59 protein-coding genes and 1 pseudogene (2 of these 60 only partly in view) are annotated in these 56,298 nt (G+C 72.8%); 41 read left to right on the forward strand and 19 right to left on the reverse strand.

Annotation, left to right across the window (positions count from 1 at the left end; all coding sequences use genetic code 11):
• From OG470_RS06775 to OG470_RS06860, 18 genes and pseudogenes are all read left to right on the forward strand, one after another.
• On the forward strand, positions 1-154 hold the 3' end of the coding sequence (locus OG470_RS06775) for a HAMP domain-containing sensor histidine kinase (RefSeq protein ID WP_328421834.1). It extends 896 nt beyond the left edge of the window; the window shows 154 of its 1,050 coding nt (coding positions 897-1,050); its start codon lies beyond the left edge, outside the window; it ends in the stop codon at positions 152-154.
• Complete coding sequence (locus OG470_RS06780; protein ID WP_328421836.1) at positions 151-2,241, forward strand: DUF4153 domain-containing protein; 2,091 nt, start codon at positions 151-153, stop codon at positions 2,239-2,241. Before OG470_RS06775 ends, OG470_RS06780 begins: the two co-directional genes overlap by 4 nt.
• A gap of 44 nt (positions 2,242-2,285) precedes the next feature.
• Complete coding sequence (locus OG470_RS06785) at positions 2,286-2,699, forward strand: hypothetical protein (RefSeq protein ID WP_328421838.1); 414 nt, start codon at positions 2,286-2,288, stop codon at positions 2,697-2,699.
• 1 nt (position 2,700) lies between these two features.
• Positions 2,701-4,341: a sodium/solute symporter gene (locus OG470_RS06790; protein WP_328421841.1), complete on the forward strand. Its 1,641-nt coding sequence runs from the start codon at positions 2,701-2,703 to the stop codon at positions 4,339-4,341.
• An 83-nt stretch (positions 4,342-4,424) separates the two neighbouring features.
• The gene (locus OG470_RS06795; RefSeq protein ID WP_328421843.1) at positions 4,425-5,189 is read left to right on the forward strand and encodes an ABC transporter ATP-binding protein; all 765 of its coding nucleotides are present in this window, start codon (positions 4,425-4,427) and stop codon (positions 5,187-5,189) included.
• A gap of 53 nt (positions 5,190-5,242) precedes the next feature.
• Positions 5,243-6,877 carry an ABC transporter permease gene (locus OG470_RS06800; RefSeq protein WP_328426178.1) on the forward strand — a complete coding sequence of 545 codons (1,635 nt, stop codon included), beginning with the start codon at positions 5,243-5,245 and terminating at the stop codon, positions 6,875-6,877.
• 52 nt (positions 6,878-6,929) lie between these two features.
• A pseudogene (locus OG470_RS06805) lies at positions 6,930-7,469 on the forward strand (flavin reductase family protein); the annotation flags it as partial.
• Positions 7,470-7,655: 186 nt separating this feature from the next.
• Positions 7,656-8,021 (forward strand): DUF485 domain-containing protein, encoded by a 366-nt coding sequence (locus OG470_RS06810; protein ID WP_328421845.1) that lies wholly within the window; start codon positions 7,656-7,658, stop codon positions 8,019-8,021.
• Positions 7,999-9,672 carry a solute symporter family protein gene (locus OG470_RS06815; protein WP_328421847.1) on the forward strand — a complete coding sequence of 558 codons (1,674 nt, stop codon included), beginning with the start codon at positions 7,999-8,001 and terminating at the stop codon, positions 9,670-9,672. Before OG470_RS06810 ends, OG470_RS06815 begins: the two co-directional genes overlap by 23 nt.
• Positions 9,673-9,763: 91 nt before the next feature.
• Positions 9,764-10,741: an NAD-dependent epimerase/dehydratase family protein gene (locus OG470_RS06820; RefSeq protein ID WP_328421853.1), complete on the forward strand. Its 978-nt coding sequence runs from the start codon at positions 9,764-9,766 to the stop codon at positions 10,739-10,741.
• A 76-nt stretch (positions 10,742-10,817) separates the two neighbouring features.
• The gene (locus tag OG470_RS06825; RefSeq protein ID WP_328421855.1) at positions 10,818-12,053 is read left to right on the forward strand and encodes an LCP family protein; all 1,236 of its coding nucleotides are present in this window, start codon (positions 10,818-10,820) and stop codon (positions 12,051-12,053) included.
• Positions 12,054-12,259: 206 nt separating this feature from the next.
• The gene (locus tag OG470_RS06830) at positions 12,260-13,507 is read left to right on the forward strand and encodes an LCP family protein (RefSeq protein ID WP_328421857.1); all 1,248 of its coding nucleotides are present in this window, start codon (positions 12,260-12,262) and stop codon (positions 13,505-13,507) included.
• Between the two features lie 232 nt (positions 13,508-13,739).
• Positions 13,740-14,657, forward strand: coding sequence for an LCP family protein (locus tag OG470_RS06835; RefSeq protein WP_328421859.1), 918 nt, complete (start codon positions 13,740-13,742; stop codon positions 14,655-14,657).
• 58 nt (positions 14,658-14,715) lie between these two features.
• Positions 14,716-15,051 (forward strand): rhodanese-like domain-containing protein, encoded by a 336-nt coding sequence (locus tag OG470_RS06840; RefSeq protein ID WP_328421861.1) that lies wholly within the window; start codon positions 14,716-14,718, stop codon positions 15,049-15,051.
• Between the two features lie 11 nt (positions 15,052-15,062).
• Complete coding sequence (locus OG470_RS06845) at positions 15,063-15,851, forward strand: glycerophosphodiester phosphodiesterase (RefSeq protein ID WP_328421863.1); 789 nt, start codon at positions 15,063-15,065, stop codon at positions 15,849-15,851.
• 53 nt (positions 15,852-15,904) lie between these two features.
• A complete protein-coding gene (locus OG470_RS06850; RefSeq protein WP_328421865.1) occupies positions 15,905-17,359 on the forward strand; it encodes a PAS domain-containing sensor histidine kinase in 1,455 nt (484 codons plus the stop codon).
• 61 nt (positions 17,360-17,420) lie between these two features.
• Positions 17,421-17,837, forward strand: a complete 417-nt coding sequence (locus OG470_RS06855; RefSeq protein ID WP_328426180.1) for an ATP-binding protein — start codon at positions 17,421-17,423, stop codon at positions 17,835-17,837.
• Between the two features lie 61 nt (positions 17,838-17,898).
• The gene (locus tag OG470_RS06860; RefSeq protein ID WP_328421867.1) at positions 17,899-18,786 is read left to right on the forward strand and encodes a DUF5926 family protein; all 888 of its coding nucleotides are present in this window, start codon (positions 17,899-17,901) and stop codon (positions 18,784-18,786) included.
• A gap of 53 nt (positions 18,787-18,839) precedes the next feature.
• Here OG470_RS06860 and OG470_RS06865 read toward each other — a convergent pair whose 3' ends face one another.
• Positions 18,840-20,057 carry an arginine deiminase gene (locus OG470_RS06865; protein ID WP_328421869.1) on the reverse strand — a complete coding sequence of 406 codons (1,218 nt, stop codon included), beginning with the start codon at positions 20,055-20,057 and terminating at the stop codon, positions 18,840-18,842.
• 164 nt (positions 20,058-20,221) lie between these two features.
• Between OG470_RS06865 and OG470_RS06870 the strand changes: the two genes are divergently transcribed.
• From OG470_RS06870 to pheA, 5 genes are all read left to right on the forward strand, one after another.
• Positions 20,222-20,962 carry a hypothetical protein gene (locus OG470_RS06870; protein WP_328421871.1) on the forward strand — a complete coding sequence of 247 codons (741 nt, stop codon included), beginning with the start codon at positions 20,222-20,224 and terminating at the stop codon, positions 20,960-20,962.
• Positions 20,963-21,136: 174 nt separating this feature from the next.
• Complete coding sequence (locus tag OG470_RS06875) at positions 21,137-21,595, forward strand: hypothetical protein (protein WP_328421873.1); 459 nt, start codon at positions 21,137-21,139, stop codon at positions 21,593-21,595.
• Between the two features lie 75 nt (positions 21,596-21,670).
• Positions 21,671-22,060 (forward strand): ACT domain-containing protein, encoded by a 390-nt coding sequence (locus OG470_RS06880; RefSeq protein ID WP_328421875.1) that lies wholly within the window; start codon positions 21,671-21,673, stop codon positions 22,058-22,060.
• Positions 22,061-22,273: 213 nt separating this feature from the next.
• Positions 22,274-22,792: a hypothetical protein gene (locus OG470_RS06885; RefSeq protein WP_328426182.1), complete on the forward strand. Its 519-nt coding sequence runs from the start codon at positions 22,274-22,276 to the stop codon at positions 22,790-22,792.
• A 10-nt stretch (positions 22,793-22,802) separates the two neighbouring features.
• Positions 22,803-23,759 (forward strand): prephenate dehydratase, encoded by a 957-nt coding sequence (gene pheA / locus OG470_RS06890; protein WP_328421877.1) that lies wholly within the window; start codon positions 22,803-22,805, stop codon positions 23,757-23,759.
• 48 nt (positions 23,760-23,807) lie between these two features.
• Here pheA and OG470_RS06895 read toward each other — a convergent pair whose 3' ends face one another.
• The 3 genes from OG470_RS06895 to OG470_RS06905 all read right to left on the reverse strand — a co-directional run bounded on the left by OG470_RS06895 (position 23,808) and on the right by OG470_RS06905 (position 25,564).
• Positions 23,808-24,530 (reverse strand): AIM24 family protein, encoded by a 723-nt coding sequence (locus OG470_RS06895; protein ID WP_328421879.1) that lies wholly within the window; start codon positions 24,528-24,530, stop codon positions 23,808-23,810.
• Between the two features lie 103 nt (positions 24,531-24,633).
• Positions 24,634-24,996, reverse strand: a complete 363-nt coding sequence (locus tag OG470_RS06900) for a metallopeptidase family protein (protein ID WP_328421881.1) — start codon at positions 24,994-24,996, stop codon at positions 24,634-24,636.
• A gap of 136 nt (positions 24,997-25,132) precedes the next feature.
• The gene (locus OG470_RS06905; RefSeq protein ID WP_328421883.1) at positions 25,133-25,564 is read right to left on the reverse strand and encodes an OsmC family protein; all 432 of its coding nucleotides are present in this window, start codon (positions 25,562-25,564) and stop codon (positions 25,133-25,135) included.
• A 131-nt stretch (positions 25,565-25,695) separates the two neighbouring features.
• Between OG470_RS06905 and OG470_RS06910 the strand changes: the two genes are divergently transcribed.
• The 3 genes from OG470_RS06910 to OG470_RS06920 all read left to right on the forward strand — a co-directional run bounded on the left by OG470_RS06910 (position 25,696) and on the right by OG470_RS06920 (position 28,306).
• Entirely contained in the window at positions 25,696-26,448 is a 753-nt protein-coding gene (locus OG470_RS06910; RefSeq protein WP_328421885.1) for a hypothetical protein, read from the forward strand.
• A 224-nt stretch (positions 26,449-26,672) separates the two neighbouring features.
• On the forward strand, positions 26,673-27,494 hold the full coding sequence (locus tag OG470_RS06915) for an HAD family hydrolase (RefSeq protein ID WP_328421887.1): 822 nt from the start codon (positions 26,673-26,675) through the stop codon (positions 27,492-27,494).
• Positions 27,494-28,306 (forward strand): HAD family hydrolase, encoded by an 813-nt coding sequence (locus tag OG470_RS06920; RefSeq protein WP_328421889.1) that lies wholly within the window; start codon positions 27,494-27,496, stop codon positions 28,304-28,306. The genes OG470_RS06915 and OG470_RS06920 overlap by 1 nt, the downstream gene beginning before the upstream one ends.
• Before the next feature lie 20 nt (positions 28,307-28,326).
• Here the strand turns inward: OG470_RS06920 and OG470_RS06925 are convergent, their stop codons facing one another.
• Entirely contained in the window at positions 28,327-28,929 is a 603-nt protein-coding gene (locus tag OG470_RS06925; protein WP_328421891.1) for a bacterial proteasome activator family protein, read from the reverse strand.
• Between the two features lie 85 nt (positions 28,930-29,014).
• Between OG470_RS06925 and OG470_RS06930 the strand changes: the two genes are divergently transcribed.
• Both OG470_RS06930 and OG470_RS06935 read left to right on the forward strand, forming a co-directional pair.
• The gene (locus OG470_RS06930; protein WP_328421893.1) at positions 29,015-29,812 is read left to right on the forward strand and encodes an alpha/beta hydrolase family protein; all 798 of its coding nucleotides are present in this window, start codon (positions 29,015-29,017) and stop codon (positions 29,810-29,812) included.
• Between the two features lie 79 nt (positions 29,813-29,891).
• Positions 29,892-31,079, forward strand: coding sequence for an ABC transporter substrate-binding protein (locus OG470_RS06935; protein ID WP_328421895.1), 1,188 nt, complete (start codon positions 29,892-29,894; stop codon positions 31,077-31,079).
• 75 nt (positions 31,080-31,154) lie between these two features.
• Here the strand turns inward: OG470_RS06935 and ddaH are convergent, their stop codons facing one another.
• Positions 31,155-31,988 carry a dimethylargininase gene (gene ddaH / locus OG470_RS06940; protein ID WP_328421897.1) on the reverse strand — a complete coding sequence of 278 codons (834 nt, stop codon included), beginning with the start codon at positions 31,986-31,988 and terminating at the stop codon, positions 31,155-31,157.
• 59 nt (positions 31,989-32,047) lie between these two features.
• Here ddaH and OG470_RS06945 point away from each other — a divergent pair, with 59 nt between their 5' ends.
• Positions 32,048-32,506, forward strand: a complete 459-nt coding sequence (locus OG470_RS06945; RefSeq protein WP_328421899.1) for an Lrp/AsnC family transcriptional regulator — start codon at positions 32,048-32,050, stop codon at positions 32,504-32,506.
• A gap of 84 nt (positions 32,507-32,590) precedes the next feature.
• The gene (locus tag OG470_RS06950) at positions 32,591-33,547 is read left to right on the forward strand and encodes a zinc-binding dehydrogenase (protein WP_328421901.1); all 957 of its coding nucleotides are present in this window, start codon (positions 32,591-32,593) and stop codon (positions 33,545-33,547) included.
• 7 nt (positions 33,548-33,554) lie between these two features.
• On the opposite strand, the gene OG470_RS06955 is transcribed toward OG470_RS06950, so the two are convergent.
• From OG470_RS06955 to mobA, 3 genes are all read right to left on the reverse strand, one after another.
• Positions 33,555-34,661 carry a T3SS (YopN, CesT) and YbjN peptide-binding chaperone 1 gene (locus tag OG470_RS06955; protein ID WP_328421903.1) on the reverse strand — a complete coding sequence of 369 codons (1,107 nt, stop codon included), beginning with the start codon at positions 34,659-34,661 and terminating at the stop codon, positions 33,555-33,557.
• Positions 34,662-34,821: 160 nt separating this feature from the next.
• Positions 34,822-35,088 carry a DUF6457 domain-containing protein gene (locus tag OG470_RS06960; protein ID WP_328421905.1) on the reverse strand — a complete coding sequence of 89 codons (267 nt, stop codon included), beginning with the start codon at positions 35,086-35,088 and terminating at the stop codon, positions 34,822-34,824.
• The gene (gene mobA / locus OG470_RS06965; protein WP_328421907.1) at positions 35,085-35,804 is read right to left on the reverse strand and encodes a molybdenum cofactor guanylyltransferase; all 720 of its coding nucleotides are present in this window, start codon (positions 35,802-35,804) and stop codon (positions 35,085-35,087) included. The genes OG470_RS06960 and mobA overlap by 4 nt, the downstream gene beginning before the upstream one ends.
• A gap of 242 nt (positions 35,805-36,046) precedes the next feature.
• On the opposite strand from mobA, the gene fdhD reads away from it, so the two are divergent.
• Entirely contained in the window at positions 36,047-36,913 is an 867-nt protein-coding gene (gene fdhD, locus OG470_RS06970) for a formate dehydrogenase accessory sulfurtransferase FdhD (protein WP_328421909.1), read from the forward strand.
• Between the two features lie 13 nt (positions 36,914-36,926).
• On the opposite strand, the gene OG470_RS06975 is transcribed toward fdhD, so the two are convergent.
• From OG470_RS06975 to OG470_RS06990, 4 genes are all read right to left on the reverse strand, one after another.
• Positions 36,927-37,634 (reverse strand): GAP family protein, encoded by a 708-nt coding sequence (locus tag OG470_RS06975; protein WP_328421911.1) that lies wholly within the window; start codon positions 37,632-37,634, stop codon positions 36,927-36,929.
• 104 nt (positions 37,635-37,738) lie between these two features.
• Positions 37,739-38,137 (reverse strand): hypothetical protein, encoded by a 399-nt coding sequence (locus OG470_RS06980; protein WP_328421913.1) that lies wholly within the window; start codon positions 38,135-38,137, stop codon positions 37,739-37,741.
• The gene (locus OG470_RS06985; RefSeq protein WP_328421915.1) at positions 38,134-38,385 is read right to left on the reverse strand and encodes a hypothetical protein; all 252 of its coding nucleotides are present in this window, start codon (positions 38,383-38,385) and stop codon (positions 38,134-38,136) included. Before OG470_RS06985 ends, OG470_RS06980 begins: the two co-directional genes overlap by 4 nt.
• A gap of 70 nt (positions 38,386-38,455) precedes the next feature.
• Positions 38,456-39,502, reverse strand: a complete 1,047-nt coding sequence (locus tag OG470_RS06990; protein ID WP_328421917.1) for a DUF4192 domain-containing protein — start codon at positions 39,500-39,502, stop codon at positions 38,456-38,458.
• A 194-nt stretch (positions 39,503-39,696) separates the two neighbouring features.
• Between OG470_RS06990 and OG470_RS06995 the strand changes: the two genes are divergently transcribed.
• The 5 genes from OG470_RS06995 (at position 39,697) to OG470_RS07015 (ending at position 46,381) form a co-directional block, all read left to right on the forward strand.
• Complete coding sequence (locus tag OG470_RS06995) at positions 39,697-40,608, forward strand: fructosamine kinase family protein (RefSeq protein WP_328426184.1); 912 nt, start codon at positions 39,697-39,699, stop codon at positions 40,606-40,608.
• Positions 40,605-41,618, forward strand: a complete 1,014-nt coding sequence (moaA, locus tag OG470_RS07000; protein ID WP_328421919.1) for a GTP 3',8-cyclase MoaA — start codon at positions 40,605-40,607, stop codon at positions 41,616-41,618. Before OG470_RS06995 ends, moaA begins: the two co-directional genes overlap by 4 nt.
• A gap of 3 nt (positions 41,619-41,621) precedes the next feature.
• Entirely contained in the window at positions 41,622-41,876 is a 255-nt protein-coding gene (locus OG470_RS07005; protein WP_328421921.1) for a MoaD/ThiS family protein, read from the forward strand.
• A 13-nt stretch (positions 41,877-41,889) separates the two neighbouring features.
• A complete protein-coding gene (locus OG470_RS07010; protein WP_328426186.1) occupies positions 41,890-43,134 on the forward strand; it encodes a metallophosphoesterase in 1,245 nt (414 codons plus the stop codon).
• Positions 43,135-43,195: 61 nt separating this feature from the next.
• Positions 43,196-46,381 (forward strand): UvrD-helicase domain-containing protein, encoded by a 3,186-nt coding sequence (locus OG470_RS07015; RefSeq protein WP_328421923.1) that lies wholly within the window; start codon positions 43,196-43,198, stop codon positions 46,379-46,381.
• A 79-nt stretch (positions 46,382-46,460) separates the two neighbouring features.
• On the opposite strand, the gene OG470_RS07020 is transcribed toward OG470_RS07015, so the two are convergent.
• A complete protein-coding gene (locus OG470_RS07020; protein WP_328421925.1) occupies positions 46,461-47,114 on the reverse strand; it encodes a prepilin peptidase in 654 nt (217 codons plus the stop codon).
• Between the two features lie 10 nt (positions 47,115-47,124).
• Entirely contained in the window at positions 47,125-48,129 is a 1,005-nt protein-coding gene (locus tag OG470_RS07025) for an EamA family transporter (RefSeq protein WP_328421927.1), read from the reverse strand.
• Positions 48,130-48,427: 298 nt separating this feature from the next.
• Between OG470_RS07025 and OG470_RS07030 the strand changes: the two genes are divergently transcribed.
• From OG470_RS07030 to OG470_RS07040, 3 genes are all read left to right on the forward strand, one after another.
• The gene (locus OG470_RS07030) at positions 48,428-49,021 is read left to right on the forward strand and encodes an LppU/SCO3897 family protein (protein ID WP_328421929.1); all 594 of its coding nucleotides are present in this window, start codon (positions 48,428-48,430) and stop codon (positions 49,019-49,021) included.
• A 422-nt stretch (positions 49,022-49,443) separates the two neighbouring features.
• On the forward strand, positions 49,444-49,851 hold the full coding sequence (locus OG470_RS07035) for an LppU/SCO3897 family protein (RefSeq protein ID WP_328426188.1): 408 nt from the start codon (positions 49,444-49,446) through the stop codon (positions 49,849-49,851).
• 134 nt (positions 49,852-49,985) lie between these two features.
• Positions 49,986-51,227, forward strand: coding sequence for an ATP-binding protein (locus OG470_RS07040; protein ID WP_328421931.1), 1,242 nt, complete (start codon positions 49,986-49,988; stop codon positions 51,225-51,227).
• A 33-nt stretch (positions 51,228-51,260) separates the two neighbouring features.
• On the opposite strand, the gene OG470_RS07045 is transcribed toward OG470_RS07040, so the two are convergent.
• Complete coding sequence (locus OG470_RS07045; protein ID WP_328421933.1) at positions 51,261-51,809, reverse strand: GNAT family N-acetyltransferase; 549 nt, start codon at positions 51,807-51,809, stop codon at positions 51,261-51,263.
• A 134-nt stretch (positions 51,810-51,943) separates the two neighbouring features.
• Here OG470_RS07045 and OG470_RS07050 point away from each other — a divergent pair, with 134 nt between their 5' ends.
• Both OG470_RS07050 and OG470_RS07055 read left to right on the forward strand, forming a co-directional pair.
• Complete coding sequence (locus tag OG470_RS07050; protein WP_328421935.1) at positions 51,944-52,489, forward strand: DoxX family protein; 546 nt, start codon at positions 51,944-51,946, stop codon at positions 52,487-52,489.
• A 215-nt stretch (positions 52,490-52,704) separates the two neighbouring features.
• Complete coding sequence (locus tag OG470_RS07055) at positions 52,705-54,150, forward strand: glycosyltransferase 87 family protein (RefSeq protein WP_328421937.1); 1,446 nt, start codon at positions 52,705-52,707, stop codon at positions 54,148-54,150.
• 4 nt (positions 54,151-54,154) lie between these two features.
• On the opposite strand, the gene OG470_RS07060 is transcribed toward OG470_RS07055, so the two are convergent.
• The 3 genes in view from OG470_RS07060 to OG470_RS07070 are tightly spaced (at most 53 nt apart) and all read right to left on the reverse strand, a layout consistent with a single transcriptional unit that may run on beyond the window.
• Positions 54,155-54,583, reverse strand: coding sequence for a molybdenum cofactor biosynthesis protein MoaE (locus OG470_RS07060; RefSeq protein WP_328421939.1), 429 nt, complete (start codon positions 54,581-54,583; stop codon positions 54,155-54,157).
• Positions 54,580-55,836: a molybdopterin molybdotransferase MoeA gene (locus tag OG470_RS07065; protein ID WP_328421941.1), complete on the reverse strand. Its 1,257-nt coding sequence runs from the start codon at positions 55,834-55,836 to the stop codon at positions 54,580-54,582. The genes OG470_RS07060 and OG470_RS07065 overlap by 4 nt, the downstream gene beginning before the upstream one ends.
• Before the next feature lie 53 nt (positions 55,837-55,889).
• A protein-coding gene (locus OG470_RS07070) for a MogA/MoaB family molybdenum cofactor biosynthesis protein (RefSeq protein WP_328421943.1) crosses the window boundary here: on the reverse strand, positions 55,890-56,298 show its 3' portion. 62 nt of this gene lie beyond the right edge of the window; the window shows 409 of its 471 coding nt (coding positions 63-471); its start codon lies off the right edge, out of view — the gene reads right to left on this strand; it ends in the stop codon at positions 55,890-55,892.

The raw sequence follows: 56,298 nt of genomic DNA on the forward strand, positions 1-56,298 counted from the left end.
ACTCGGCCTGGCGATCGCCCGGTGGGTCGTTGAACTGCACGGCGGCCGGATCCGGGTCCTCGATCCCGCCGAACAGACCGGAGGCACCCAGCCCGGCTGTCGCATCCAGGTCACCATCCCCAGCGACGGGCCATACCGAGAAGAGGCCGCATGACCAGCCCTGGCAGCACCCACGTCCCGGCCGGCGACCCGCGACCTCCCGTTCCGGGCAGGCCCGGCCAGCCCTGGTTCGGCCCCGGCCCGGCGCTCCCGCCAGCGACCGGCCGGCCCCAACCCTGGCCCGCACCGCCGGTCACGCCCCGGCCACCCTCGCTGCTCGAACGTCGTTGGCCGGGGCCGTCCGGCGCCGCCCGCCCGGTGGTCCTGGCCGCGCTGACGGCGGCTGCGGCGATCGGTGCCTCGACGCTGTCGGTGGTTCGCCCCGGCGTCGGCTGGCTGGTGGCCGCGCTGGCCGCCACCGTCGCCCTCGTCACCGCCAGCGTCATCCGACCCGGGACGTCGCTGCGGGCGGAAATACCGCGACAGACCAGCTCTGGCGATTCGGCGGCGCGGGCCACGACCGCCGCACCCGACGCGGCCACGACCACCCCGGTCACCGCCACCACGCCACCAGCACCACCCACGACCGCTCCGCCCACACCCCCCGGCCCGACCACGACCCTCACGCCTGCCCCGACACCCGCAGCGCCGCCGACCACCGCCGAGTCGCCGACGGCACCCGCCACCGTGACCGCAGTGCCGCCCAACACTCCCGGTCCGACCACGACAGCCGCACCACCGCCCACCGCAGCGCCGCCCACCACCGCCGAGTCGCCGACGGCACCCGCAGCCACCGCGACCACAGCGCCGCCCACCACCTCCGGAGCGGCCACGACAGCCGCACCATCCACCACCGCACTGCCGCCCACGACCTCCGGATCGGTCACGACAGCTGCGGCGGCGGTCGCCCGTCCCGGTGCCACGGGGGCACCGGGGCGGGTGGCGGGGGCCGTCTGGGCCGCCGCGACCGTCGCACTGGTCGCGGTCGGCTCGGTCCGGGCCGCCGGCTGGCTCTTCGCGCTCTGCCTGATCGCCGCCGCGGTCACCGCGACGCTCGCGGTGACCGGCGGGCGAAGCCCGTTCGGGATGCTGGTGGCCGCGATGCTGCCGCCCGCCGCCACGGTACGGGCGCTCCCCTGGGCGGTACGCGGGCTGCGCCGCACCCGCCCGGCCGGCCCCGGGGTCGGACGCCTCCTGACCAGCCTCGCGGTCTCGGCCGGGCTCCTGACACTGTTCGGTCTGCTCTTTTCCTCCGCCGACGCGGTCTTCGCCGACCTGGTCGCGGGTCTGCTGCCGGACATCGCACTGGGCGGTGGCGTCGGCTGGCTGGCCCGTCTGCTGCTGATCGGCCTGGGCCTGCTCGGCGGCGCGTACCTGGTCAGCCGCCCACCCAACCTGGAAGGGCTGCGGGCGGCACCGACCCGACCGGCGCACCGGCTGGAGTGGACCCTGCCACTGGTGCTGCTCGACGCCCTCTTCGCCGCCTTCGTGTCGGTCCAGCTGACGGTGTTCTTCGGCGGCGCGGGGCACGTGCTGCGTACGGCCGGGCTCACCTACGCCCAGTACGCCCGCGGTGGGTTCTGGCAACTGCTCGCCGTCACCGCGCTCACCCTGCTGGTGATCGCGATCGCCGCCCGGCGGGCACCACAGTCCACGAGGGCCGACCGGCTGTTGGTCCGCGTGCTGCTCGGCACGCTTGCCGCGCTCAGTCTGGTCGTCGTCGCCTCCGCGCTCTACCGGATGCAGGTCTACGCCGACGCGTACGGTGCCACCCGGCTGCGGCTCGTCGTGGCGACCGTCGAACTCTGGCTCGGGCTGCTCTTCGTCCTGGTCGGGGTGGCCGTGGTACGGATGCGAGCCGACTGGCTGCCCCGGCTGGTGATCGGCACGGCGGTGCTGGCTCTGCTCGGGCTGGCGGTGGTCAACCCGGACCGGCTGATCGCCGACCGGAACGTCGACCGGTACCTGGAGACCGGCCGGTTGGACGTCGGTTACCTCTCCCGGCTCTCGGCCGACGCCGTACCGGCACTGGACCGGCTGCCCGAACCGATGCGGTCGTGCGCGCTGCGGGAGATCGCCGCCGAGTTGCCCCGGGACGGCCTCTGGGCCGCGAACCTCGGCCGGGAACGGGCCCGGCGGGAGCTCGGCCCGACCCCGGCGACCGCCAGCGTGACCGACTGTCCCGATCTGCGGCGCTGGTGACCGCGACCGCTTGACAATCGCGCAGGGCGGGCGAGACTGCCGGGGTGGCCAAGCAACTTCCTGACGTCAGGTCGGGCGGTGCGGTACCGCCGCCCCGGCGGACCCGGATCGTGCTGGCCGACATCACCCGGCAGGACACTCGTGCCGAGCGGACCCGCGCCGAGCTGGCTCAGCAGACCCAGGTCGGCGAGGCGTTGGTCCGCGGCCTGGTCCGGGCCCAGCTCGCGCTGGCGCTGCGGCTCTCGCTGGTGGTGGCGATCGGGCTCGGCGGGCTGCCCTGGCTGTTCGCCATCGCACCGTCGCTCGGCCGGACCACCGTCGCCGGCGTCAACCTGCCCTGGCTGCTGCTCGGTGTGGCCTCCTTCCCGTTCCTGATCGGCGTGGGCTGGGCGTACGTGCGGCTGGCCGAACGCAACGAACAGGACTTCACCGACCTGGTGCAGCGGCCGGAGCGCTGAGGTGGCCAACGACTACGTGGTCCCGGCCATCGTTGCGGTCACCCTGGTCACCGTCGGGATCGGCTTCTACGGGCTACGGCTGGCCCGGACGACCTCCGATTTCCTGGTCGCTTCCCGGGCGATCAGCCCGACCTGGAACGCCGCCGCCATCGGCGGGGAGTACCTGTCGGCGGCGAGCTTCCTCGGCATCGCCGGCCTGGTCCTCAAGTACGGCGTGGACGTGCTCTGGTATCCGGTCGGGTTCGCCGCCGGCTACCTGGCCCTGCTGCTCTTCGTGGCCGCGCCGTTGCGCCGTTCCGGCGCGTTCACCCTGCCCGACTTCTGCGAGCTGCGGCTGGGCTCCCGCCGGCTGCGCATCCTGGCCACGGCCTTCGTGATCTTCATCGGCTGGCTCTACCTGGTGCCGCAGTTGCAGGGCGCCGGGCTCACCCTGGCCACGGTGGCCGGCTCCCCGTACCCACTCGGTGCCCTGCTGGTGGCCGGCGTGGTCACCGCGAACGTGGCACTTGGTGGGATGCGGGCGATCACCTTCGTCCAGGCGTTCCAGTACTGGCTCAAGCTGACCGCGCTCGCCGTACCGGTGATCTTCCTGGCGTTGCAGTGGCAGGCCGACGGCCGGCCCGCGGTGACCCCGCCCGACGGGCCGACGTTCCGGGCCGCGACCACCGTCGTGGTCGAGCACCGCGCGACCCTCACGCTGCCCGACGGCGAGATCCGGGAGGTACACCCCGGCGATGAGTTGACCTTCGCTGCCGGCGACCCGGTGCCGGAGGTGTCCGGGGTGGCCACCGACGCCAACGACTGGTTGCTGCCGAGCACCGCCGGCGACGACGACCGGGGCCTGTTCGCCACGTACTCGCTGATCCTGGCCACCTTCCTGGGCACCATGGGCCTGCCGCACGTGCTGGTCCGCTTCTACACCAACCCCGACGGCGCGGCGGCACGCCGGACCACCCTGGTGGTGCTGGCCCTGGTCGGCGCTTTCTATCTGCTGCCCACCCTGTACGGGGTGCTCGGTCGCATCTACACCCCGCAGTTGCTGGTCAGTGGGCAGACCGACGCCGTGGTGGTGCTGCTGCCCGGCGCGGCCCTCGGCGACGGGCTGACCGGGCGGTTGCTCGCCGCGCTGGTCGCGGCGGGCGCGTTCGCGGCCTTCCTGTCCACCTCGTCCGGGTTGCTGACCAGCGTCGCCGGAGTGATCTCGACGGACGTGCTGGGCCGGGGCTCGGTGCGCGGCTTCCGGCTGGCCACGGTGATCGCCGGTGGTGTGCCGGCGGTGCTGGCCCTGCACGTCTCCGGGTTGGACGTGTCGCAGGTGGTCGGACTGGCCTTCGCGGTCGCCGCGTCGAGCTTCTGCCCGCTGCTGGTGCTCGGCATCTGGTGGCGCGGGCTGACCGACCTGGGCGCCGCCGCCGGGGTGCTGGTCGGCGGTGGCGCGGCGATCGGCGCGGTGCTGGTCACCGTGCTCGGCCCGCCGTTGTCCGGCTGGCCGGCCACGCTCATCGCGCAGCCGGCCGCCTGGACGGTGCCACTGGCCTTCACGGTGATGGTCGCGGTGTCGATGGCGACACGTCGACGGGCCCCCGCCGACGTCGCTGCCACCATGCTCCGCCTGCACACCCCCGAAGCCCTCCGCTTGTGAGGACAGCCGTCCGCCTCGGGGATGACGACGGGTCCACCCACCGCCGGAGCCCAGAATTGGCGATCGACCGATAGCGTCGGCTCATGACTGGTGAGCAACCCGCGCTCGCACTGCGTGGCCTGGCCAAGCGGTTCGACGGCACGATCGCGGTGGCCGGCGTCGACCTCGACGTTCCCGCCGGTTCCTTCTACGGCCTGCTCGGCCCGAACGGCGCCGGCAAGACCACCACCCTGTCGATGGCGGTCGGGCTGCTGCGGCCGGACGCCGGCTTGGCCTGGGTGCTCGGCCACGACGTGTGGCGGGACCCGATCGCCGCCAAGCGGCTGCTCGGCGTGATGCCCGACGGGGTGCGGCTGTTCGACCGGCTGACCGGGGCGGAGCTGCTGGCGTACAACGGGCTGTTGCGCGGAATGGACCCCACGGTCGTCGACCAGCGGGCCGCGGAGCTGCTGGACGTGCTGGCGCTCGGCGACGCCGGGCGGACGCTGGTGGTGGACTACTCCGCGGGCATGAAGAAGAAGATCGGCCTGGCGTGTGCGTTGCTGCACGGCCCCCGGGTGCTGGTGCTGGACGAGCCGTTCGAGGCGGTCGACCCGGTCTCCGCCGCTCTGATCCGGGACATCCTCACCCGGTACGCGGCCGGCGGCGGCACGGTGGTCTTCTCCAGTCACGTGATGGAGGTCGTCGAGCGGCTCTGCTCGCACGTGGCGATCCTCGCCGCAGGCACCATCAAGCGGGTCGGCACGATCGCCGAGGTACGCGGTGACCGATCGCTGGAACAGGTCTTCGTCGAGGTGGTCGGCGGGCGCACCGCGACCGGTGAGGAGCTGTCGTGGCTCTCCCAGTGAGCGCCGCCGCCGTACCCGCCGGGCCGGTCCGGGCCGTCTCCGCCCGGCATTTCATGCGGCTCAAGCTGCGAGTGATGGGCAACAACTTCCGGGGGCAGGGCTGGCGGGTCGCGCTGTTCATCGGCGGTGCACTGGTCGGGCTCTGGTTCGCCGCCGCTGGCTTCTTCCTCTTCGCGGTGCCCGGCTTGACGGACAACGGCCGGTACGCGGTGCTGATCGCGGCGGCCGGAGGCGGGCTGCTGGTGCTCGGCTGGCTGCTCATGCCGCTGGTCTTCTTCGGGGTGGACGAGACGCTGGACCCGGCCCGGTTCGCGCTGCTGCCGCTGTCCCGACGCACGCTGGTCACCGGCCTCTTCGCCGCGGCCCTGATCAGCGTGCCGGTGCTGGCGGTGCTGATCGCGTCGTTCGGGCTGGTGCTCACCGCCTGGGCGCTGGGTGGTTGGTCCGCAGGTCTGGTGGCCGTGCTCGGCGTGATCGGTGGACTGCTGCTTTGCGTGGCCGCCAGCCGGGCGGTGACCAGCGCCTTCGCCACCATGCTGCGGTCCCGCCGCGTGCGTGACCTGGCGGCCGTGCTGCTGGCGGTGGTCGCCGCACTGCTCGGCCCGTTGCAGGTCTTCGGCCTCGCCGCGCTGCGGGAGACGGACTGGACACGGCTGACCGGGGTGGCGACCGTGGTCGGCTGGACCCCGTTCGGCGCGCCGTGGACCGCCGGCATCGACGTGGCCCAGGGCCGGGTCTGGGCCGCTCCGCTCAAGCTGCTGATCACGGTGGTGGCGCTCGGTGCCCTGCTGGCCTGGTGGTCGCGGTCGCTGGAGTCGGCGATGGTGGGGGCGGTGAGCGCCGGCAAGGCCCCCGCCCAGCGCGACATCACCGCTGGCGCGGTCGCCCAACTGTTTCCCCGGGTCGCCGGCTGGGCCCGTCGGGACCGGTTCGGGGCGCTGGTCGCCCGGGAGGCCCGCTACTGGTGGCGGGACGCCCGACGCCGGGCCAACCTGATCACGATCGCGGTGGTCGGCATCTTCGTGCCGGTAATGATCAACCTTGGTGGCGCGGGGTTCGCGGTCGAGGACGAGCAGGGTCTGACGACGAGTGCCGCCGACAGCTCACCGGTCCTGGTCACCCTCTCCATGCTCTTCGTCGGCGTGCTCGCCTCGGTCACCCTGGCCAACCAGTTCGGCTTCGACGGCAGCGCGTACGCCGTGAACGTGGTGGCCGGGGTGCCCGGCCGGGTGGAGCTGCGCGCCCGGATGACGGCCTTCTCGCTGTACGTGCTGCCGATGCTGGCGGTCGTCGCGGTGGTCCTGTCGGTGGTGCTCGGCCGCCCGGGCTGGATCGGCCTGACGGCCGGCAGCCTGGCCGCCACCTACGGTGCCGGGCTGGCAGTGAACAGCTTCGTCTCGGTGCTCGGGGCGTACTCGCTGCCGGAGACGAGCAACCCGTTCGCGATGAACAGCGGTGCGGGTATCGCGAAGGGCCTGCTCACCCTGCTGGCCATGGTCATCTCGGCAGTCGTCGCGGTGCCGATGGTGGTGGCCGCGGCGCTGCTCGGTGACGTGTGGCTCTGGTTGGCCCTGCCGGTCGGTGCGGCGTACGGGTTGGGCGCGGCGTTGTTGGGCGCGTATCTGGCCGGCGACGTGCTGGACCGCCGGCAGCCGGAGCTGCTGGCCACCGTCACCCCGCGCCGCTGAGCACGAGGCCGGGCGGAACGGCCGGCCCTCCCGCTCGACGTGGGGTGGCGGGGTCACAATGTTTCACGTGAATCATGATCCGGGTGCCGAGATCCACCACACCGACCCGTTCGCGGTGCCGGCCGGGCAGCGATCGCCGGTACGCCGGCTGCGCGGTCGGCTCGCCGCGCCGGTGACCCTCTGGACGGCGCCCGGCCCGGCCGGGCTGACCGTCTCGTCCACTCTCGTCGCCGAGGGTGAGCCGGACCGGCTGCTCGGGCTGATCGACCCGGAATCCGATCTCTGGGCGGCGGTTGAGGAGGCGGGCCGCTTCGCGGTGGCGCCGCTGGGGCCGCCGCACCGGCAGCTCGCCGACCGGTTCGCCGGCCTCTTCCCCGCCCCGGGTGGGCTCTTCGCCACCGGATCCTGGCTCGACACGCCGTACGGGCCGGTCCTCTCCGACGCTGGCGGGTGGGCCGGGTGCCGGCTGGACACCGCCCGGGAATGCGGGTGGGCACTGCTGGTGGAGGCCACGATCGAGGCGGTCGACCTGGCCGAGGATGGCTCCCCGCTGCTGCACTACCGCGGTCGCTACCACGAGCTGCCGGGCTGACCGGGCGGCCCGGCGGCTGACCGCGTCGACCCACCGGTCACCGGAGTGACCTGGGTCACTCGGCGCAGCCAGCCAACCGCTCGGCGCACTCACCGACCGGCGTCGATCTCACCCTTCCCCGGCAGGGAGCGCGCTCTCTACGGTGCGCGAAACCCCCCCGACGCCTGTGAAGGTGGTGATCCACAGATGTCCACGGACACACCCACGCCGACCGCTTCCCAACCGGACAGGTATCTGGCCGTACAACGGTCGGACGAGTTCGCCGGGCTGCGGCGCGCGCTGCGCGGCTTCGTCTTCCCGATGACCGTCGCGTTCTTCCTGTGGTACGCGCTCTACGTCATTCTCTCCGCGTACGCCCGGGACTTCATGGGCACGAAGCTGTTCGGCAGCAACATCAACGTCGCGCTGATCTTCGGCCTGCTCCAGTTCGTCTCCACGTTCGTGATCGCCTGGCTCTACTCCCGGTACGCCGACCGGAAGATCGACCCGGTCGCCGACCGGATCCGCGCCGAGATCGGGGAGGTGACCCATGAGCATGGTCCTCGCGGCTGAGGCGGGCAACCACACCGCCCGCAACCTGACCATCACGCTCTTCCTGGTCTTCGTGGCGGTCACCCTGGCCATCACCATCTGGGCCAGCCGGCAGACCAAGACGGCGACCGACTTCTACGCCGGTGGCCGGTCCTTCTCCGGTTTCCAGAACGGCATGGCGATCGGTGGCGACTACATGTCGGCCGCCTCGTTCCTCGGCATCGCCGGCATCATCGCGCTCTACGGCTACGACGGCTTCCTCTACTCGATCGGCTTCCTGGTCGCCTGGCTGGTAGCCCTGCTGCTGGTCGCGGAGCTGCTGCGTAACTCGGGCCGCTACACGATGGCGGACGTGCTGGCCTTCCGGATGCGCCAGCGCCCGGTGCGTACGGCGGCGGCGGTCTCCACCATCACGGTGTCGATCTTCTACCTGCTGGCTCAGATGGTGGGTGCCGGCGCGCTGGTCGCGCTGCTGCTCGGCATCCGGCCGGGGACGACCTTCCTCGGCATGGACGCGGCCACCGCCAAGGTGGCCACCATCATCATGGTCGGCGCGCTGATGATCATCTACGTCACCGTGGGCGGCATGAAGGGCACCACCTACGTGCAGATCGTCAAGGCGTTCCTGCTCATGGGCGGCGCGCTGGTGATGACCCTGCTGGTGCTGGCGAAGTACAAGTTCAACCTGTCCTCGCTGCTCGGTGACGCCGCCGCCTCCTCCGGCAAGGGCAGCGCGTTCCTCGAACCAGGGTTGCGCTACGGCGTCGAGGTGGCCGGCAACGCCACACAGACCTTCTACAACAAGGTCGACCTGCTCTCCCTCGGCATCGCCCTGGTGCTCGGCACCGCCGGCCTGCCGCACATCCTGATCCGCTTCTACACCGTGCCGACCGCGAAGGCGGCGCGGAAGAGCGTGCTCTGGGCGATCGGCATCATCGGCACCTTCTACCTGCTCACCCTGGCCCTCGGCTTCGGCGCCGCGGCGCTGGTCGGGAGCGAGGCGATCACCGCGCAGGACAAGGCCGGCAACACCGCCGCGCCACAGTTGGCCGAGGCGCTCGGCATCGACTTCCTCGGCGGCGATCTCGGTGGGGCGGCCCTGCTGGCGATCATCGCGGCGGTCGCCTTCGCCACCATCCTGGCGGTGGTCGCCGGGTTGACCCTGGCATCGTCGTCCAGCCTGGCGCATGACTTCTACGCGAATGTCATGAAGAGGGGCGAGGCGTCGGAGCGACAGGAGGTACGGGTCGCCCGGATCTCCGCCCTGGTGATCGGCGCGGTCTCGATCGCCCTGTCGATCTACGCGCAGAACCTGAACGTGGCGTTCCTGGTGGCGCTGGCCTTCGCGGTCGCCGCCTCGGGCAACCTGCCGGCGATCCTCTACAGCCTGTTCTGGCGGCGGTTCAACACCTCCGGCGCGGTCTGGGCGATCTACGGTGGTCTGCTCTCGGCCGTACTGCTGGTGTTCTTCTCGCCGGTGGTCTCCGGCGCGGCCACCTCGATGTTCCCGGATCACGACTGGCAGTGGTTCCCGCTGTCCAACCCGGGCATCATCTCCATCCCGTTCGGCTTCCTCTGCGGGTGGATCGGCACGCTCATCTCCAAGGAGCACGACGAGGAGAAGTACGCGGAGCTGGAGGTACGCGCCCTCACCGGCGCCGGCGCCCACTGACCGCGGCACCTGTGAAGAAGGGCCCCCTGTACGACGCCAGGCGTCAACAGGGGGCCCTTCCGCAATTCCGGGGATCGGTAGGCTGACCGGCATGAAGGTTGCTGAGCGCTTCGGTTCCGGTCATCGCGTCCTCGTCACCGGCGGCGCCGGATTCGTCCCGTCGCACCTGGTGGACGCCCTGATCGCCCGAGGCTGCACGGTGGTGGCGCTGGACAACTTCGTCACCGGCTCCAAGGAGAACGTCGCCCACCTGCTGGACCGGTCAACCTTCACCCTGGTCGAGGCGGACATCTCCGACGGCCTGCCGACCCACCACCCGGCGCTGGCCGAGCGCTTCGACGCGATCCTGCACATGGCCTCGCCGGCAAGCCCCACCGATTTCGCCCAACTGCCGGTGGAGATCCTCCGGGTCGGCTCGGTGGGCACCCTGCACCTGCTGGAGCGCGCGGTCGCCGACGGTGCCCGGTTCCTGATGGCCTCCACCTCCGAGGCGTACGGAGACCCGAAGGAGCACCCGCAGCGCGAGACCTACTGGGGCAACGTCAACCCGATCGGGATACGCAGCGTCTACGACGAGGCGAAGCGCTTCTCCGAGGCGGCCACCATGGCGTACCACCGCTACCGCGGGCTCGACGGGGCGATCGTCCGGATCTTCAACACGTACGGCCCGCGGATGCGCCCGGACGACGGTCGGGCCATCCCCACCTTCATCTCCCAGGCGCTGCGCGGCGAGCCGATCACCGTGCACGGCACCGGCAACCAGACCCGGTCCATCTGCTTCGTCGAGGATCTGGTCCGGGGCATCCTGCTGCTGCTCGACTCGACCGAGACCGGGCCGATCAACTGCGGCACCGAGCACGAGCTCACCATGCGGCAACTGGCTGAGTTGATCGTGTCGCTCTCCGACAGCAGCTCAGAGGTGACCTACATCACTCGAAGCGCCGACGACCCGGAGATGCGCCGCCCCGACCTGACCCTCGCCCGCGAACTGCTCGGATACGAGCCGACCGTGGCGCCCGAAGACGGCCTGCGACGCACGATCGAGTACTTCCGCGCGCGGCTAGGGTAACCAGCCGGCGACTCGCTGCCGGTCGCTGAACGCCGCCTGAAGGCGGCGGTGGCTCGCGCTACGTACCCTGAGTTACATGTCAGCGACCTCGTCTGCCGGCGCCCCGTACCCGTATCTGCACCGCAGCGCCGGGCGCGCGTCGGTGCCCGGCCCCGACCGGGGCGCCTCCGGGCGCGCCCGTCCGAGCGAGGCGCGCTGGTACCCGTCGTACGACGAGGAGCCGCCCCGGCCGGGTGGCCCGGACGGGCCGAGAGGGCCTGGCGGCCCGGGCGGACCGGGTGGCGCCGGCAGGCCGGGCCGGCGCGGCCCACGGCCACGCTGGGGCCGGATCGGCGTGGTGGCCGGCATCGCGGTGCTGGTGCTGGCCCTGCTCGGTGGCATCGGCGCCTGGTTGTACGCCCGCAACCTCAACAACGACCTGGCCCGGACCGATCCGTTCGCGCAGATCACCGGTGGTCGGCCGGCCAAGACCGTTGACGGCGCGCTGAACATCCTGCTGGTCGGCAGCGACTCCCGGGACCCGGACGCGCCGGTCGACGCGAAGAGCCAGTGGCGGGCCGACACGATCATCGTGATGCACATCCCGGCCGACCACCAGAAGGCGTACCTGGTCTCCATCCCTCGTGACCTCTACGTGCCGATCCCGGAGAGCGCCGGCGCGGCCTGCGACTCGGGCCAGCGCGCGAAGATCAACGCGGCGTTCGCGTTCGGCGGGCTGCCGCTGGCGGTCCGCACCGTGGAGTGCTTCAGCGACGTCCGCATCGACCACGTGATGGCCATCGACTTCGCCGGCTTCAAGCAGGTCACCGACGCCCTCGGCGGGGTCGACCTGAAGGTGGAGCGGACCATCACCTCGATCCACAAGCCGTACCGGACGTTCACCAAGGGCACCAACCACATGAACGGCGCGGAAGCGCTGGACTGGATCCGGCAGCGCAAGCAGTTCCCGGACGGCGACTTCGCCCGGATGAGGCACCAGCAGGAGTTCCTCCGGGCGCTGCTGGACAAGGCGGCGAGCACCGGCACGTTGGCCAACCCGAAGAAGCTCAACGACTTCCTCCAGTCGGTGACCGCGGCCGCCACGGTCGACGAGGGGTTCTCGGTGACGGACATGGCGCTGCAGTTCCGCAGCCTGCGCGGCCAGAACCTCACCTTCGTGACCAGCCCGAACTCGGGTAGCGAGACGATCAATGGCGAGTCGGTGGTGGTCTCCGACCGGGAGAAGGCGCTGGCGATGTACCGGGCCATGTCGTCGGACACCATGGCGGACTGGGTCAAGGCGAACCCGCCGAAGGGCACCAACGGCGGCTGACCGACCCGGCCGCCGACCTCGGCGGTACGACCCGCGGCGACCGGGCTGGCCGCCCGACCGACGGCCGGCCGATCGGGTCATCGAATGGCGACGATCGACCGACCCCGGGAAATCGGCGTCCGGATTGCCCTGGGATGAACTCGCCAAGTCGAAATGATGTACGTACAGTGGTGCCGCCCCCCTCCTGATCACGAGCTGGAGCACGCATGCCGGTTCAGGCCAGCCGTCGCCCTTCGTCCGCCGCGCCCAGCGGCCGGATCTCCTCGTCCATACCTGTGCAGCCGGGTCCCGGGGGCGGCGGACCGGGCGGTCGCCCGCCCGGCGGTGGAGGCCGGTCGGGCGGCGGCGGTGCGGCGAAGAAGCGGCCCCGGCGCAAGGATCCGCTCTGGGCCCGGTTGACCGTCATCTTCGGTGCCGTGCTGATGCTCAGCAGCGGTGTGGCCATCGTCGGCAGCAAGGTGCTGATCGGCCAGGCGACCGGCGACATCGCGCAGCGCGACCTGCTGGGCGGGGCCGGCAAGTCAGACGCCGAGGGCGGGGCGAGCCTGGACGGCCCGATCGACATGCTGCTGCTCGGCGTGGACGCGCGTGAGCGCTGGGCCGCCGACGATGTCCGCTCGGACAGCATCATCATCCTGCACATTCCGGCCTCGCACGACCAGGCGTACCTGATCTCGATCCCCCGGGACACCGAGGCGCAGATCCCGGCGTTCCCGAAGAGCGGCTTCAACGGTGGCACCGACAAGATCAACGCCGCGTTCCAGATCGGCGCCCGCAACGGCGGCGGCTGGGAGGGTGGAGCCCAGCTGATGGCGCAGACGATCAAGCGACTCACCGGGGTCACCTTCGACGGTGCCGCGATCATCAACTTCGGTGGGTTCAAGGGCGTCATCGACGCCCTCGGCACGGTGCGGATCTGCGTGGGCGAGGAGGTCACGTCGATCCACATGAAGTATGTCGACGGTAAGCCCATGTGGAACGCCGACGCCAAGAAGACCGGCAAGACGATGAAGCCCGTGGTGCACAAGAAGGGCTGCCAGGAGATGGAGGGCTGGGCGGCGCTCGACTACGCACGGCAGCGCAAGACCCTCCGCAACGGCGACTACGACCGGCAGCAGAACCAGCAGCAGCTGATCAAGGCGATGGCCAAGAAGGCCACTGACGGCGGCATGTTGACCAACCCCGCGAAGCTCCAGCAGCTGATCAAGGCGGCCGGCAAGGCGTTCGTGCTGGACACCGGCGGCGCCGACATCGAGGATCTCATCTTCACGATGCGCGGCGTCACCGCGAACGAGCTGACCATGCTCAAGACCAACAGCGGCACCTTCCACGGCAACGGCAACGGCAGTGAGGGCTTGAACGCCGAGACGTTGGAGATGTTCCAGGCTCTCAAGAAGGACAAGCTCGCGGAATTCGTCTTCAACCACCCCCAGGTGATGTCCACCCGAAAGTGACGGCCCTCAGCCGGCCGGAAGTCGCGAAACTCCGGCGACCACCCAGTCACCGCCCGTAGCCTGACGTGAGCAGGTTTCACGTATCGGCTGCGGGGAGGCGGTCACGTCCAGGTGGGGACGGAACGCAGCGGGGCGGGACGGCGAGGCTCGACCCGCCCGGTCGCGTCGCGCCCGCGGGTCGCGGATCCTGCTCGGTGTCGGCCTGGCCCTCGTCCTGCTGGCCGGCCTCGCCGTGGTCGGGCTCAAGACGCTCAGCCACCGGTACGACCGCACGGTGGCCAAGGAGCAGTTGCTCGACCCCGACGCCCGTACCGAGCGGACCGACCTGGACCGGGCGCTCAACTACCTGTTGGTCGGCTCCGACCGGCGGCCCGGCGACAGCGGGCCGGACCAACGCTCGGACACCATCCTCATCGTGCATGTGCCGGCCGGGCGGCGGGAGGCGTACCTGGTATCCATCCCGCGTGACCTGCTGGTCGCCATCCCGCCCGCGAACGGCTTCGGAGGCGGTCAGGACAAGATCAATGCGGCGTACGAGCACGGCGGCGGCGGGCAGGCCGGCGTCCAACTGCTCTCCGCCACCCTGAACCGGCTCACTGGTATCCGGTTCGACGGCGCCGCGCTGATCGACTTCTCCGGTTTCCGGAAGGTGATCGACCTGCTCGGCGGGGTGCAGATGTGCGTGGACACCGAGGTCCGCTCGATCCACACCAATCGGGTCTTCCCCACCGGCTGCCAGCAGATGGACGGAGCGCAGGCGCTGGACTACGTACGGCAGCGCTACGACCTGCCCGGCGGCGACTACGACCGGCAGCACCACCAGCAACAACTGCTCCGGGCGATGCTGGACAGCGCCGGCCAGGCGGACCTGCGCAGCGACCCGGTCAAGCTGGACCGGGTGCTCCGGGCGGTCGGCGGCTCGTTGACCGTCGACACGAACGGCGTACCCCTGGAGGACCTGCTCCTCGCGCTGCGCGCGCTGCCGCCCGACGGGATGCGCGGCGTCCAGGTGCCCTCGTCGCCGCAGACCATCGACGAGGTCTCGTACGTGGTGCTGGACAACAACGGCAACGGGCTCTTCGAGGCCGTACGCGGCACTCAGGTGCCGACCTGGGCCCAGGCCAACCCGCGGTGGGTGACCCGGTTGTGATAGGTCAGACGGCCCGGTCGGTGCCGATCCGGCCGACGAGGATCTAGTGTTGCTTCCTGTGTTCGGACCCCAGGTTCCCACCGTGCCCGTGACCGAGATCGCCGACGACACCTACCTGCTCGACGTGCGGGAAGACGACGAGTGGGCGGCCGGCCACGCCCCCGCCGCTCACCACCTGCCGATGATGGAGCTGCCGGCGCGGCTGGCCGAGGTGCCCACCGACCGGGACGTGGCGATCATCTGCCGCTCCGGCGGGCGCTCCGCCCAGGTCGTCGCCTACCTGGTCAACAACGGCTGGGAGCAGGTGCGTAACGCCGACGGCGGTATGCGCCAGTGGGCCGCCGTCGGCCGCCCTGTGGTGGACGCGAACGGGCAGCCCGGTCAGGTCATCTGAGGCCGGCGGGGATGGGCGGGCCTCTGGTCTTCGCGCACCGCGGCGCCTCGTACGATCTTCCGGAGCACACTCTCGCCGCCTACCTCCGCGCCCTCGACGAGGGCGCGGACGGCCTGGAGTGCGACGTCCGGCTGACCCGGGACGGGCATCTGGTCTGCGTGCACGACCGGCGGTTGGACCGCACCAGCAACGGCCGTGGCCTGGTCAGCGCGCGTACCCTCGCCGAGCTGGAGGCGCTGGACTTCGGCTCGTGGCATCCGGGCAGCGCGCCGAGCGGTGACCTTCCGCCGGACGAGTCACACACCCGGCTGCTGACCCTGGCCCGGCTGCTGGACGCGGTGCTGGCCGCCGGCCGGCCGGTCCGGCTGCTGGTGGAGACGAAGCACCCGTCCCGCTACGGCTCGAACGTGGAGCGGCGGCTGGTCGCCCTGCTGCGCCGGTACGGGCTGGCCGATCCGGCGCCGGACGACCCGGTCCAGGTCACCGTCATGTCGTTCTCCCCGCTGGCGCTGCGGCGGGTCCGCGAGCTGGCTCCGACGCTGCCGACGGTCCTGTTGCTGGAGGTGCTGCCGCGCTGGCTGCGGCTGGGGCGGCTGCCGTTCGGTGCGCGCGTCGCCGGGCCGGGCATCGGCCTGGTCCGGGCCCGGCCGCAACTGCTGCCCGCGCTGCGCGCGGCCGGCAACGAGGTGTACGTCTGGACGGTCAACGAACCGGCCGACCTGGAGCTGGTGCTGGCCGCCGGGGTGGACGGAATCATCACCGATCGACCGGCGCAGGCCCTGGCCCGGCTGGACCGCTGACCAGCACCCGCCGGGGGGTGCCGAAACCCGGGTCGGCGGGGCACACTCGGCACATGCCGGAGCGTATCGATTTCCCCGCTCTCATCGCCGGCCACACCATCGTGATCGAGATGATCAACTCTGGGGACGCCGGCCTGCCGGTCCTCACCCAACTGCTCCGGGTGGCCCAGCCGGCGCTCGGCGCGGCCGGCATGGCGTTCGCCGAGTTCGGCCCGACCGGTGGCCGGGTGATCGCCGCGACCGGTGCGGTGGAGTGGACCCTCGGCCGGCCGCTGCCGGCCGACGATCCGGACACCATCTGCCTGCTCTCCGGGCCCCGGGTCCGCCATGCCCGGGTCGACCACCTCAGCGGCAAGCTCGCCGGCGAGCTGGCCGGCAGCGGGTTGCGGCAGATGGTGGTGTCCCGGGCGGAGATCGGCGGCCACACCGTCGGCAGCCTGCACGCGCTCTACCCGGGCGACGACGAGCCGAGCGCCGAGCAGCAGGGGGTGATCGCCTACCTGGCCTCCTGCGTCGGGCACATGTACGGCGACCAGACCGGGCTGCCGGTGCACGGCGACGGGCCGGTGGTGGCGGCGCTCGCCGACGGGCTGGCCGTGGTCGACCGCGACGGGCACGTCCGGCTCTGGAACCCGGCCGCCGCCCAGGTCACCGGCCGGGAGGCCGAGCAGGCGCTGAGCCGCCCGCTACCGTTCCCGCTGCCGCCCTCGGGCCAGGTCCGCGACCACCGGCTGCCGGACGGGCGCTGGCTACGGATCACCTCCGGCGAGCTGCCCGGTCCGGGCACACTGCGCGTGGTCACCTTCCGCGACATCACCGACCAGCAGCGCCGGGATCACGACCGGGAGCTGTTCGTCGCGGTGACCAGCCACGAGCTGCGCACCCCGGTCACCGTGATCAAGGGGTACGCGGACACCCTCACCGACCACTGGGAGTCGTTGACCGAGACCGACCGGCGGCAGGCCGCCCGGGTGATCGGGCAGCGCGCCAACGAGCTGGCCCGGCTGGTCGACCGGCTGCTCTCCTCGGCCGCCGAGGTGGGGCCGGGGGACGACCCGCCCACCCCGTTCGACCTCGGCGAGGCGCTGCGTTCCGCAGTCGTCGACCTGCCGGCGGAGCTGCGTCGCCGGTTGGTGCTCCGCCTCCCGGCCGACCTGCCCAAGGCGCTCGGCCACCGGCCCAGCCTGGCCACCGTTCTCACCGAGCTGGCGACCAACGCCGGCAAGTACTCGGCACCGGACTCACCGATCGAGATCACCGCGGCGGTCGACTGTCAGCTGGTGGCGTTCCGGGTCAGCGACCGGGGCATCGGCATCCGACCGGAGCACGTGGAGCGGGCGTTCGACCGGTTCTGGCAGGGCGAGTCGGGCGACCGGCGCGGCTACCCGGGCGCGGGGCTCGGCCTCTATCTCGTCCGCCGGATCGTTGAACAACAGAATGGATGGGTATCCCTACGTCCGAGGACCGGCGGCGGTACGGTCGCAGAGGTGCGGCTACCGCGCGGTTGACCAGCGGTGGCGCGACGTGGAGGCGACGGTGGCAGGGGCAGCGAGGGATCGGGCATGGTGCGTGGTGGTCCCGCACCACCCCGCCGGGGCACGGCTGGCTCGGCAACGGCTCGCCGGCGACCTGGCGGACGTCGTACCCCCGACGCTCCTCGCGGACCTGATCGCGGTGCTCGCCGAGCTGGTGGGCAACGCGGTGCGACACGCCCGACCGCTGCCCGGCGGCGTGGTCCGGGTGGCCTGGCGGTTGCGGCCCTCGGCCGACGGCCCGCGGATCCAGCTGCGGGTGACCGACGGCGGCGCGGGCACCGGGCCTCGGATCCGGACGGCCGACCCCGACGCGGCGGACGGGCGAGGGCTGCACATCGTTGCCGGCCTGGCGACCCGGTGGGGCGTCGAGCGGGACGGTCTGGGCCAACGCGTCTGGGCCGAGTTCGACCCGATCCCGACGACCCGGCCCGACCTGGTGAGGACGGGCTGAGCGACGGCTCGGGGCGGGTCCCGCCCACGACGAGCCCGTCGGGCCTCTAGGCTGTGACGCCGTGAGCAAGCGTCGAAAGAGCCAGCGCACCGCCGCCGACACCGCCCCCCGCAGGGACAAGGTGCGGGACATCTTCGTGCCGCGACCGTTCGAGGGGCTGGTCGACGAGCCCGAGTGGATCGCGCTGCGCGAGCTGGTCCCCGCCGCCTCCGCGCCGCTGCGGCTGGCACCCGCCCTGGTCGAGGAGTTCGGGGACCGGCCGGCCACGCTGGCCACGGTGCTGCCGATGGCCGCCCCGGCGATGACCAAGCCGGACGGCCGGGTGTTCATCGGCCTGCAACGCCACCAGCAGTCCGGCGACGTCTCCCGGGATCTGGCCGAGGCGCTGCTGTGCGCGCTGCGGACCGAGCCGGGCGACCAGGTGGCCGTGCCGCCGCTACCCGGCCCCGGCCCCCGGCTGCAGGACATCCTCGTGGACGGCCCGCTGGAGATCACCATGCACGACGGGTTCGAGTTCTGGCTCGACCCCGGCGCCACGGACGACCCGACCGTGCAGGCGTCGCTGGAGCGGGCGAACGCGGCCATCTACCCGACGGTGCGACTCACCGCTGCGAAGGCCGCGTACTGGTGTCAGGTCCCGGAGAAGGCGCACGTGCGCTGGGTGCTGCCGGACGACGAGGACGCCGCCCTGGACGCGCTGGCCCGGCTCGGCGCGGCTGGCACGCTGACGCTCGGCGAGCAGACCAAGTTCGCCGGCATGTTCCGGGCGCACGGCCGGCTGGTACCGGTCTGGGACCTGCCGGAGGAGACTCCGGCGACCGACTGGGAGGACCCGGTCGCGCAGTTCGCCAAGCGGTACGCGGAGGCGCTCGCCGTCACCGCCCCGCTGGACGCCGCCGGCCGCCGTGCCCGCCAGGGACTGCTCGGCCGCCAACTCACCCTGCGCTGAGCCCGGGAGGGCCCGGCCGTCCGGCTGGAACCCGGCGCGGGCGGCCCGGCCGCTCACCCGGCGACGGGCAGCGGGTCGCGGACGATCGGGCAGGACATGCAGCGCGGGCCACCCCGGCCGGAGCCCAGCTCCGAGCCGGCGATCGGGATCACCTCGATGCCGGCCCGCTCCAACTGGGCGTTGGTCTCGGTGTTGCGTTCGTAGCCGACGCAGAGCCGGGGTGCCAGGGCGAGGGTGTTGTTGCCGTCGTCCCACTGCTCGCGTTCCGCGGTCACCGGGTCCAGCCCGGTGTCGATGACCCGGAGCTGGTCGAGGTCCATCGCGTCGGCGGCGGCCCGTAGGAACGGCGCGGGGCCGTCCACCCGCGGGTCCTCGCCGTCCGCGCCGGCGATGACGGTGTACGCGGACAGCGCGCTGGCGATGTTCGGATACATCAGCACGGCGTCCACGTCGACCATCGTGCAGACGGTGTCCAGGTGCATCGTGGCGCGCTTCTGTGCGATCGGCACCACCAGGATGGTGTGGGCCAGCCCGGCGGCGAAGACCTGCCGGCCGAGGCGTTCCGCACCGGCCGGAGTGGTCCGCTCGCCCACCCCGACCGCCAGCACTCCGGGGGCGAGCAGCAGCACGTCCCCGCCCTCCAGGTGCTCCAGGTGCGGACGGTAGACGAACTCGGTGCCGGCGAAGCGCGGGTGGTGGCGGTAGATGGCGTCGGTCAGCGTGGTCTCCCGACGGCGCGCCGGCATGGCCAGGCTGGTGACACCGACCCGATCGCCGATCCACAGCGACGAGTCCCGGGTGAACAGCAGGTTGGGCAGCGGGTCGATGACGAAGTCGTGCCGGTCCATCAGGGTGTAGACCAGCCCACCCGGCCGCTCCGAGCTGATCCGCAGCTCCTCGTGGGCCAGCCCGGCGGTTAGCACGTCGGCCAGCGCGGCCGGGTCCAGATAGGAGAGGTGGTCGGCGACCCGGGCGCGGAGGGTGTCGCCGAGCCGGCGGGAGCGCAGCACCTGCTCGGTCAGTTCGGCTCGGGCGTCCGCGACGGCCAGTGTCTCGGCCAACAGAGTGGCCAGGTAGAGCACCTCGACCCCGCGCTCGCGCAGTGCGGCGGCGAACGCGTCGTGCTCCTCCTGGGCGCGGCCGACCCAGGGGATCGCGTCGAACAGGAGAGAGTCGTTGTTGCGGGGGGTGAGCCGGGCCAGTTCCGGGCCGGGCCGGTGCAGCAGTACGGTGCCGAGCCGGCCGACTTCGCTGTCGACGTAGTGGGTCACTCCCGCAGCGTAGGGCAGGGTTTGGCGGCATCCGAGAAAAGAACTGTGGATGAATATGGCATTCATCCACAGTCACTCCAGCGTTCCGGCTTGCCGAACACCGGGAGTGACGACGTAGGGTAGTGAGGACATAACTTTCGAGGGACCTTTTGCCGGAGGTCGCGATGACTGTCTTTCCCGCACGACGAGCCGTACCGACCGCCCGGGCACTGCCGCCCGTCGCGGTGCCCCACCCCCGCGCCGAGTCGCCGGGCGCTCTCGAACCGGTCCGTCCGACCCCACTCGAATGGGCCCGCCGTCGTCGGGCCGAGCGGGGTGCCCGTCGACTGGAGGCGGCCGGAGCGCGGGCGCTCGGCCAACTCGACCACCTCGGGCCGGCCTGGCACGTCATCGAGTGGCCCCGCACCGACGTGGCGGACGTCCTGCTCGATCGCGGCCAGGACGAGCGTGCCGGATTCCTCGCCATCGGGCCGAGCGGCCTGTTCGCGGTGACCGTCGCCGACCACGGCCGTGCCCGGGTGCTCGTCGCCGGGGACGTCGTGCAGATCAACGGCAAGCGGCCGTCGTACGTGGCCGAGGCCCGGCGGGACGCGAAGCGGGCCAGCAAGGCACTCTCCGACGCGGTGGGGCTGCCCGTTCCGGTGACGCCGGTGCTGACCTTCGTCGGCTCCGGCGTGATCAGCGTCTACGGCCTGCCGAAGGACTGTCTGATGGCCACCCACCGGGAGTTGGACAGGCTCCTCGTGGCTGGCGGCAGCCGGATCAGCCCGGCCACCGCCGAGAAGCTGTCCCGGGTCGCGCAACACCCCGGCACCTGGCTGAACGGCACGTACCGTCCAACGGCCGACTACCGGTGGTATGACGAGGGCCGAACGGCCGCTGACAAGCCGGCCCACCGCCGGTAACGTCACCGGCGACGCCACGCGGCTTCCGGTCCCCCCGTCTACCCCACCCGGTTCCGCGCCGTCACCGGCCGCCCCGGCTCACGGCAGCGCGGTCCGGTGGTGGCCCGGTGCGCTCGGTGGTTCCGTCGGCGACCCGCTAGCGTGGACAGTCCGTCGGTGTACATAGGAGGCGCGGTGGCCCACGTCGAACTTTCGCTGTCGGAAGTGTTCGTGCCGGCGGCGCGGGCCTCGACAGAGGCGGAGTCCGACAACTTCGGCCACTGGTCCTCGACAGTCTGCCGGGCCGATGAGCCCTGCCTGCTGATCGATGCCGACACCCGGGTGGTGGCGATCTCCACCGCCGGCTGCGAGCTGCTCTGCCTGGGCGAACCGGACGGCCTGATCGGGCGACCGCTGCTCGACGGCGGGCTGCGCCTGCTCGACTTCACCGCCAACCGGGGTGTGCTGACCGAGGCCGAGATCGACAAGATCCCGCCCCTGCTGGCGCTCTCCTCCGGCCGGCTCGCCCGCGGGCTGCTCCGGGTGCAGGCGGCCTCGCCCGACAGCTCCGACGCGACCGTCGACGCGATCTCCACCCCGGTGCTCGCCGACGGAGAAGTGGCCGGCTCGCTCACCTTCTTCTCCGAGGTCTGACCTGCGACGGAGTGTGTCGTTCGCCGCACGCGGCGATAGTGGGGTGGGTCCACGATGAGGCCGTAAGGTGCCCTCATGCTCGATATCGCTCTGCTGCCGGGGGAGTACGCCGTGTGCCGGTTGGCCGCCGGCTCCGCCCTGCCGTACGCGCTGTCGAGCGGGCTGGGCCACGCCGACGTGGTCACCGTGAGCTGGACCGCCGACGGGATCTCGGTGATCTGCCCGGCTGACCGGGCCCCGGCGCAGGCCGTGGTGGAGACCGCCTGGCGGTGTCTGCGGGTCGCCGGCCCGGCGCACCTCGCCGGCACCGGCACCCTGGCCGCGCTGGTCGACCCGCTCGCCGAGGCCCGGGTCAGCGTGGTCACGTTCTCCACCTTCGACACCGACTACCTGCTGGTGCCGGCCGTCCGCCTGACCGAGGGCACCGCCGCGCTGGAGCGCGCCGGGCATCGCGTCCTCGGCTGAGCTTCACCCGGCCGGCCGCTCCCCCTACGATGGGCTCGGCCACCCCGGCCACGACGACGTTTCCGATGTCCCGAGGATCGGCCCGTGCCGTTCGCCCCGCCCCGCCACGCGTCCGCCCCACCGTGGGCGACGACCCGCGTCCCACCGGCCACCCGTAAGCAGACGGCCGTCCGCCACCCGGCGGTGACCCGTGCGCTACCCGCGACCCGCGTCCTGCCGGTGGCGCTCGCGCTGCTCGCGATCGGGACGCTGGCCGGCTGCGGCGCCCCGCCCGAGCTGCGCGGTCCGGCCGCCCTGCCGACCGGCAACGCAGCCTCGACGGCACCCGGCCCGACCGGCACCCCGAGCACCGTGCCCACCACCGCGCCGACCGGACCGCCGATCGGCGGGGTCACGGCCACGCCGGACGCCGGGCTGGTGGCGACAGCCTGCCGGAACGGGCCGACCGGGCAGCGGGTGGTGCAACTGCTGCGCGGCCGGGCCGCCGTGCTCCCGGACAACGTCCGGGTCAAGGTCCGCACGGGGCCGCTCTGCGCCGCCGACTGGCAGTACACGGTGTTGGAGGTGACCGGGCACGAGGAGCTTCAGGTGGTCACCCGCGGCCGGCCCGACGCGCCGGAACTGGTCACCGCCGGCACCGACGTGTGCACCATCGAGGTACGGGCCGCCGGTCCGGCCGGGATTCGGACGCTCGCCTGCGACGCCGGTCCGGCCGTCGGGCCGGGTGCGTAGGCTGGTCGGCATGCCGGGAACACCGCCGACGCGCTTCGTCTACCTCGGTCCGGAGGGCACCTTCGCCGAACAGGCCCTGCGCACCGTCTCCGCTGCCGAGCGCGGCAGCCGCACGCCTGCCCGCAGTGTCGGGGAGGCTCTGGACAGCGTCCGGTCCGGCGACGCCGACGCCGCGCTGGTGCCACTGGAAAACTCGATCGGCGGCGCGGTCGGCGTCACCCTGGACGAGATGGCCGAGGGCGAGCCTCTGGTGATCACCCGGGAGGTGATCCTGCCGGTGGAGTTCGTGCTCGGTGCCCGGCCGGGCACCTCGCTGAGCTCGATCCGCACCGTGGCGGCCCATCCGCAGGCGTCCACCCAGTGCCGGGGCTGGCTGCGCGACCATCTGCCCGACGCGGTCGTGGTCGACGTGCTCTCCAACGGCGCGGCCGCCGCCGGCGCCGGGTCCGGCGAGTACGACGGCGCGATCTGCGCGCCGATCGGGGCGACCCGGCACCGCCTCGCGGTGCTCGCCGACAAGATTGCCGACCACCCGGACGCGGTGACCCGGTTCGCGCTGGTCTCCCGTCCCGGGCCACCTCCGCCGCCGACCGGCGACGACCTCACCTCGCTGGCGATCTACATCGCGCACGACCGGGTCGGCGCGCTGCTCTCGGTGCTGATGGAGCTGGCCGTCCGCGGGGTCAACCTCACCCGGATCGAGTCCCGCCCGACCGGCGAGGCGCTGGGCCGGTACGTCTTCTTCCTGGACTGCACCGGGCACGTGGCCGACGTGCGGCTGGGCGAGGCGTTGCAGGGGCTGCGCCGGGTCTGTGCCGACGTGCGTTTCCTGGGCTCGTACCCCCGGCACCGCTGGGCCGAGGCGGCGGGCGAACGGCCGGTGCCCGCGCCCGCCGGCCTCTCCGACGCCGACTACGCCGACGCGGCGGCCTGGCTGGCCCGACTGCGCACCGGCGAGTTGAGCTGACCGAGCGGTGTGGGCGCCCCCAGACCGGGAGCGCCCACGCCGACGTGGTCAGCTCAGCAGACCGCCGAGCAGGCCGCCCTCCTGCTGCTGCGCGCCGCTGCCCATGATCGGCGGCTCCTCGGACGGCTGCACCACCACGAAGCCCTGGCCGGCGAAGCTCATCGTGAACGACTCACCGGTGCGCCGGCCGAGCAGCGTGCCGAGGCCGAGCTGCTCGGCCCGGTGGTAGCCGGTCTGGAGGTTGGCCGACCAGCAGACCGCGGCCTGCGGGTCGACGTAGGTCGGAGCGTCCACGTTGAGCACCACCGGAGTGCCCTTGGTGGTGATGGCGATCCGGCCGTACCCGCTGAAGACGCAGTTGAACAGGCCGGACGAGGAGCTCATCCCGGCGCCGCCGACCATCCTGATGTCGTACTGGAGGGTCGAGTCGAAGGCGAGCACGCTGGAGCCGTTGATGGAGAGGGCGTCGCCCGGCTCCAGGTCGATGATGTGCACGTCCTTGGCCAGCTCGGCGAGGAAGACGTCACCCTGGCCGGAGACCTTCATCAGCGGGACGCCCTCGCCGGTGAGCTTCTGCTTGAGGAACTTGCCGAGCCCGCCGGAGCCCAGCGCCTGGAACTGCACCTGCCCCTGGTAGGCGACCATCGACCCGACCCGGGCCATCGCCTCGCCGTTGAGCTCGATCTTCAACATCTTGGAGTTCTGCAGCCGCATGCCGGCCTGTGCGGACTCCTTCTCGAGATTCTCCGAGGAGAACAGCTCGCTGCGCATGAAACGTGCCTCCTGAAAGGGTCGCGGTCGCTGCACCGACGGTAGGCGACCCGGGCAAGATGGCGCATCGGCTGAGCGGCGGGTCGGCCGGGACGGGCCGGGCTCAGCCCCAGCCCAGCGCGTGCAGCCGCGCGTCGTCGATGCCGAAGTGGTGGGCGATCTCGTGCACGACGGTCACCGCCACCTCATCGACGACGTCCTCGTCGTTGTCGCAGATCCGCAGGATCGGGTGACGGTAGATGAAGATCCGGTCCGGCAGCACGCCCGCGTAGTCCCAGCCCCGGTCGGTGAGCGCGTGCCCCTCGTACAGGCCGAGCAGGTCGGGCTCGCCCCGCGGCGGGTCGTCCTCGACCAGGATCACCACGTTGTTCATCAGGTTGAGCAGTTCCCCGGGCACCTCGTCGAGGGCGTCGGCGACCAGTTCCTCGAAGCGCTCGCGGTTCATCTCAACTGGCACCTCACCCATTGTGCCCGAGGGAACCGGCCGATCCGGGTCACGATCCGCGACCCCTATCGAGATCCGCGCGTTCACGGAGAGAGCGGCCGCCCGAGGATCGGGCGGCGACTCCTTCCGTGAACGGACGGCGTGCGGGTCGGGCGGTTCAGGAGGCCAGGCGGGCGGTGAGGGTGATCTCGGCGCCCGGCGAGAGCAGGCGGGAGATCGGGCAGTTGGCCTTGGCGGCCTCGGCGAGCTTCTGGAACTCCGCGTCGTCGATGCCCGGCACCTGGCCGACGGTCTCCAGGTCGATCCGGGTCACGGTCATCCCGGCGTCGGTCTTGTCCAGGTGGACCTTGGCCGTGGTCTCGACCGAGGTGGGCGTCGAGCCGGCGTCGGCGAGAGCCTTCGAGAACGCCATCGAGAAGCAGCCGGAGTGCGCGGCGGCGATCAGCTCCTCGGGGTTGGTGCCCTCGCCCTCCTCGAAGCGCGACTTGAAGGAGTAGTTGCCCGACAGGCCGCCCTTGCCGGTGCGGACGGTGCCGGAGCCCTCGGTGAGGTTGCCCTGCCATTGTGCGGATGCGGTACGGATTGGCATGACCCGAACGCTAGCGGAAAGGCGACCGCCGGGCGACCGACCGGCGCCGACGCCCGCCCTGCGATTCCCGTCACGATCCGCCGGCTGTGAAATGATTCGGCCCAGGCCCGCGACCGGCGGAAGGATGGCCGATGTCCGAGGAGCTGCCGATCCCCCGGCAAGGTGACCGGTCCGACGGCCCTGCCGTGATCGAGTGGGGTGCTGTCGAGCCGGCCCCGCGGCGTCGGTTCGGCCGATCCCTGGCCGGCCTGACCCGTGACCCACGGGTACCCCTGCTGCTGGCTGGGCTCGGCGCGGTGGCCGGGGTCGCCTCGCTGGTCGGCGAGTGGCTGGTGATGACCGTGCCGGATGGCGGACCCGACGGGAACACCGCGATCGAGGTGCCCGCCGGGTTGTCCGAGGTCGGCGGTTTCGGGGTCGGCTATCTGGTGGGGCTGCTCGGTCTGGTCTGCATCGTGGCACTGGCGCTGCGGGGCACGGCGGCCGTCCGGCCGAACGCCCGGTTGGCCGGGCTCACCCTGGCCGGAGCCCTGCTGGCGCTGCTGGTGGCCGCCGTGGCGACGCTCGACGACCCGGCTCAGCGGAGCCTCCTCTACTCGTCCCAGGACGGATTCCGCGCCGAATACGGTCGCGGCCTGGTGATGGCGTTCGCCGCCTGCGTGCTGCTCGGTGTCGCGCTGCGGCTGGCACCGGCCGCCCCGGCCGCCCCGGACGCTCCAGACGCCGGGCCGGCGGAGGGCGACCGGGCTGGGGACGACGGGACGGGACGAGGCTGGCGCCGCCGCCGGGACCCCGACCCGATCGACGAGGACGGCCGTCCCGCGCCGGCCGACCTGACGGTCACCTCGGCGGTCCCGTTCGCCCACCCCGAACCCCCGAGCTGAGCAGCACGGGTTCGGTCCCCCGAGGCCCCGTTGGGCGATCTCGCCCGCACTGCGTGTTTCTGCGATCCATGGCACCGACGGTGCCCCGGCCGTTGGCGCCCGATTCGCCTGGAAGCCATGGTTGCGACCCGTTCCGCGAGATACGGTTGCTGCCCGCCGTCACGCCGGGTCTCGGCACCAGTACCGCACGGCAGGCTGCGACGGCGGCGGGCGAAGGAGGAACGATGACCCGCCCGGGACTGCCCAAGCTGATCGCGACCGACCTCGACGGGACGCTGGTCCGCAGCGACGAGACCGTCTCCGCGTACACCCACGGGGTGCTCGACCGGGTGCGGGCCGCCGGAATTCCGGTGGTTGGCGCGACCGGACGCGGCCCTCGGCTGACCGAGCTGACCCGCAACGACATCCGGGCCGCCGACTTCCTGGTGATGGCCGGCGGCGGGCGGGTGGTTGACCAGAGCGACCCGACCGGCCCGGTGGTGCTCCGTGATGAGCGGCTGGCCGGTGAGGTGCTGGCCCGGCTGCTCGCCGACCTGGAGGCCGAGGTCGGCCCGCTGACCGTCATGGTCGAGGCGTCCGACGAGCACGACGCCCCGCTCTGGGGCGACTACCACGCGAGCTGGCCGTACCAGGACAGGTTCGAGGCGCGCAGCCGCGCTGAGTGCCTCTCCTGCGACGTGATCAAGGCGTTCGCCCGGACGGCCGACCACCACGTGGACGAGTTGCTGGCGGTGGCCCGTCGGATCGTCCCGCCGCAGGTCGCCACGCTCACCCAGGCCGGGCTCGGCTTCATCGAGATCTGCCCGCCCGGCGTCGACAAGGCGACCGGGCTGACCGTGGTGGCGCAGACCCTCGGGGTCGACCCGGCCGACGTGCTCGTCTTCGGTGACATGCCCAACGACCTGCCGATGTTCGGGTGGGCCGGCTGGTCCCGGGTGGCGGTGGCCAACGCGCACCCCACCGTCCGCCTCGCCGCCGACGAGGTGACCCTCCGCAACGACGACGACGGGGTGGCGGTGTACCTGGACCGACTACTGTCCCGGTGATGGAAGAGACGCCGCGACTGATCGCCACCGACATCGACGGCACGTTGATCCGCGACGACCACACGGTCAGCGCGCGCACCGCCGACGTGCTGGCCCGGATCGTCGCGCAGGGCACGCCGGTCGTGCTGGTCACCGGCCGCCCGGTCCGCTGGCTCAAGCTGGTGTACGAGCAACTGGCCGAGCCGCTGCCGGCGGTATGCGCCAACGGCGCCGTGGTCTACGACCCGGTACGCGACGAGGTGCTGCGCGCCGACCCGCTCGCCCCGCAGCACCTTGCCGAGGTGGCGGAGCGGCTGCGTGCCGAGGTGCCCGGGATCGCCTTCGCGGTGGAGATCCTGGACAGCCGGGAGATGCGCCACGAGGAGCGGTACCCGCTGCGCTGGGACGCCGACCACGAGGCGATCCGGCCGGTACGAACGCCGGAGGAACTGCTGTCCGTCCCGGCGGTGAAGCTGCTCGTGCGGGCCGGCGAACAGGACCCGGACGCCTTCGCCGAACTGGTCGCCGTGGCGGTGGCGGGGCTGGCCGAGGCGACGCACTCGTCGAACTCCGGGTTGGTGGAGATCTCCGCGGCCGGGGTGACCAAGGCGGCCGGGCTCGACTGGTACTGCGACCGGCTCGGCGTGGCCGCGGCGGACGTGCTGGCCTTCGGCGACATGCCCAACGACGTGCCGATGCTGACCTGGGCCGGGCGGGGTGTGGCGGTGGCCAACGCGCACCGCGCCGTCCTGGCGATCGCCGACGAGGTGACCGCGGCGAACTCCGAGGACGGCGTGGCGGCGTACCTGGAAAAGATCTTCGGGGTGGACTGACCGGGCCGGGGCCCGGCAGGTCAGAGGTACTGACCGGTGCTGTGCCCCTCGCCACCGGCCGGCTGGCCGATGCCCGGCATCCCGGGCACGATCCCGCCGGGGCCGCTGGGCAGCGCCTGCCGGCCGGAGCGCATCTGCTCCAGTTGGACCCGGGCGGCCATCTGCTGGGCGACCAGGGCCGCCTGGATGCCGTGGAACAGGCCCTCCAGCCAGCCGACGAGCTGGGCGTGCGCGATCCGCAGCTCACTCTCGCTCGGGGCCTTGTCCTCGGTGAAGGGCAGCGAGAGCCGCTCCAGCTCGTCGCGCAGCTCGGGGGCCAGGCCGTCCTTGAGCTCGACGATGGACCGCTGGTGGATCTCACGCATCCGGTTGCGGCTGGCGTCATCCAGCGGGGCGGCCTTGACCTCCTCCAGCAACTGCTTGATCATGCTGCCGATCCGCATCACCTTGGCCGGCTGTTCGACCAGGCGGGTCGGATCCTCGCCCTGCCCCTCCTCGGTCTGCATCGTGCCGATCGGCCGTCCGTCCGGGCCGACCACCACCACGGTGCCGGAGTGGCCGGAGTCGTCGGGGCCGGGCTCGTCGTTCTGTCCAGCGGAGCGCGCTTCGGTCATGGGGTCCATCTTTACCCAGCGAGCGCGACCCATGCCGGTCGGGACCGACTCCCGGGACCGAACCACCCGGGCGGGGCGCGCTACGGTTCGCGCCATGCCTGCCGACCCGCGCGCCGTGCTGACCCGGCCCGCACCGGAGCCGCACCGGACCGTGGCGTACGGCGACCACCCGGACCAAGTGGCCGACCTCCGGCTTCCCGCCGGCGCCGGGCCGGCGCGACCGCTGGTCGTCGTGGTGCACGGTGGCTTCTGGCGGGCCGAGTACGACCGGCGGCACACCGGGCCGCTGGCCGCCGCGCTCGCCGCGTGCGGGTACCCGGTGGCGCAGCTTGAGTACCGGCGCACCGGGCAGCCGGGCGGGGGTTGGCCGGGGACGTTGACCGATGTGCTGACCGGGGTGGCCGCGCTGCCCGGGTTGGCGGCCGAGGCGCTGCCCGACCGAGTGACCCGGGCCGCGCCGATCCTGATCGGTCACTCCGCCGGCGGCCAGCTGGCGCTGTACGTTGCGGCCACCGCGCCGGGGACGGTGGGCGGGGTGCTCGCCCTGGCCCCGGTGGCCGACCTGGCCGAGGCGTACCGGCGGGATCTGGACTCGGGCGCGGTGGCCGCGCTGCTGGGCGGCGGCCCGGCACAGGTCCCGGATCGGTACGCGGCGGCCGATCCACGGATGTTGGTGCCGACCCGAACACGGACAGTAGTTTTACATGGTTCGGCGGATCAACAGGTGCCGGCGGTGATGAGCCGGGACTTTGTCACAGCAGCCCGTGCGGCGGGATCCGATATCTCCCTTGTTGAGCTGCCGGAATGCGAGCATTTCGGGCTGATAGACCCAGAGTCCCCGGCCTGGCCCCAGGTTTTGGATGTGTTGCGGTCCCTACACGATGATCAATAGCCATTGACGCAGCGTCGCGGAGCAGGTAGAACGCCGGAGGGGCCGTGTTCTGCCCTGCAACGCTCCTGGAAGGAACTCGGTGTCGCAGATGAATCGCAGGCGGGCGCTCCAACTGTTGGCCGCGCTCGGTACGACCGGATTCGCCGCCGGGTGCGGCTCCGACAGCGAGGCCGACCCGACCGCCAACCTGAGCCCGGTCAAGATCGGTCTGGTCACGCCGCAGTCCGGCGGGTTCAAGAGCATCGGCGACGACATCACCAACGGCTTCCAACTCTTCCTCGACCTGCACGACCAGCGGCTGGGCGGGCACCCCGTGAGCCTGCTGACCGCCGACGAGGGCGATGACGCGAAGAGCGGCAAGGCCGCCGTCGACGACCTGCTCAAGCAGGGCGTGCTGGCGCTCACCGGGGTGGTCAACTCGTCGGTGATGGTCGCCATCCGGGACACCGTGGAGCAGGCCCGGGTCCCGCTGATCGGCTCCAACGCCTCACCGAGCAGCCTGCAGAGCGTCTTCTACATCTGGCGGACGTCCTACGTGCTGGACGAGGCCGGCCGGGCGCTGGGCCGCTACCTTCGTGACAAGCTGCCGGCGAACGGCCGCGTCGCGATCATCATGCCGGAGAACGTCGGCAGCTCGGACGTGGTGCGGGGCTTCCGGCAGGAGTTCGGCGCCACCGACCCGCGGATCGCCGACCCGGTGACCTACACCAACGGCACGCCCGACCCGAGGAAGTCCACCTACGTCGCGGACATCAACAAGGCGCTCGCCAAGAAGCCGACCGCGGTCTTCTGCTTCTTCGCCGGCGCGGCCGCCGTGGAGTTCATCAAGCAGTTGCGCGAGGAGTACTCCGGACCGGTCTACGCACCCGGCTTCCTCACCGAGGGCACCGTGCTGGAGAGCCTGAAGAACGACGGGCTGGGCATCCAGACCGCCCTGAACTACTCGGCCGACCTCAACAACACGTCCAACCGGGTCTTCGCCTCGTCCTACCGCAAGAAGTACCAGGTCACGCCGACCACCTACGCCATGGCGTCGTACGACGCGGCGCAGGTGCTCGACCAGGCGATCCGGCTGACCGGCGGGAAACCCAACTCGCAGCAGGTCAACCTGGCGCTGGGCAAGATCGGCCAGATCGACAGCCCACGCGGCATCTGGCAGTTCAACCAGCCGCGTACCCCGCAGCAGAAGTGGTACCTGCGCGAGGTGCAGCGCGACGGTCAGGTCATGTCGAACGTGCTGATCAACGAGCTGGCCACGCTGGGCTGACCGCCCACCGAGCGCGATCAGGGGCCGATCTCCCGGGCGGGAGGTCGGCCCCTGACGTACGCGGCGGTGTTCGGATCAGTGCCGCAGTTCGGCGATGCAGCACTTCACGCTGCCGCCACCCTTCTTCAGCTCGGCCAACTCGACCGGGACCGGGTTGTAGCCGGCGGCCTTGAGCTTGCCGGCCAGCCGGGTGGCCTCGCTGTTGAGCACCACGTTCGCGCCGTCGCTGACCAGGTTGAGCCCGAACGTCATGGCGTCTTCGTCGTCGGCGATCACCGCGTCCGGGAAGAGCTGGGTGAGCACCCGCTGGCTGGCCGCGGAGAACGCGCCGGGGAAGTAGACGACGTTCGAGTCGTCGATGGCGGCGAGTGCCACGTCCAGGTGGTAGAAGCGGGGATCGACCAGGCGCAGCGACACCACGGGCCGTCCCAGCGCCTCCTGCGCCTCGGCATGCGCCGGCAACTCGGTGCGGAAGCCGTGCCCGGCCAGGATGAGCCCCCCGTGCGCCTCCGGCACGTACGCGAAGTCACCCTCGCCCTCGTTGGTCTCACTCGGGGCGATGAAGCGCCAGCCCTGTGACTCGTGGAAGGCACGGTGCGCGGCGGCCTCGGCGGCCCGCTGCTCGTGCTTGAACCGCGCGCCGTACACACTGCCGTCCACCATGAAGGCACCGTTGGCGGCGTAAACCATGTCGGGTAGGCCCCGCTCAGGGGTGAGCAGGTGCACCTCGTGGCCGAGGGCGACCAGCGTCTCGCGCAGCCGGTCCCACTGCTTGACGGCCAACTCCCGGTCGACCGGGGTGGTCACGTCCATCCACGGATTGATGGCGTACTCGACCGCGAAGTGCTCGGGCGAGCACAGGAGATATGTCCGCTTTCGCGGGACTCGCTGCTGGTTCACGGTCACCAAGAGTAGGTACCGTTGAACTTTGGTAACAGCCACAACCATTGCTTCCCAGAGGCGGAACGTTGCAGATAGACGCGGTAGACCAGCGGATCATTGCGTTGCTCGTCGCCGACGCCCGTGCGTCGTACGCCGACATCGGCACCCGGGTGTCACTCTCTGCCCCGGCGGTCAAGCGCCGCGTCGACCGGCTACGCGCCACCGGCGTGATCAGGGGATTCACGGCCGTGGTTGATCCGGCCGCCGTCGGGTGGACCACCGAGGCGTTCGTCGAGCTGTTCTGCGCCGGCCGGACCACCCCGGCGCAGATCGGCGTGGCCGCCCGCCGACACCCGGAGGTGGTCGGCGCGTACACCGTTTCCGGCGAGGCGGACGCGCTCGTGCATCTGCGCGCCGCCGACATCGCCCACCTGGAGGCCGCGCTGGAGCGGCTGCGCGCCGAGTCGTTCGTGACCTCCACCCGGAGCACCATCGTGCTCTCCCGGCTGGTCGAATCCCCCGGCGTCGGTCCCTCCAGCCGTTGACCTTGACCTCAAGCCCGGTTGAGGAGTTGAGATGGTCGTGGCGTGTGGGCACGACGCCCACCCACCACGGCCGAGGAGGATGTCATGCGGGCAGTCTGGTTACGTGAGTTCGGCGGGCCCGAAGCGCTGGTACCCGGCCCGGCACCCGACCCGACACCCGGCCCCGGCCAGGTGCTGATCGACGTCGCGCACGCGAACATCACCTTCGTCGAGACCCAGCTGCGCTCCGGCCGCCCCGGGCCGTTCCGGGTCACCCCACCGCTGATCCCCGGCAACGGTGTCGGCGGGGTGATCGCCGCCGTCGGGCCGGACGTCGACCCGGCACTGACCGGGCGGCGGGTGGTCAGCGCCACCGGCGGCTCCGGCGGATACGCCGAACGCGCGGCGGTGGACGCGTCCGCCCTCTTCGAGGTGCCGGCCGGACTGGCGCTGGACGCCGCGGTGGCGCTGCTGGCCGACGGACGCACCGCCACCATGCTGGTCGACGCGGTCGGCGTCGGCCCCGGCGACCGGGTGCTGGTGGAGGCGGCAGCGGGCGGCGTGGGCAGCCTCCTGGTGCAGCTCGCAGCCCGGGCCGGCGCGCGGGTGATCGGTGTGGCCGGTGGGCCGGGCAAGGTGGACCTGCTGCCCGAGCTGGGTGCCGAGCTGGCGGTCGACTACCGCGTGCCGGGCTGGGCCGGCCGGATCCGGGACGCGGTGGGCGGGGTCGACGTGGTGCTCGACGGAGTGGGTGGGGCGGTCGCCCGGACGGCGTTCGAGCTGCTGACCCCGGGTGGCCGCATGGTCAGCTTCGGGTTGGCCAGCGGCGAGTGGTCCCCGGTGTCGGCGGAGGACGCCACGGCCCGGCAGATCACGCTGGTCCGGCCGGACGTGCCGCCCGCCCGGATGCGGGCGTACACCGATCAGGCGCTGGCGGACGCGGCGGCCGGCCGGCTCCGACCGCTGATCGGCCAGCGCTTCCCGCTGGAGCGTGCCGCCGACGCGCACGCCGCCATCGAGTCCCGCGCGACAGTCGGCAAGACCCTGCTGGACGTCTCCTGAACCGCGCTCAGAGGTACATGCCGGTACGGTGCTCGGACTCGTCCCGGCGGACCGGCTTGTCGCCCTCGCTGAAGAACCGCTTGCCGCCGAACTCGCCGTGCAGCCGGTCGTCCAACTCATCGGCGAGCCCGGTCATCACCTGCACCGCCAGCATGAGGTGGGTCGCCTGGAAGTTGCGGCCGAAGACCGGGATGGACGCCCAGACCGTGTCGTCGGCGCAGTAGAGGCGGCCGATCGGCATCCGGTTGGTCAGCTCGGAGAGCTTGACGTAGAGCCGCTCGGTCGGTTCGACCTCGGTGAGCACCGGGGAGAGGACGTCCACCAGGGGCGGGTTGTCCCGGACCCGGACGAAGACCATCGCCGAACCGGCGCGGATGTTGATGTCCCCGTCCGAGTCGACCTGCAACCGGTCGCTGTCGGACTTCAACATGGTGGAGACCACGGTGCGGACCCGATCGGCCAGGTCGAGCACGTCGTCCCGCTCGACCTGCGAGGCAGCCGCCTCGGCCAGCGCCTCCTCCAGGTCCCCCTCGACGTCGGCGTCCGGGCCGAACTCGCTGCGCGCGGTGCCCAGCGGCTCCACGGCCAGTGGCTCGCCCTCGGCGTCATGCACGATGTAGACGAGGAACGCCGGGTGCGGGGCGCCGTAGACGTCGCGCAGCGTCCGGGCGAGCAGCGCGGCGATCCGGGCCGCCTCCGCCGTCGTACCGTCCAGCCCGAAGGAACCGCCGGAGCCGGCCACCACCCCGGGCGGGGACCAGCCGAGCGCGATCATGTCCGCCACCGCGGCGCGGTCCAGCCGGTAGCCCGGCGGCAGGGTGGCGTTGCCGACCGCCCGGGCGGAGAACGAGCCGTCGCCGTCCACGTCGACACTGATCGAGTAGACGGCGTCCCCGGTCCCGGAGGCGGTGGGGTCCAGGGTCAGCTCAAGGTGCGCGTCGGCGGGCAGCTCCCGCAGCCGTACGGCGAGCGCGCGGGCGAACTCCCGCCACGCCTCGGTCACCTTGGCCCGCAGGTCTGTGGTGCTGGGCTCGTCGAGCAGGATCGACTCCGCCGGCTCGGCTGTACCGCCGGGCAGCTCACCGTCCGGCGCCGAGGGGTGGTCAGCCGTCATGATCGCCTCCGTCCGTCACGATCACCCTACCCACGTCGCCTGACGGCCCGATCAGCCCGGACCGGGATCGGACAACGGCATCGCGCGGCAGTGCTTTCGCCCCCGAAAGGCGGCCCGGCCGGGGCGCGGAGAAGCGCCTGCTCTGGCTGCCGCCCGAAGGTCAGGACGCCGTCGGATCGGCGGGGTCGGCGCCCAACTCGACCGGCCAACTGCCCGCCAGTGCGCTGAGCCGGGCCGCGGCGTCCGCCGGGTCGGCGCCCCGGCCCACCGCCAGCCCGAGCAGGTACGCGGAAACCGGCGCCCCCGGCCGCAGCACCTGGTGGGCGACGTCGCGAGCCAGATCCAGCACCGCCGGCACGGGCACCTGGGTCGGGTCCAGGTCCAGCTCGGCGCAGGCCGCCGTGACCCAGTCGTCCATCACCGTCATCGCGCCCACTCCTCCGCCCGGCGTACGTCCTCGTCAGTGTCGCAGTCGAACCAGGGCGGCGGGCCGTCGCCGGACCAGGGCACCTCCCGGATGACGAGGTCGGCCAGCAGCGCCCGGACGGGCGCACCGGCCAGAGTGCCGCCCCGCTCGGCCGCCAGCCGGTCCAGCCCGGCGCGCAGCGCGGCGACCCGCCACACCCCGCAGAGCGACTGCCGCCGCCCGTCCGCGTCGACGAAGCACGCCCCGTCAGGCAGGCTGGCGTCGGGTTCCTGGGCGGGAGGGCTGGTGCCGCCTGCCGGGGCGAGGTGGGCCGTGCCGCCGGCCGGGGCGAGGTGGGCCGTGCCACCTGCCGGGGCGAGGTGGGCCGTGCCGCCTCGCGGGGCGAGGTGGGTCAGCAGCTCGCCTATCGCGGCGCGGGTGAGGAGCGGCAGGTCGGCGGCGAGCAGCGCGACAAGTGTCGTACCGGGGTCGAGCAGCGCCAGCCCGGCCGCCGTCGCGGCGACCGGTCCCCCGCCGGGCGGATCCTCCCGGGTGACCCGCACCCCGTCCGGGACGGCGTCGGCCGGGCCGACCAGTACCCGCGGCGCGGCATCGGCAACGGCGGCCAGCACCCGGTCACGCATCGGCCGGCCGCCGACCGGGAGCGCGGGCTTGTCCACCCCACCCATCCGCCGGGCGGCCCCACCCGCGAGCACCACGGCGGCGTATGTCCCCACCCGGCCACGGTAGCCGTGCCGCCACCGGTCCGGTGGCCGGTGCCGGCTGCCCGAGCCCGAGCCCGGTGGCCGGTGCCGCTGCCCGGTGCCCCGTGGCCGGTGGCCGGTGGCGGCGATCTTCTCCTGCAGGCGCAGGATGCCGTGCAGCAGCGCCTCCGACGCCCGATGCCGAATGCCCGGTGGCCGGTGGCCGGTGGCCGGTGGCCGTGCGGGCGTACCGGCGCGGGGTGCAGGATGGCGGGATGGGACGGGCGACTGACCGACGGGGCGTACTCCGGATCGACCTGGACGCGGTGGCCGACGGGCGCGGGTCCGTCCGCCGGCCGGACAGCCTGGCCGTGGAGGAGCCGCTGGAGATCCGGGTCGGCGCGGCCGGTCCCGGCCGGCGACGGCCGCTCGCGGTCACCATGCGCACGCCCGGGGACGACCTGGACCTGGCCATCGGGTTCCTGCTGACCGAGGGGCTGATCCGGTCGACCGACGACGTGCTCACCGCCCAGCTCTGCGCCGGAGCGGAGACGCCGAACACGTACAACGTGGTGGACGTGGTGCTCGCCCCCGGGGTGCCGGAACCGACCACCGACCCGTCCCGCAACTTCTACACGACCAGCTCCTGTGGGGTCTGCGGTAAGGCCAGCATCGACGCCGTCCGCACCCGCTCGCTGTTCCCGGTCGCGGCCGATCCGCTCACCGTGCCGGCCGCCCTCCTCGCCGAACTGCCCGACCAGTTGCGCGCTGCCCAGCGCGGCTTCGACCGGACCGGCGGGCTGCACGCGGCGGGGCTGTTCACCGCCGCCGGAGAGCTGGTGGTGCTTCGAGAGGACGTGGGCCGGCACAACGCCGTGGACAAGGTGATCGGCTGGGCGGTGCGGGAACGCCGGCTGCCGCTGGCCGGGCACCTGCTGCTGGTCTCCGGCCGGGCCAGCTTCGAGCTGACCCAGAAGGCGTGGATGGCGGGGCTGCCGCTGCTGGCCGCGGTCTCCGCCCCGAGCACCCTCGCCGCGGAACTGGCCGACGAGGCCGGGATGACACTGGTCGGGTTCCTGCGCGGCCGGACCATGAACGTCTACGCCGGCGCGCACCGGATCACGGTGGAGCAGCCGGCCTGACGCGGGCGGATCGTCAGCGGTTGAGCAGGTCGAACAGCTCCAGCCGGGCTGCGGCGTCGCGGGCGATCAGGAACCCGACGATGCCGAGGAGCCAGCCCAGCGCGCTGCCCGCCTTCGTGATGATCCAGGCGTTCAGCCGGGCCAGCACCGGCTCGACCAACGCCGGGCGGGCCACCCTGGCAAGCAGCAACAGCACCGCCGGCAACACCATGACCAGGCAGTATCCGGCGAGCAGGGCCACCACGGTCGCCGTGCCGACCCCCGAGGTGGCCAACAGGCCCACCGCGCCGAGGTACGGGAGCATGGTCGCCACCTCGGCCAGCGCGGCGAGCAGCGCGAGCCCGGCCAACCAGCGAGCGGAGGAGTCCCCCGCGGTGGCCCGGTCCCGCCAGCGCAGCACGCCGCCGGTACGCGGGCGTCGTTTGCCGTCGTAGCGGAAGCTGAGCGCGAGAAGCGCCACGCCCAGGACGAGTTGCGCCCAGAGCACGCCGCGGTTGTCCGTGGCCCCGCCCAGCACGTCCGCCAACCTGCTGCCACCCCACACGAGCAGCAGCCCGACCGCGAGGTAGAAGGCGGCGATCGTCCCGAGATAGGTCAGGATCCGCCGGACGCTGACCGGCCCGGGCGCGAGCAGCAACCAGACCGGGATGAAGAGGGTGCCGATGCTGGTGCTGTCCACCAACGCCAGGCCGGCCAGCGACAGCAGCAACGCGACGGTCATGTCGTACCGGTACGGAGTTCGGACACGAGATCATTGTCCGGTGGTGGCTGCTCATCCGACTCGGCCGTGGACAGGAGAGACGCGTACATCGTTCGACGGACGCGTCAGTCAAGTTCAAGAATGCTCCACGTGGCCGGCAGTACCTTCGCCGCCTCCTTGGGCTGCGCGGTCGCGTAGTGCGCCCGGTAGGTGAGCGCCGCACGGGCGGCGTGGCCGAGCGAGATGTCGCCGTCGACGGCGCGGGCCAGCATGCCCGTGGCTCGGACGTCGTCGGCGTCGAGTGGCAGCAGGCGGACCACCGGGGCGGTCATCAGCAGGGCCAGCAGCGCGGCGCCGACCTCGTCGGCAGTGCCCGCGTACGCGGCCGCCAGGCAGGCGGCGGGGACGGCCACCTGCCGTCCCTCGTCGGCGACCTCCGCCATCAACTCACCCACCGAAACGTTGCCCTCGGCGTAGGCGGTCAACGCGGACGCGTCCAACACAGCCGCGATCCGATCACTCATCCGGCGTCACCCAGCATCCGCCGCCCCTCAGCCAGGGCGTCCGCCGGGATGGGCGTCGCCAGCCGCCCCCGCCATCGCGCCTTGCCCGCCTCGGTGACCTCGATGCCGGCTCGCCGCAGCACCTCGTCGAGGTGCGCGCCGGCCATCTGGGCCCGTACCGCCGCGGTGATCGCGGCCGAGACGTTGGGCTGCCGGTCGAGCCAGTCGGCGACATCGTCGGGGAGACTGACGGAACGTTTCGCGGTCATGTCAACAAGCCTAGCGAAACTGGTAGCACCGGCGGTGCTACCGGCCGGGGTGGGCGCTGGGCGTTGCCGGTCAGCGGCGGCCACGTCGGCCCCGCTTGTGGGGACGGACCACGCCGGGCAGGCCGACGGACGGCCAGCCGTCCAGCTCCGATGGGGGCACGCCGCGTCGGAGCAGGTCGTCCAGGAGCAGGGCCAGCGAGTAGTCGGGGTGCAGGCTCAACGCACGCTCCAGCGCGACCGCGGCCAGTGCCCCCTGCCCCGCCCGCCAGGCGGCGAACGCCAGCAGCGCGCCAGGCGCGGCGGTCAGCTCCGGCTCCGCCCGGCGGAGCACGTCGGTCCAGAGGGCGATGTCCCGGTCCCGACCGTCGGTGCGTTCCCAGGCGTGGTCGCGGATCGGCAGGTGGGTCAGCAGCAGGCTCAGCCAGGCCACCTCGTCGTCGTCGAGCCGCTCGCCGCGCCGCTGCCGGCGCTGCGCCTCGCGGACCGCTGCCACCCCGGCTGAGCGCAGCGCCCGGCCGCCGAGCAGGTCGCTCGCAGGCGCCTGCTCGACCAGTTCGGTCAGTCGCCGCTCGGCCCGGACGGTGGCCGCGCGCAGCGCGTCCCGGGCCGGGCCGTCCACCGGCGACACCTGTGCCGCGAGGGCGGCCCGGTCGGGGAGCGCGACCTGGCCGGCGAAGACCGCCGAGGCGGTCACCGGGTTGGCCGCCGGGTCGTAGCGCCGGCCCTCGGGCGGGCAGCAGTCGGCCTCGGCGCAGAGGTAGGACCACCAGCGACCATCGGTCACCCGCAGCGCGTCGAGCACGTCCAACCCGGCGCCGGTCAGGGCGGCGCGCACCGCGTCCACGCTCGGCGTCACCCGGTCGGGCGGCCCGTAGCCGACCACGGTCGCCGCCTCCGCGCCCTGCCGGTGGATCACCCCGGCCAGGTGCTGGGCTCGCTCGACCGGGTCGGCCGACGGATCGGGCAGGTCGGCGCGGGCGGCGAAGATGATCTGCCGTCCACGCAGCGCCACCGCGACCACGCTGTCGGCGGGGTGGAAGCCGAGCAGGTACGGCACGGCGGCGAGCAGGTCGGCGGGTGAGCGGACGGCGAGCCGGGGGCGTTCGGTCGAGGTCATGCCGGCAGCCTGCGACGCGGTGGCACGGCTTCGCCGCCCCTGTGGACGACACGCGAGTTATCCACAGTCACTCACCGTGTTGTCCCTGCTCACCGCGTACCAAGACGTACTCGGAAGCGACCTGTGGCGCCGGGAACCGAGCCGATGTGTTCGGGCGGCACCGTTGTGTCGTGGGGAGCGGTTACCGTGCGCTGATGGACCTGGCGTACCTGCGCGCGCACCCGGCACACCTGCCGACGTTCCTGACCCACCAGCGGATCCGGGAGACGCCGGTCGCCGGTGGGGACATCTGCGCCGCCGCCCGGCTCACCCTGGACGACGGTCACTCGGTCTTCGCCAAGTCCTGGCCGGAGCGGGCCGGCCGGCCGGCGCCGGAGGGCTTCTTCGACGCCGAGGCGGCCGGGTTGCGCTGGCTGCGGGAGACCGGCACGGTCGCCGTACCTGAGGTGATCGTGGCGTTGCCCGACCTGCTGGCGCTCGACTGGGTGGAGCCCGGCGAGCCGACGCCGGAGGCGGCCGAGCGCTTCGGCCGGGAGTTGGCCGGCCTGCACCGGGCCGGCGCACCAACCTTCGGTGCGACCTGGCCCGGTTTCATCGGGGCTCTCCCGCAGGACAACACCCCCGATGACGGCCCCTGGTCGACGTGGTTCGCCGAACGACGACTCGTCCCCTACCTGCGGCGATCGGTCGACGAAGGCGCTCTGAGCAGCGCTGACGCCGAGCTGGTCGAGCAGGTGATCGGTCGGGTCGGCGAGTTTGGCGGGGACGAGCCACCGGCCCGCATCCACGGCGACCTGTGGCCGGGCAACGTGCTGTGGGGCCACGACCGGGCCTGGTTGGTCGACCCGGCGGCGCACGGCGGCCACCGGGAGACCGACCTCGCCCAGTTGGCGCTCTTCGGCGGCCTCCCGCACCTGGACCGGGTGCTGGCCGCCTATCGGGAGAGCTGGCCGTTGACCGAGGGCTGGCGGGCACGAATGCCGCTGCATCAGCTGCACCTGCTGCTCGTGCACACCGCGCTCTTCGGCGGCGGTTACCGGGACGCGGTCATCCAGAACGCCCGTGCCGCCCTGGGCCGGCCCGAGCGCGCTACGGTCGACAGGTGAGCGTCGCCCCGCGGACCGACGGCGTCCTCGTCGACCGGTACGGCCGCGTCGCCCGGGACCTGCGCGTGTCCCTCACCGACAAGTGCAATCTGCGCTGCACCTACTGCATGCCGGCCGAGGGTCTGCCCTGGCTGGCGGGCCCTGAGCTGCTCATCGACGAGGAGATCGTCCGTCTGGTCCGGGTGGCGGTCGAGCGGCTCGACGTGACCGAGGTGCGGTTCACCGGCGGCGAGCCGCTGATCCGGCCCGGGCTGCTCGACATCGTGGCCGCGGTCGCCGCGCTGGAGCCGCGCCCGCGGATCTCGCTCACCACCAACGGCATCGGCCTGGATCGGCTCGCCCCGGCGCTGCGCACTGCCGGCCTCGATCGGGTCAACGTCTCGCTGGACACTCTGGACCCGGCCCGGTTCACCCAGCTCACCCGCCGTCCCCGGTTGGACGCGGTGCTCGCCGGGCTGGCCGGGGCCGCAGCCGCCGGGCTCGCCCCCGTGAAGATCAATTCTGTGCTGATGCGCGGCGTCAACGACGGCGACGCACCGGCTCTGCTCCGCTTCGCCTTGGACCACGGCTACCAACTGCGGATCATCGAGCAGATGCCACTGGACGCCCAGCACGGTTGGGACCGCAACTCGATGGTCACCGCCGAGGAGATCCTGACGTCCCTGCGTACCCACTTCGACCTCAGCCCTGACCCGACCGAACGCGGCGCGGCACCGGCGGAGACCTGGCTGGTCAACGGTGGCCCGGCCCGGGTCGGGGTGATCGCCAGCGTCACCCGACCCTTCTGCGGCGACTGCGACCGCACCCGGCTGACCGCCGACGGCCAGGTCCGCGCCTGCCTCTTCGCCACCGAGGAGTCCGACCTGCGTGCCGCGCTGCGCGGCGGGGCGGACGACGACGAGCTGGCGCGACGCTGGCGCACTGCCATGTGGGGCAAGCGCGCCGGGCACGGCATCGACGACCCCACCTTCCTCCAGCCGACCCGCCCGATGTCGGCGATCGGCGGCTGAGTCGTGGACCCGACGCCGCTGACCATCCGCTATTTCGCGGGCGCGCGCGCCGCCGCCGGCCGCGCCGAGGAGGTCACCCCCGCCGGCCGGTCACTCGACGACCTCACCGTCGAGCTGGCCCAGCGGCACGGCGACCAACTCGCCGCCGTACTGCGGGTGGCGAGTTTCCTCGTGGACGGTGTGAGCTGTCATGATCGTCAGGCACCCCTGCCGGGCGGGGCGACGATCGATGTCCTGCCCCCGTTCGCGGGCGGGTGAGGGAGACGCACAGATAATGGCGGTTGTGGGTTTCGTAGCCGTCCTGGCGCTGATCACCGGTCTCATCCATCTCTACCTGTGGAAGCGGCTGGTTCGGGACACCACCACGCCGGGCCGCTGGCGGCGGATCGGCGGGATGGCCGCCCTGGTCCTGGCGCTGCTCGTGCCGATCACCCTCGCCGGGACCCAGGCCGGGCTCTACTGGCTGGCCTGGCCGGGCTACCTCTGGCTCGCGCTGATGTTCTACCTGCTGGTCCTGCTCGTCGTGCTGGAAGTGCCGATGCTGGTCACCCGGCTGGTGCTGCGCCGCCGGGTGATCGCCGCCGAGCCGACCACCGCCGCGCCCGAGCCGGTCCTGGTCGGGGCCGCCGGGCCGACCGAGCCGCCGGCCGTCGGCGCCGTCGCGGCACCGGACCACGACCCGGCCCGCCGGCTGCTGCTGGCCCGCGGGGCCGCCATCTTCGCCGGCCTCACCGCCACCGGCCTCACGGGGTACGGGGTACGCACCGCGCTGGGCCCGCCCCAGCTGGACCGGGTGCGGATTCCGCTCGCAAAGCTCCCGCGCAGCATGGACGGCCTGCGCATCGCGACCGTCTCCGACATCCACCTCGGCCCGCTGCGCGGCCGGGCGCACACCGAGCGGATCGTCGCCGCGATCAACCGGCTCGACGCCGACCTGGTGGCGGTCGTCGGTGACCTGGTCGACGGCTCGGTCGCCGAGTTGGGCTCGGCCGCCGCGCCGCTGCGCGACCTGCGCTCCCGCTACGGCAGCTTCTTCGTCACCGGCAACCACGAGTACTACTCGGGGGTGGAGGAGTGGGTCCAGGAGGTGGACCGGCTCGGCCTGCGGGTGCTGCAGAACAAGCGGCAGGAGATCCAGGCCCGGGGCGGCGTGCTCGATCTGGCCGGCGTGAACGACCTGTCCGGCACGGGCACCGGCCTCGCAGCCGGGCCGGACTTCGCCGCCGCGCTCGGTGACCGTGACACGAGCCGGCCGGTGATCCTGCTCGCGCACCAGCCGTTGGCGGCGGTCGAGGCGGCAACGTACGGCGTCGACCTGCAACTGTCCGGGCACACCCACGGCGGGCAGATGGTGCCGTTCAACCTGGCCGTCCGACTCGAACAGCCGGTGGTCAGCGGGCTGGGCGAGGTCGACGGCACCAAGGTCTACGTGACCAACGGCGCCGGCTTCTGGGGTCCGCCGGTCCGGGTCGGGGCCGAACCGCAGATCACCCTCGTCGAGCTGCGCTCGGCATAGCGGACGTCACGTCCGCGCGTGGCGGCAGGCGGCCGGCGCAGCGGGCGTGACAGGATGCGGCGTGCCCCCGTTCAGCGCCGTACCCCCCGGTGGCCTACCGCCATTCGTCGCGGACCTGCACATCCACTCGAAGTACTCGCGCGCGTGCAGCCGCGACCTCACCCTGCCGAACCTCGCCTGGTGGGCCCGGCGTAAGGGCATCGCCCTGCTCGGCACCGGAGACTTCACCCACCCCGCCTGGTACGACCACCTGCGGGAGACACTGCGCCCGGCCGAACCGGGGCTCTACCGGCTCGACCCGGAGGCGGAACGGGACATCGCCCGCCGACTGCCGCCTCGACTCGCCAGCACGGCGGAGGCGAACCCGGTCCGGTTCATGCTGAGCGTGGAGATCTCCACCATCTACAAGCGGGACGACCGGACCCGCAAGGTGCATCATCTGATCTACCTGCCCGACCTGGATGCGGTGGCCCGGTTCAACGCCGCGCTCGGCCGGATCGGCAACCTCGGCTCCGACGGTCGGCCGATCCTCGGCCTGGACTCCCGGGACCTGCTGGAGATCACCCTCGAGGCGAGCCCGGACGGCTACCTGGTCCCGGCGCACATCTGGACGCCGTGGTTCTCCGCGCTGGGCTCGAAGTCCGGCTTCGACGCGATCGCCGACTGCTACGCCGACCTGGCCGAGCACATCTTCGCCGTGGAGACCGGTCTCTCCTCCGACCCGGCGATGAACTGGCGGGTCGGCAGCCTCGACCGGTACCAGTTGGTCTCCAACTCGGACGCGCACTCCCCGCCGGCCCTGGGCCGCGAGGCGACCGTGCTGACCGCCGAGCGGGACTACTTCGCCGTCCGGGAGGCGCTGCGGACCGGCGACGGTCTGGCCGGCACCATCGAGTTCTTCCCGGAGGAGGGCAAGTACCACGCGGACGGGCACCGGCTGTGCGGGGTCACCTGGTCCCCGGAGCGGACCAGGGCCGCCGGCGGACGCTGCCCCGAGTGTGGCAAGCCGCTCACCGTAGGCGTCCTCAGCCGGGTCGAGGAGTTGGCCGACCGCGCGGAGGGGCACCGGCCGGCGCACGCTCGGGAGGTCACCCACCTGGTGCAGTTGGCCGAGATCCTCGGCGAGATCAACAAGGTGGGCGCCCGGTCGAAGAAGGTCGAGGGACGGCTCAACGAGTTGCTCGCCGCGCTCGGCCCCGAGCTGGAGATCCTGACCACGACACCGTTGACCGACATCGCGCAGGCCGGCGGTGAGCTGCTCGCGGAGGGCATCGGGCGGCTGCGGCGCGGCGACGTGCGCCGGGTGCCGGGCTACGACGGCGAGTACGGAGTGATCACCCTCTTCGACCCGGCGGAGCTGAGTGTCCGTGCCGACACAGCCCAGGAGACGCTGTTCGACGTACCGGTGCCGGCGCAGCGGCGACCCGCGGAGCCGGCGGCGAAGGTGAAGCGCCCTGCGGCGACGAAGGCGGAGCCGAAGCGCAAGACCGCCCCAGCACCCGCCCCGCCGATCGCGTCACCGCCGTCACCGCACGAGCCGTTCGAGCCGATGCTCGCGGGCATGGAGGAGGTCGGCACCGGCCTGCTGGACCGGCTGGACGCGATGCAGCGGGTGGCCGCCTCCGCGCCCGGCGGCCCGCTGCTCATCGTGGCCGGCCCGGGCACCGGCAAGACCCGGACGCTGACCCACCGGATCGCGTACCTCTGCGCGGAGCTGAACGTCTTTCCCGAGCACTGCCTGGCCATCACCTTCACCCGCCGGGCCGCCGAGGAGCTGCGGCACCGCCTCGACGGTCTACTCGGCCCGGTCGCCGAGGACGTCACCGTGGGCACCTTCCACGCGCTGGGGCTGACCATCCTGCGCGAGAACGCCGACGCGGCGGGCCTGCCGGCGGCCTTCCGGATCGCCGACGACGCCGAGCGGGCGGCGGCCCGGTCGGAGGCCGGCGACGACCCCGCGAGCTACATCGCACTGCTGCGCAAGCAGGACCTCGTCGACCTGGACGAGCTGGTGAGCCTGCCGGTGGAGCTGCTACGGGGCGACCGGGAGCTGGTCGGGCGGTACCGGGACCGCTGGCGGTGGATCTTCGTCGACGAGTACCAGGACGTTGACGCCGTGCAGTACGAGCTGCTGCGGCTGCTCAGCCCCGACGACGGCAACCTCTGCGCGATCGGCGACCCGGACCAGGCGATCTACTCGTTCCGGGGCGCCGACGTCGGCTACTTCCTGCGCTTCTCCCAGGACTTCACCGACGCCCGGTTGGTCCGGCTCAACCGCAACTACCGCTCCTCGGCACCGATCCTGGCCGCTGCGGTGCAGGCCATCGCGCCGTCCTCGCTGGTCCGTGGCCGACGGCTGGACCCGGCCCGGCTCGACCCGGAGGCGCCACTGGTCGGCCGCTACCCCGCGGCGTCCGTCGCCGAGGAGGCCGACTTCGTGGTCCGTACCGTCGACGATCTGGTCGGCGGGCTGTCCCACCGGTCGCTGGACTCGGGTCGGATCGACGGTCGGTCCACCTCCCTGTCGTTCTCCGACATCGCCGTGCTGTACCGCACCGACGCGCAGGCCGCGCCGATCGTGGACGCGCTGACCCGGGCCAACATTCCGGTACAGAAGCGCTCACACGACCGGCTGCGGGACCGGCCCGGGGTGGCGGCCATCGCGCGCGAGCTGCGGCACGCCGACGGATTGGCGGGCTCGTTGGCCGCCCGGGTCCGGCTGGCCGGCCAGGTCGTGGCCGAGCGGTTCGCCGTGCCCACCCTGGACGGCGCCGTCGCGGGCCGTCCCGAGGACGTCCGCTCCGCGGTGGACCTGCTGACCCCGCTGGCCCGACGCTGCGGCGACGACCTGGAGACGTTCCTGTCGCAGCTGGCCACCGGCGCGGAGGTCGACGCGCTCGACCCGCGCGCGGAGGCGGTCACGCTGCTCACCCTGCACGCCGCAAAGGGCCTGGAGTTCCCGGTGGTCTTCCTGGTCGGCGCTGAGGACGGGCTGCTGCCGCTGCGCTGGCCGGGCTCGACGCCCGACGAGGACGCGGTGGCCGAGGAGCGCCGGCTCTTCTTCGTCGGCCTGACCCGGGCGCAGGACCGCCTGTACGTCAGTCACGCCGCCCGCCGCACCCGGCACGGCGCGGAACGCGACTGCGCTCCGTCACCGTTCCTCGGCGTCATCGACCCCGGCTTGTTCGAGCGGTTCGGCGAGACCGAGCCGCGCCGTCCCAAGGACCGTCAGCTCCGCCTCATCTGACAATCCCCGCTCCCCTCTCCCGACTGCCAGCGGCGAGCCGGCGCAGGCTGGCTGGACCCGTCAGCGGTTGGTCGGCGGGTCAGCCGAGGAGGACGGCGAGCCAGGCGCCCGCGAGCAGGGCTGGCCCGAGTGGCAGCAGGGTGTCCCGGCGCACCCGCCGGGCGGCGAGCAGGCCGAGCACCAGGCCGCCGTGCAGCAGGTGTGGCAGGAGCAGGCCGGCCAGCAGTGCGTCTCGGCCGAGCCAGCCGAGCGGCAGGCCGAGGACGGCGGCGAGCTTCACGTCTCCGAAGCCCAACCGTGAGCCGGGCAGCAGGGCGAGCAGCAGGTGCGCCGCGCCGGCGGCCGCCGCACCAGCCAGCGCGCCGAGCAGCCGGCCGGGGGTGCCGGCGAGCAGCGCCGTACCGGTCAGGCCGCCGAGGGCCAGCAATCCGGCGGCGAGGACCAGCGGATCGGGCAGCCGCAGGCAGGCCAGGTCGATCCCGGCGAGCACCAGCCCCACGGCCGCCACCGCGAGGAAGACCGGTAGCGCCGGGTCTTCACCCCGTGCCACGGCGAGCCCTGCGAACAACACGGCCGCCACCACCGGGCTGAGCCACGCCCACCCGCCGGGCCGCGGCTCAAGACCGGCCCTCGTCAGCTCCGGCGGGGTGGTGAAACGCCGGGCCAGCGAGGGTACGGCGAGGCCGACCAGCGCGCCGACCAGCGCGACCGGCACCAGCGCTGCGGCCGACATGGGCCGGACGTTACCGGCGGTCGCCCACCCGTGCCGCCCCCGATCGCGGTGCTGCGCCCGACCGGCGGGGACGTTCGGTGGTCACCACCAGGGCTACCCCGGCGACGATGACCGCACCGCCGAGCAGCACCTGCGGAGTGATCGGCTCGGCCACCAGTAGCGCGCCGAGCGCCACCGCGACCGCCGGGTTGACGTAGGCGTACGTCGAGACCAGCGAGAGGGGCGCGTTGTGCAGCAGCCAGACGTACGCGGTGAAGGCCACCAGCGAGCCGGCCACCATGAGGTAGGCCAGCGCGAGCCAGGACCGGGTGCTGACCTCAGCCGGGTGGAAGTCGCGCAGCTCGCCCCGGCCGGCGGCGACCACGGCCAGCACCAGTGCGCCAGCGATCATCTCGTACACCGTGGCGACGAACGGGTCGGCGGGCATCCGGATCCGTCCGGACAGGAACGACCCGACCGACCAGGAGGTGGCCGCCGCGACCACGGTCAACGCCCCGACCAGCGGCACCGCGTCCGCGCTTCCGGCGGGCAGCACCAGCAGGACCAGACCGATGAAACCCAGGGTGACCCCGGCGAACGTCCAGATCGGGGGGCGGTCCCCGGTGGCGGAGCGCAGCAGCACCACCAGCAGCGGCACGGTAGCCACCAGCAGTGCGGCGATCCCGGACGGTACCGCCACTCCCGGCGGCCCGGACTCGGCGAGCACCACCAGGCCGTTGCCACCGGCGAGCAGGAGCACTCCGACCAGCGCGGCGGAGCCTAGTTGCCGGCGGTTTACCCGCAGCGCGCCCGGTCCTCGGCGCAGTCGCAGCACCGCCGCCAGCACCAGGCCGGCGGCGGCGAACCGCAGCGCGGCCGACGTCAGCGGGGGCAGCGACTCCACGGCGATCCGGATGCCGAGATAGGTGGAACCCCAGAGTAGGTAGACCACGATCAACGCGGTCCAGATCAGGGTCGGTGCGGCGTCGGTGCGACGGCCGGCCAGGCCGGCGGCACTCGGTGGAGATGAGGTCATCGGTGGACCACGCTACGGTGACCTCGGAGTCGGCGTCTTGCTTTGGTGGCCGGCCTCACCACTCGTGCAGGAGGGCGGCATGACGAACTACGGACCACCGGGTGGCGGCGTCCCGGGACCGTGGCGTGGGCAACGACCCGACGAGACATCGGGGCGGCCCGTTCAGCAGCCCTACCCGCCTGCACAGCAGCCGTACCCGCCGGTGCCCGAGACCTACCCGCCGTCGGTTCAGGCCTACCCTCCGGGAACCCAGGGACGGCCCGGGTCATATGGCGACGGGTCCTACGGCGGTGCGCCGGTGGGGCCGTACGGGGGTGGTCCTGGCAGCTCCTACGGTGGTGGGTCCTACCGGCCGACGCAGGCGGCCCCGGCGTACAGCGGGGAGCCGTACCGGCCCAACGGCCCGTACGGCGGAGATCCCTCGCCGACCCCGGGCAGGCGCGGTCGAGGTCCGCTGATCGCGGTGCTGGCCATCGTGCTGCTGCTGGTGGTGGCCGGCGGCGGTGCGTTCTGGTTCCTCAGCGGACCGGACGATCCGGCCCCGTCGACCGCACCGACCGGCTCGGCCGTCGCCGCGGAGCCCAGCGCGGACGCCACCGCACCGGCCGAGCCGGCACCGAGCGCCGCAGCGCCGGAGTCGTCGGCCGACCCGCGGTTCGTCAAGGTCGGCCAGTGCGTCCGTAACGATGGTGCGGCCGGCGGCAAGCCCAAGCTGCTGATCAGCGGCTGCGCCCCGAAGTCGTACGAGGTGCTGCACCGGATCGACGGCGCGACCAATGGAGAGCCGGACGCCGAGGCCAAGTGCGCCAAGGTCGAGGGCTACACCAACTGGTACTTCTTCGACAGCGAGCTGGACACCCTCGACTTCGTCCTCTGCCTGAAGCAGCGCTGAGACCACCCACCCCTGGGGATGACATGACGACCTACGGACCATCGGGTTCCGAGCAGCCGGACGACCCGTACCAACGCCCGGCGACCGGCCCCGACGGCTCGCCACCGATTGACCCGACCCGGCCGCAGTGGGGCCCGCCACCGGCCGGCGCGGAGCCGCCAACCGCGCCCATGTGGGGTCAGCCGCCGGCCTCGGGCCCGGGTTACCCGCCGCCCGCCGGTCCGGGCTGGGCGCCACCGCCCAGCTCCGGTGCGGGCTACCCGCCGCCCAGCTCCGGCGCCGGATACCCACCGCCACCCGGGCCGTTCCCGCCGGCCGGACCGACACCGGGCCAGCCGGCGGCGCCGTGGGGCCAGCCGGCACCCGGCGGGTACGGGATGCCGCCCGCCGCGCCAGCGAAGAAGACCGGCGGGAAGGTCGCCCTGATCATCGCGCTGGTGGTGCTGCTCCTGCTCTGCCCGTGCCTCGGCTTGGCCGGTTGGGCGGTCTGGAAGGCCGCCGACGCCGACAGCAACGCCTCGCCCGCACCGTCGGCGAGCGCGCGGGCCGTACCGCCGGCCCTGCCCAGCGACGCGCCGACGCCGGCAGCGCCGAGCCCAAGCGAGGTGGAGTTCGCCAAGGGCGACTGCGTGGTCAACGAAGGCACCGAGGACGACGCGGAGCTGCGCAAGGTGGCGTGCGGCCCGAACACCTACCAGGTCTTGCTGCGGATTCCGGCGACGAGCGACGGCGACCGGTGCGAGACGCTCGCGCCGCAGGCCACCGCGAACTACGTGCACGACAACTCGGTCGACCTGTTCGACTACGTGCTCTGTCTGAAGAAGCGGTAGCCGGTAGCCAAAACTAGGGCTGTCTAGCGTGGACGCTAGACAGCCCTAGTTTCTTGTCGACGGCCCCGACACGCCGGTAGCCCCATCTATCCATGTCTAGCCCCGCCGCTAGATGGCCCGATACTGTGCGATGCGTGGATCCGGTCCGCAACCCGTACGCACCGGGCGCCGGCCAGCGCCCGCCCGAACTCGCCGGGCGGGGGCGGGAGCTGGACGTCTTCGACATCGTGCTGGAGCGCATCGCCCGGGGCCGCCCCGAACGCAGCCTCATGCTCACCGGGCTGCGCGGCGTCGGCAAGACCGTCCTGCTCAACACCCTCCGGTCGCAGGCGATCAACCGACTGTGGGGCAGCGGCAAGATCGAGGCACGGCCGGACCAGTCGCTGCGCCGCCCGGTTGCCGCCGCGCTGCACATGGCGGTCCGGGAGCTCGCCCCCCGACACCGCGCGCCCGACCGGATCGACGCCTTCCTCGGGGTCCTCAAGGCGTTCGCCCAGCGGTCCGCCCCGACCGGCCGTGCCGGTGCCGCCCCGAAGCTTCGCGACCGGTGGCAGCCCGGGATCGACGTGCCAGCGGCCAGCGGTCGAGCCGACTCCGGCGACATCGAGATCGACCTGGTCGAGCTGCTCACTGACGCCGCCGCCGTGGCCAGCGACGTGGGCACCGGCATCGCCGTCTTCATCGACGAGATGCAGGACCTCGGCCCGGAGGACGTGTCGGCGCTCTGCGCCGCCTGCCACGAGCTGTCCCAGCTCGGCGCGCCACTGATCGTCGTCGGCGCCGGCCTGCCGCACCTGCCAGCCGTGCTCAGTGCCGCGAAGTCGTACTCCGAGCGGCTGTTCCGCTACCAGCGCATCGACCGGCTCGACCGGATCGCCGCCGACCAGGCGCTCTGCGCGCCGGCCGAGCGCGAGGAGGTGGAGTACGAGCAAAAGGCGCTCGACCTGCTCTACGAGAAGTCCGGCGGCTACCCCTACTTCGTCCAGGCGTACGGGAAGGCGACCTGGGATCATGCTCCGCGCTCGCCGATCACGGCGGCCGACGTCCGGGTCGCCGCACCGGAGGCGGAAGCCGAGCTGGCGGTCGGCTTCTTCGGCTCCCGGTTCGAGCGGGCCACCCCCGCCGAGCGTGAGTACATGCGGGCGATGGCCACGCTGTCTCTGGTGGAGGGCGAGTCGGGGGGCGTGGTCCGCGACGACATGGACGCCGCGGTACCCACCGCCGAGATCGCCCGGGCCCTCGGCCGCAAGCCGGCCAGCCTCTCCCCGGCTCGGGACGCGCTGATCAAGAAGGGCCTGATCTACTCCGGTGAGCGGGGCACGGTGGCCTTCACCGTCCCGCACTTCGGCCGGTACCTGCGCACCCAGCCGGTCTGACCCGGCCCCCTGGGAATCGCGAGGCCGGCGCCGTCAGACCTGCGACCAGGGCGCCGGAAAGATCACCTCGCCGCGCGGTGGCGGCCCCTCCTCGCTGGTGGACGGCGGCAACACGAGCGCCTGCCAGGGCTCACCCAGACCGGCCCACGGGCTGGTCAGCCCCAGCTCGCTGGCCGCGACGAAGCCGAACCGGCGGTAGAAGGCCGGGTCACCGAGGACCACGACCAGGCGCTCGCCCAGCTCGGTGGCAGCGTCGAGAGCGGCCTGCACCACCGCCGTGCCGTGCCCGACCCGCTGTCGGTGCGGCGCGACGGCCACCGGGCCGAGCGCCAGGGCTGGGGCGTCGGCGCCCCGATCCGGTCGGACCCGCACCCGGCTGAGCAGGGCGTACCCGACCACCTCGCCGCCGTACTCGGCGACCATGGCCAGCTCCGGCAGCCAGGCCGCGGTGCCCCGCAGCTCGTCGACCAGGCCCAGCTCCGGCGGGGTCGCCACGTCCGGCCGGGCGAACGCGGCAGCCAGCGCCCGACGCACCGGGCCGGCGTCGGCCGGATCCTCGGGTCGTAGCCGCAGCGTGGTCACCCGCGCGACGTTACCCGTCACGGCCGGTCCATCAGCGATGGTCGCTCGAATCGGCGTGGCGCATGTGCATGACCACCGATCCGGATCCGGCGGTTGCCGGGGTAGCAAAGGCCGCGACGGGGTATGACTGATCCATGACGCCCGTACGCTCTCTAGCCCGCGCCATGCTGAGCGGCATCTTCGTGGTCAGCGGGTACCGCAACTTCCGCAACCCGGAACGGCTGGCGGCGGCAGCCAAGCCGGTCACCGACAAGGTCACGCCGCTCCTGCAGAAGGCACACCCGAGCATCCCCACCGAGACCGAGACGCTGATCCGGCTCAACGCCTTGGTGCAGGTCAGCGCCGGCCTGATGCTGGCCACCGGGCGATTCAGCCGACCCGCCGCGCTGGTCCTCGCCGGCACGCTGGTGCCGGTGACCATCGCCGGGCATCCCTTCTGGAACAACGACGACCCGGTCGCCCGGAACAACAACCAGGTCCACGTCCTGAAGAACCTCGGCATCTTCGGCGGCCTGCTGCTCGCTGCGGCGGACACCGGCGGCAAGCCGGGTCTGCGTTGGCGGACCGGTCATCGCATCGGCCACTCTCGACGTTCTGTGCAACGCGCCGTCCGCACCGCCCGGCGGGACGCTCGGATCGCCGTCCGATCCGCCTCCACCGCTCGTCGGCTCCCCGGCTGACCTGCGTCGATACCCTCTCGCGCCATCCCCACCCCCCGCTAAGGCCGCGAATTACCTGAACCGCCCGGTAGGCGTTAACGCGGTGGAAATGTCAAAAACATGTGTGGGATCGGACACGGTCGCATAACGCGGGAGGCACTGACGTGAGGCGCCGTTCTAGGCTCCGTGCAGGACCTGGACGGGTAGGACGACCTTGGTATGGAGGTGGCCGCGCCATGCCGACGACCGTCGGTAGTCGGGCGGACCGCCTCGCCCCAGTCCGACGCGTGACGCGTGGGATCGATCGCAGGAATGTCGTACGGGGTGCCATCGTGGCCGCCGTCGCCTACGCCGCATGGCTCGCCATCGGTGCGTTCGGGCGGCCGTACAGCTTCTTCGACATGAAGATCTACCACGGTGCCGTCGTGTGGTGGGCGAGCGGTCACGAGCTCTACGAGTTCATCGCGCCCGGCACCACCCTCGGCTTCACCTACCCGCCGTTCGGCGGCCTGGTCATGCTGCCGATGGCACAGTTGCCGATCGGCGCGGCCGGGATGGTCAACGCCCTCGCCAGCATCGCCGCGTTGGCGCTGGTGCTGGCCGGGCTGCTCCGCCCCATCGTGGACCGGCTGGCCTGGCCACTGTGGTTCAGCGTGGCCTTGGCAGTGCCGCTGGCGATCGCCATCGAGCCGGGCCGGGAAACCCTCGGCTACGGCCAGGTCAACATCCTGCTGTTCGCGCTGATCATGGCCGACCTGATCGGGCTGCGTTGGCGCTCCCGCAGGGGCACCCACTACGCCGCGACCGACGGCCCCCTGCTGCGCTTCATCTATGGCGGCGCCTGGGCCGGTGCCGGCATCGGCCTGGCCACCGCGGTCAAGCTCACCCCGGCGCTGTTCATCGGCTACCTGTTGATCACCCGCCAGTGGCGGGTGGCGGCCACCGCGATCGGCACCACGATCGGCGTGACGGTAGGGACCTTCGCGATCGTCGGCGACGAATCGCGGGCGTACTTCGGCAGCGTGCTCTGGCAGACCGAGCGGGTCGGCGCGGCGGACATGACGCCGAATCAGTCGCTCGCCGGCCTGCTTGCCCGGCTGTACGACTCGATCGAGACCCCCGGGCTGCTCTGGCTCTCCTTCTCGGTGCTGATCCTGGCGCTGGGCCTGTCCCGGGCGGCCAGCTCACGCGCCGACGGCGACGAGTTGACCGCGTTCACGCTGGTTGGTCTGACCGCCAACGTGATCAGCCCGATCTCCTGGACGCACCACCTGGTCTGGGTGATCCCAGCGATCATCGTGCTGGGCGACGCCGCGGTGCGCCGCCGAGAGGCGAGCCGGGGGTTGGCGCAGCGCACCGGCCAGGGCCTGACGTTCGGCGGGCTGCCGGGGCTCAACGGGCTCCGGCCGCCGATCTGGTACCCCACGCTGACCGGGCTCCGGCACGGCGTCGCCGCGATCGGGCTCTACCTGCTCTTCCTGATCTCCCCGATCTGGCCGTACGAGCACCAACTGCCGGAGATGTCGCACTACCAGGACGGTCTGTTCGGCGCGCTGATGGAGAACTCGCTCGCGCTCGCGCTGATCGTGCTGGTCGCCGCGCTGCCCTGGCGCCCTGGCGCCGAGCCGGCGTTCTACGGCGATCGGCTCGCCCGGCCCATGGCGGTCAACGGCCGCCGCTGAGCGGTCAGGGGCAGTTGACCCATTCCTCGGTGCCGTCGGCGAAGACCTGCCGCTTCCAGATCGGCAGCCGCGCCTTGACCTCGTCCACGAGCCGGGCGCAGGCCGCGAAGGCCGCTGCGCGGTGCGCGGTGCTCACCGCGGCGACCAGCGCCACGTCACCGATCACCAGTGGACCGACCCGGTGCGAGACCGCCACGGCGTAGACGTCGGGCTCGGCCGCGATCTCGGCCGCCACCTCGCGCAGCACCTGTGCGGCGCTCGGGTGCCCTTCGTACTCCAGGCTCACCACCGGACGACCGTGGTCGTGGTCGCGGACCACGCCCTGGAAGGAGACCACCGCGCCGGCCCGCCGGTCGGCAACCGCCGCCTCGTGCGTGGCCAGGTCGAGCGGCTGGTCGGTGACCTCGCCGAAGGTGATGGCCGGCGCGGTCACGACGCACGCTCCCCGGGCAGCAACGGCAGTGGCACGATCGGCACCCGGTCGCCCGGCTCGCCGCTGGTGCCCGGCCGGATGACGGCGAACCCGTCAGCGCCGGCCAGCCCGCGCAGCATCGCCGAACCGACGTGCCGCACGGGGTACGCGGTGCCGGCGGCCCGGTCCAGCCGGACCAGTGCCAGGTGGGTGTGGTCGCCACGACCGGGCACCGCCTCGGCCAGCGTGACCTGCGGCAGCACCGGCATCGGGCGACCCTGGAGGCCGGCGAGCAGTGGGGCGACCAGCGACACCAGCGCGACGATGGCGGACTGTGGGTTGCCCGGCAGCCCGGCGACGAACCGGACCCGCCCGTCGTGGCCGGCAAGCCGGGCCAGCAACATCGGGAAACCGGGCCGCACCGCCACCGTGTTGACGACGTAGTCGGCGCCGAGCGCCTCCAGGGTCGGGTGCAGGTGGTCGACGGGACCGTTCATCGTGCCACCGGTGGTGCAGACCAGGTCGGCGTTGGCCAGCGCCGCGCGCAGGGCCGCCACGTGCGCGGGCAGCGTGTCGGCCACCGGGCCGACCACGTCGGACCCACGAACCTGGCAGCCGTACCGGCGCAGCCACGCGGGCACCGCCGGACCCAGCGCGTCCCGGACCCGGCCGGCGGCCGGCGGCCCCGCGGTGAGCAGCTCGTCGCCGAACACCAGCAGCGCGGCGCGCGGCGCCCGCCGGACCCGCAGCGTGTCGTGCCCGCAGGAAGCAGCCAGACCGATCACCGCCGGGTCGACCGGCGTGCCGGCCGGCAACAGATCCTCGCCGGCGTACGCCTCCTCGCCGGGCTGCCGCCACTCCGGCATTTCCCGGAGGGTGCCGCTGACCAGGCCGTCGGTGGTGGTGGACTCCTCGACGCGCAGCACGGCGGTGGCGCCGTGGGGCACCATCGCACCGGTGGCGATCTCGACTGTCGTGCCGTCCTCGGTGAGCGGCGCGGGGGTGTTGCCGGCCAGCACCCGGCCGACGACGCGCCACGGGCCGGCGCCGCGCACCGCCCAGCCGTCGACGCTGGAAGTGGGGAAGGCCGGCAGGTCGGTGCGGGTGGTCAACGGCTCGGCCAGGGTCAGCCCGTCGGCGTCGACCAGTGGCCGGGCGACGGCGGGAAGCGCGGCGGCCAGGCCGACCGCGTACACCCGGGACCGCGCTTCCTCCCACCCGGCCGGCGGGGGCGCGGCGACCCGGTCCGCTGTTGGTGCGGTTTCCGTGCTCACCGGCCGAGCCTATCGGGATGGACCGACACCCGCCGGGCCTGGCCGCGGACCGGTCAGTGGTCTCCGCCGCGAAGTTGGTCGACGGTGTGCCCGAGGATCGGCCCGAGCACGGCCAGCCCGTCCCGGGCGCCACCGGTCGAGCCGGGCAGGTTGACCACCAGCATGCGGCCGGCCACCCCGGCCAGACCGCGGGAAAGCACCGAGGTGGGCACCCGGTCGCGGCTGTACGCACGGATCGCCTCGGCGATGCCGGGAATCTCGTAATCCAGCAGTGCCCGGGTCACGTCCGGTGTCCGGTCCGACGGGGTGACCCCGGTGCCACCGCTGGTCAGCACCACATCGATGCCATCGGCGAGGGCGTCCTCCAAGGCCGTGCGGACCGGCTCACCGTCGGGCACCACCACCGGCTCGTCGACCTGGCAGCCCAGCTCGAGGAGACCGGCGACGAGCAGCGGGCCGCTC

Source organism: Micromonospora sp. NBC_00389 (assembly GCF_036059255.1).
Lineage (GTDB): Bacteria > Actinomycetota > Actinomycetes > Mycobacteriales > Micromonosporaceae > Micromonospora.

Coding starts and splice junctions, on each gene's coding strand:
- OG470_RS06780 (WP_328421836.1), top strand. CDS start 151: ATGACCAGCCCTGGCAGCACCCACGTCCCGGCCGGCGACCCGCGACCT.
- OG470_RS06795 (WP_328421843.1), top strand. CDS start 4,425: ATGACTGGTGAGCAACCCGCGCTCGCACTGCGTGGCCTGGCCAAGCGG.
- OG470_RS06800 (WP_328426178.1), top strand. CDS start 5,243: ATGCGGCTCAAGCTGCGAGTGATGGGCAACAACTTCCGGGGGCAGGGC.
- OG470_RS06810 (WP_328421845.1), top strand. CDS start 7,656: ATGTCCACGGACACACCCACGCCGACCGCTTCCCAACCGGACAGGTAT.
- OG470_RS06815 (WP_328421847.1), top strand. CDS start 7,999: ATGAGCATGGTCCTCGCGGCTGAGGCGGGCAACCACACCGCCCGCAAC.
- OG470_RS06820 (WP_328421853.1), top strand. CDS start 9,764: ATGAAGGTTGCTGAGCGCTTCGGTTCCGGTCATCGCGTCCTCGTCACC.
- OG470_RS06825 (WP_328421855.1), top strand. CDS start 10,818: ATGTCAGCGACCTCGTCTGCCGGCGCCCCGTACCCGTATCTGCACCGC.
- OG470_RS06830 (WP_328421857.1), top strand. CDS start 12,260: ATGCCGGTTCAGGCCAGCCGTCGCCCTTCGTCCGCCGCGCCCAGCGGC.
- OG470_RS06845 (WP_328421863.1), top strand. CDS start 15,063: ATGGGCGGGCCTCTGGTCTTCGCGCACCGCGGCGCCTCGTACGATCTT.
- OG470_RS06850 (WP_328421865.1), top strand. CDS start 15,905: ATGCCGGAGCGTATCGATTTCCCCGCTCTCATCGCCGGCCACACCATC.
- OG470_RS06870 (WP_328421871.1), top strand. CDS start 20,222: ATGACTGTCTTTCCCGCACGACGAGCCGTACCGACCGCCCGGGCACTG.
- OG470_RS06880 (WP_328421875.1), top strand. CDS start 21,671: ATGCTCGATATCGCTCTGCTGCCGGGGGAGTACGCCGTGTGCCGGTTG.
- pheA (WP_328421877.1), top strand. CDS start 22,803: ATGCCGGGAACACCGCCGACGCGCTTCGTCTACCTCGGTCCGGAGGGC.
- OG470_RS06895 (WP_328421879.1), bottom strand. CDS start 24,530: ATGCGCAGCGAGCTGTTCTCCTCGGAGAATCTCGAGAAGGAGTCCGCA.
- OG470_RS06900 (WP_328421881.1), bottom strand. CDS start 24,996: ATGGGTGAGGTGCCAGTTGAGATGAACCGCGAGCGCTTCGAGGAACTG.
- OG470_RS06905 (WP_328421883.1), bottom strand. CDS start 25,564: ATGCCAATCCGTACCGCATCCGCACAATGGCAGGGCAACCTCACCGAG.
- OG470_RS06910 (WP_328421885.1), top strand. CDS start 25,696: ATGTCCGAGGAGCTGCCGATCCCCCGGCAAGGTGACCGGTCCGACGGC.
- OG470_RS06915 (WP_328421887.1), top strand. CDS start 26,673: ATGACCCGCCCGGGACTGCCCAAGCTGATCGCGACCGACCTCGACGGG.
- OG470_RS06920 (WP_328421889.1), top strand. CDS start 27,494: ATGGAAGAGACGCCGCGACTGATCGCCACCGACATCGACGGCACGTTG.
- OG470_RS06925 (WP_328421891.1), bottom strand. CDS start 28,929: ATGGACCCCATGACCGAAGCGCGCTCCGCTGGACAGAACGACGAGCCC.
- OG470_RS06930 (WP_328421893.1), top strand. CDS start 29,015: ATGCCTGCCGACCCGCGCGCCGTGCTGACCCGGCCCGCACCGGAGCCG.
- OG470_RS06950 (WP_328421901.1), top strand. CDS start 32,591: ATGCGGGCAGTCTGGTTACGTGAGTTCGGCGGGCCCGAAGCGCTGGTA.
- OG470_RS06955 (WP_328421903.1), bottom strand. CDS start 34,661: ATGACGGCTGACCACCCCTCGGCGCCGGACGGTGAGCTGCCCGGCGGT.
- OG470_RS06960 (WP_328421905.1), bottom strand. CDS start 35,088: ATGACGGTGATGGACGACTGGGTCACGGCGGCCTGCGCCGAGCTGGAC.
- fdhD (WP_328421909.1), top strand. CDS start 36,047: ATGGGACGGGCGACTGACCGACGGGGCGTACTCCGGATCGACCTGGAC.
- OG470_RS06975 (WP_328421911.1), bottom strand. CDS start 37,634: ATGACCGTCGCGTTGCTGCTGTCGCTGGCCGGCCTGGCGTTGGTGGAC.
- OG470_RS06980 (WP_328421913.1), bottom strand. CDS start 38,137: ATGAGTGATCGGATCGCGGCTGTGTTGGACGCGTCCGCGTTGACCGCC.
- OG470_RS06985 (WP_328421915.1), bottom strand. CDS start 38,385: ATGACCGCGAAACGTTCCGTCAGTCTCCCCGACGATGTCGCCGACTGG.
- OG470_RS06990 (WP_328421917.1), bottom strand. CDS start 39,502: ATGACCTCGACCGAACGCCCCCGGCTCGCCGTCCGCTCACCCGCCGAC.
- OG470_RS06995 (WP_328426184.1), top strand. CDS start 39,697: ATGGACCTGGCGTACCTGCGCGCGCACCCGGCACACCTGCCGACGTTC.
- OG470_RS07020 (WP_328421925.1), bottom strand. CDS start 47,114: ATGTCGGCCGCAGCGCTGGTGCCGGTCGCGCTGGTCGGCGCGCTGGTC.
- OG470_RS07025 (WP_328421927.1), bottom strand. CDS start 48,129: ATGACCTCATCTCCACCGAGTGCCGCCGGCCTGGCCGGCCGTCGCACC.
- OG470_RS07050 (WP_328421935.1), top strand. CDS start 51,944: ATGACGCCCGTACGCTCTCTAGCCCGCGCCATGCTGAGCGGCATCTTC.
- OG470_RS07055 (WP_328421937.1), top strand. CDS start 52,705: ATGCCGACGACCGTCGGTAGTCGGGCGGACCGCCTCGCCCCAGTCCGA.